The sequence below is a fragment of the Caballeronia sp. LjRoot34 genome, from assembly GCF_964253815.1.
GTDB lineage: Bacteria > Pseudomonadota > Gammaproteobacteria > Burkholderiales > Burkholderiaceae > Caballeronia.
The window spans coordinates 2,183,264-2,239,530 of the sequence record NZ_CAXUSB020000002.1; the positions used below are offsets into that span (position 1 = coordinate 2,183,264).

At 60.5% G+C, this 56,267-nt stretch carries 55 protein-coding genes and 2 pseudogenes (2 of these 57 running past the window's edge); 23 read left to right on the forward strand and 34 right to left on the reverse strand.

Annotation, left to right across the window (positions count from 1 at the left end; translation table 11 throughout):
* From ACSQ36_RS29250 to ACSQ36_RS29290, 9 genes are all read right to left on the reverse strand, one after another.
* A protein-coding gene (locus ACSQ36_RS29250) for a GntR family transcriptional regulator (protein WP_436184663.1) crosses the window boundary here: on the reverse strand, window positions 1–412 show its 5' portion. The gene continues 320 nt to the left of window position 1, outside the view; only the first 412 of its 732 coding nucleotides appear in the window; the start codon lies at window positions 410–412; its stop codon lies beyond the left edge, outside the window.
* 32 nt (window positions 413–444) lie between these two features.
* The gene (hpxZ, locus tag ACSQ36_RS29255; protein WP_436184664.1) at window positions 445–831 is read right to left on the reverse strand and encodes an oxalurate catabolism protein HpxZ; all 387 of its coding nucleotides are present in this window, start codon (window positions 829–831) and stop codon (window positions 445–447) included.
* A 14-nt stretch (window positions 832–845) separates the two neighbouring features.
* Window positions 846–1,505, reverse strand: a complete 660-nt coding sequence (locus ACSQ36_RS29260) for a cysteine hydrolase family protein (protein WP_436184665.1) — start codon at window positions 1,503–1,505, stop codon at window positions 846–848.
* Between the two features lie 25 nt (window positions 1,506–1,530).
* Window positions 1,531–3,141 (reverse strand): ABC transporter ATP-binding protein, encoded by a 1,611-nt coding sequence (locus tag ACSQ36_RS29265; protein ID WP_436184666.1) that lies wholly within the window; start codon window positions 3,139–3,141, stop codon window positions 1,531–1,533.
* Between the two features lie 2 nt (window positions 3,142–3,143).
* The gene (gene biuH, locus ACSQ36_RS29270) at window positions 3,144–3,836 is read right to left on the reverse strand and encodes a biuret amidohydrolase (RefSeq protein WP_436184667.1); all 693 of its coding nucleotides are present in this window, start codon (window positions 3,834–3,836) and stop codon (window positions 3,144–3,146) included.
* A gap of 50 nt (window positions 3,837–3,886) precedes the next feature.
* Window positions 3,887–4,813 carry an ABC transporter permease gene (locus ACSQ36_RS29275; protein WP_436184668.1) on the reverse strand — a complete coding sequence of 309 codons (927 nt, stop codon included), beginning with the start codon at window positions 4,811–4,813 and terminating at the stop codon, window positions 3,887–3,889.
* Complete coding sequence (locus ACSQ36_RS29280) at window positions 4,806–5,921, reverse strand: ABC transporter permease (protein ID WP_436184669.1); 1,116 nt, start codon at window positions 5,919–5,921, stop codon at window positions 4,806–4,808. The genes ACSQ36_RS29275 and ACSQ36_RS29280 overlap by 8 nt, the downstream gene beginning before the upstream one ends.
* 34 nt (window positions 5,922–5,955) lie before the next feature.
* Entirely contained in the window at window positions 5,956–7,053 is a 1,098-nt protein-coding gene (locus tag ACSQ36_RS29285; protein WP_436184670.1) for a BMP family ABC transporter substrate-binding protein, read from the reverse strand.
* A gap of 407 nt (window positions 7,054–7,460) precedes the next feature.
* Entirely contained in the window at window positions 7,461–8,612 is a 1,152-nt protein-coding gene (locus ACSQ36_RS29290) for an acyltransferase family protein (protein WP_436184671.1), read from the reverse strand.
* 158 nt (window positions 8,613–8,770) lie between these two features.
* On the opposite strand from ACSQ36_RS29290, the gene ACSQ36_RS29295 reads away from it, so the two are divergent.
* The 4 genes from ACSQ36_RS29295 to tnpC all read left to right on the forward strand — a co-directional run bounded on the left by ACSQ36_RS29295 (window position 8,771) and on the right by tnpC (window position 14,568).
* Entirely contained in the window at window positions 8,771–8,935 is a 165-nt protein-coding gene (locus ACSQ36_RS29295) for a GntT/GntP/DsdX family permease (protein WP_436184672.1), read from the forward strand.
* Between the two features lie 439 nt (window positions 8,936–9,374).
* Entirely contained in the window at window positions 9,375–11,180 is a 1,806-nt protein-coding gene (locus ACSQ36_RS29300) for an EAL domain-containing protein (protein ID WP_436184673.1), read from the forward strand.
* 242 nt (window positions 11,181–11,422) lie between these two features.
* Window positions 11,423–12,898, forward strand: a complete 1,476-nt coding sequence (gene zwf / locus ACSQ36_RS29305; RefSeq protein WP_213764526.1) for a glucose-6-phosphate dehydrogenase — start codon at window positions 11,423–11,425, stop codon at window positions 12,896–12,898.
* Between the two features lie 257 nt (window positions 12,899–13,155).
* The gene (gene tnpC, locus ACSQ36_RS29310; RefSeq protein ID WP_436181325.1) at window positions 13,156–14,568 is read left to right on the forward strand and encodes an IS66 family transposase; all 1,413 of its coding nucleotides are present in this window, start codon (window positions 13,156–13,158) and stop codon (window positions 14,566–14,568) included.
* 1,029 nt (window positions 14,569–15,597) lie between these two features.
* Here the strand turns inward: tnpC and ACSQ36_RS29315 are convergent.
* The 8 genes from ACSQ36_RS29315 to ACSQ36_RS29350 form a co-directional block, all read right to left on the reverse strand.
* Window positions 15,598–16,953 carry a sensor histidine kinase gene (locus ACSQ36_RS29315; RefSeq protein WP_436184674.1) on the reverse strand — a complete coding sequence of 452 codons (1,356 nt, stop codon included), beginning with the start codon at window positions 16,951–16,953 and terminating at the stop codon, window positions 15,598–15,600.
* Complete coding sequence (locus tag ACSQ36_RS29320; RefSeq protein ID WP_213764599.1) at window positions 16,943–17,620, reverse strand: response regulator transcription factor; 678 nt, start codon at window positions 17,618–17,620, stop codon at window positions 16,943–16,945. Before ACSQ36_RS29320 ends, ACSQ36_RS29315 begins: the two co-directional genes overlap by 11 nt.
* A gap of 142 nt (window positions 17,621–17,762) precedes the next feature.
* Window positions 17,763–19,055: an MFS transporter gene (locus ACSQ36_RS29325; protein ID WP_436184675.1), complete on the reverse strand. Its 1,293-nt coding sequence runs from the start codon at window positions 19,053–19,055 to the stop codon at window positions 17,763–17,765.
* A 115-nt stretch (window positions 19,056–19,170) separates the two neighbouring features.
* Entirely contained in the window at window positions 19,171–20,160 is a 990-nt protein-coding gene (locus tag ACSQ36_RS29330) for a quinone oxidoreductase family protein (protein ID WP_213764523.1), read from the reverse strand.
* A 70-nt stretch (window positions 20,161–20,230) separates the two neighbouring features.
* Window positions 20,231–21,253, reverse strand: coding sequence for an ABC transporter substrate-binding protein (locus tag ACSQ36_RS29335; protein ID WP_436184676.1), 1,023 nt, complete (start codon window positions 21,251–21,253; stop codon window positions 20,231–20,233).
* A 241-nt stretch (window positions 21,254–21,494) separates the two neighbouring features.
* Complete coding sequence (locus ACSQ36_RS29340) at window positions 21,495–22,289, reverse strand: MetQ/NlpA family ABC transporter substrate-binding protein (RefSeq protein WP_436184677.1); 795 nt, start codon at window positions 22,287–22,289, stop codon at window positions 21,495–21,497.
* 43 nt (window positions 22,290–22,332) lie between these two features.
* Window positions 22,333–22,986 carry a methionine ABC transporter permease gene (locus ACSQ36_RS29345; protein ID WP_436184678.1) on the reverse strand — a complete coding sequence of 218 codons (654 nt, stop codon included), beginning with the start codon at window positions 22,984–22,986 and terminating at the stop codon, window positions 22,333–22,335.
* Window positions 22,976–24,010: a methionine ABC transporter ATP-binding protein gene (locus ACSQ36_RS29350; protein WP_213764519.1), complete on the reverse strand. Its 1,035-nt coding sequence runs from the start codon at window positions 24,008–24,010 to the stop codon at window positions 22,976–22,978. Before ACSQ36_RS29350 ends, ACSQ36_RS29345 begins: the two co-directional genes overlap by 11 nt.
* Window positions 24,011–24,343: 333 nt before the next feature.
* Between ACSQ36_RS29350 and ACSQ36_RS29355 the strand changes: the two genes are divergently transcribed.
* Both ACSQ36_RS29355 and ACSQ36_RS29360 read left to right on the forward strand, forming a co-directional pair.
* On the forward strand, window positions 24,344–25,009 hold the full coding sequence (locus tag ACSQ36_RS29355) for an NAD(P)H-dependent oxidoreductase (protein WP_213764518.1): 666 nt from the start codon (window positions 24,344–24,346) through the stop codon (window positions 25,007–25,009).
* Window positions 25,010–26,078: 1,069 nt separating this feature from the next.
* A complete protein-coding gene (locus ACSQ36_RS29360; RefSeq protein WP_436181324.1) occupies window positions 26,079–27,209 on the forward strand; it encodes an IS110 family transposase in 1,131 nt (376 codons plus the stop codon).
* A 473-nt stretch (window positions 27,210–27,682) separates the two neighbouring features.
* Here the strand turns inward: ACSQ36_RS29360 and ACSQ36_RS29365 are convergent, their stop codons facing one another.
* Complete coding sequence (locus tag ACSQ36_RS29365) at window positions 27,683–27,898, reverse strand: hypothetical protein (protein ID WP_213764517.1); 216 nt, start codon at window positions 27,896–27,898, stop codon at window positions 27,683–27,685.
* 359 nt (window positions 27,899–28,257) lie between these two features.
* On the opposite strand from ACSQ36_RS29365, the gene ACSQ36_RS29370 reads away from it, so the two are divergent.
* The 6 genes from ACSQ36_RS29370 to ACSQ36_RS29395 all read left to right on the forward strand — a co-directional run bounded on the left by ACSQ36_RS29370 (window position 28,258) and on the right by ACSQ36_RS29395 (window position 33,232).
* Window positions 28,258–29,190, forward strand: a complete 933-nt coding sequence (locus ACSQ36_RS29370) for a TauD/TfdA dioxygenase family protein (protein ID WP_436184679.1) — start codon at window positions 28,258–28,260, stop codon at window positions 29,188–29,190.
* A gap of 72 nt (window positions 29,191–29,262) precedes the next feature.
* Window positions 29,263–30,330 carry an ABC transporter substrate-binding protein gene (locus ACSQ36_RS29375; RefSeq protein ID WP_213764515.1) on the forward strand — a complete coding sequence of 356 codons (1,068 nt, stop codon included), beginning with the start codon at window positions 29,263–29,265 and terminating at the stop codon, window positions 30,328–30,330.
* 29 nt (window positions 30,331–30,359) lie between these two features.
* Window positions 30,360–31,199 (forward strand): ABC transporter permease, encoded by an 840-nt coding sequence (locus ACSQ36_RS29380; protein ID WP_213764514.1) that lies wholly within the window; start codon window positions 30,360–30,362, stop codon window positions 31,197–31,199.
* 12 nt (window positions 31,200–31,211) lie between these two features.
* Window positions 31,212–32,027, forward strand: a complete 816-nt coding sequence (locus tag ACSQ36_RS29385) for an ABC transporter permease (protein ID WP_436184680.1) — start codon at window positions 31,212–31,214, stop codon at window positions 32,025–32,027.
* A gap of 39 nt (window positions 32,028–32,066) precedes the next feature.
* Window positions 32,067–32,852: an ABC transporter ATP-binding protein gene (locus tag ACSQ36_RS29390; RefSeq protein WP_436184681.1), complete on the forward strand. Its 786-nt coding sequence runs from the start codon at window positions 32,067–32,069 to the stop codon at window positions 32,850–32,852.
* 164 nt (window positions 32,853–33,016) lie between these two features.
* Entirely contained in the window at window positions 33,017–33,232 is a 216-nt protein-coding gene (locus ACSQ36_RS29395; protein ID WP_031357276.1) for a hypothetical protein, read from the forward strand.
* Between the two features lie 56 nt (window positions 33,233–33,288).
* Here ACSQ36_RS29395 and ACSQ36_RS29400 read toward each other — a convergent pair whose 3' ends face one another.
* Window positions 33,289–34,236, reverse strand: coding sequence for a TauD/TfdA dioxygenase family protein (locus tag ACSQ36_RS29400; RefSeq protein ID WP_436184682.1), 948 nt, complete (start codon window positions 34,234–34,236; stop codon window positions 33,289–33,291).
* A 276-nt stretch (window positions 34,237–34,512) separates the two neighbouring features.
* On the opposite strand from ACSQ36_RS29400, the gene ACSQ36_RS29405 reads away from it, so the two are divergent.
* From ACSQ36_RS29405 to ACSQ36_RS29420, 4 genes are all read left to right on the forward strand, one after another.
* Window positions 34,513–35,304, forward strand: a complete 792-nt coding sequence (locus ACSQ36_RS29405; RefSeq protein ID WP_436184972.1) for an SDR family NAD(P)-dependent oxidoreductase — start codon at window positions 34,513–34,515, stop codon at window positions 35,302–35,304.
* 107 nt (window positions 35,305–35,411) lie between these two features.
* Window positions 35,412–36,227, forward strand: coding sequence for a MetQ/NlpA family ABC transporter substrate-binding protein (locus tag ACSQ36_RS29410; RefSeq protein WP_436184683.1), 816 nt, complete (start codon window positions 35,412–35,414; stop codon window positions 36,225–36,227).
* Between the two features lie 106 nt (window positions 36,228–36,333).
* Window positions 36,334–37,188, forward strand: a complete 855-nt coding sequence (locus ACSQ36_RS29415; protein WP_436184684.1) for a CmcJ/NvfI family oxidoreductase — start codon at window positions 36,334–36,336, stop codon at window positions 37,186–37,188.
* Window positions 37,189–37,352: 164 nt separating this feature from the next.
* Window positions 37,353–38,156 carry a MetQ/NlpA family ABC transporter substrate-binding protein gene (locus tag ACSQ36_RS29420; RefSeq protein WP_436184685.1) on the forward strand — a complete coding sequence of 268 codons (804 nt, stop codon included), beginning with the start codon at window positions 37,353–37,355 and terminating at the stop codon, window positions 38,154–38,156.
* 1,004 nt (window positions 38,157–39,160) lie between these two features.
* On the opposite strand, the gene ACSQ36_RS29425 is transcribed toward ACSQ36_RS29420, so the two are convergent.
* Window positions 39,161–39,916 carry an IS66 family transposase gene (locus ACSQ36_RS29425; RefSeq protein WP_436184686.1) on the reverse strand — a complete coding sequence of 252 codons (756 nt, stop codon included), beginning with the start codon at window positions 39,914–39,916 and terminating at the stop codon, window positions 39,161–39,163.
* On the opposite strand from ACSQ36_RS29425, the gene ACSQ36_RS29430 reads away from it, so the two are divergent.
* Window positions 39,910–41,087, forward strand: a protein-coding gene (locus ACSQ36_RS29430; protein ID WP_436182871.1) for an IS3 family transposase whose coding sequence is annotated in 2 segments (ribosomal slippage) — window positions 39,910–40,177 and window positions 40,177–41,087 — 1,179 coding nt in all. Because the reading frame shifts where the segments join, the coding sequence is not laid out codon by codon here. The two genes, ACSQ36_RS29425 and ACSQ36_RS29430, sit on opposite strands and share 7 nt — an antisense overlap.
* Here ACSQ36_RS29430 and ACSQ36_RS29435 read toward each other — a convergent pair.
* From ACSQ36_RS29435 to ACSQ36_RS29475, 9 genes and pseudogenes are all read right to left on the reverse strand, one after another.
* A complete protein-coding gene (locus tag ACSQ36_RS29435; protein WP_436184687.1) occupies window positions 41,033–41,833 on the reverse strand; it encodes a DUF6444 domain-containing protein in 801 nt (266 codons plus the stop codon). The genes ACSQ36_RS29430 and ACSQ36_RS29435 overlap by 55 nt on opposite strands.
* Window positions 41,834–42,079: 246 nt before the next feature.
* Window positions 42,080–42,295, reverse strand: a complete 216-nt coding sequence (locus tag ACSQ36_RS29440; RefSeq protein ID WP_031357267.1) for a TOBE domain-containing protein — start codon at window positions 42,293–42,295, stop codon at window positions 42,080–42,082.
* Window positions 42,296–42,366: 71 nt separating this feature from the next.
* Window positions 42,367–43,149: an ATP-binding cassette domain-containing protein gene (locus ACSQ36_RS29445; protein ID WP_436184973.1), complete on the reverse strand. Its 783-nt coding sequence runs from the start codon at window positions 43,147–43,149 to the stop codon at window positions 42,367–42,369.
* Window positions 43,150–43,202: 53 nt separating this feature from the next.
* A complete protein-coding gene (gene ssuC / locus ACSQ36_RS29450) occupies window positions 43,203–43,997 on the reverse strand; it encodes an aliphatic sulfonate ABC transporter permease SsuC (protein WP_436184688.1) in 795 nt (264 codons plus the stop codon).
* 13 nt (window positions 43,998–44,010) lie between these two features.
* Window positions 44,011–45,159, reverse strand: a complete 1,149-nt coding sequence (gene ssuD, locus ACSQ36_RS29455) for an FMNH2-dependent alkanesulfonate monooxygenase (protein WP_213764505.1) — start codon at window positions 45,157–45,159, stop codon at window positions 44,011–44,013.
* A gap of 224 nt (window positions 45,160–45,383) precedes the next feature.
* Window positions 45,384–46,412, reverse strand: coding sequence for a sulfonate ABC transporter substrate-binding protein (locus ACSQ36_RS29460; protein ID WP_436184689.1), 1,029 nt, complete (start codon window positions 46,410–46,412; stop codon window positions 45,384–45,386).
* A 17-nt stretch (window positions 46,413–46,429) separates the two neighbouring features.
* Window positions 46,430–46,602 (reverse strand): annotated as a pseudogene (locus tag ACSQ36_RS29465) (c-type cytochrome); the annotation flags it as partial.
* Window positions 46,603–46,607: 5 nt separating this feature from the next.
* Window positions 46,608–46,754: pseudogene (locus ACSQ36_RS29470) on the reverse strand (sulfite dehydrogenase); the annotation flags it as partial.
* Between the two features lie 7 nt (window positions 46,755–46,761).
* Window positions 46,762–47,784, reverse strand: coding sequence for an aliphatic sulfonate ABC transporter substrate-binding protein (locus tag ACSQ36_RS29475; protein ID WP_436184690.1), 1,023 nt, complete (start codon window positions 47,782–47,784; stop codon window positions 46,762–46,764).
* A 201-nt stretch (window positions 47,785–47,985) separates the two neighbouring features.
* On the opposite strand from ACSQ36_RS29475, the gene ACSQ36_RS29480 reads away from it, so the two are divergent.
* Window positions 47,986–49,014, forward strand: a complete 1,029-nt coding sequence (locus ACSQ36_RS29480) for a S1C family serine protease (protein ID WP_436184691.1) — start codon at window positions 47,986–47,988, stop codon at window positions 49,012–49,014.
* 31 nt (window positions 49,015–49,045) lie between these two features.
* Here the strand turns inward: ACSQ36_RS29480 and ACSQ36_RS29485 are convergent, their stop codons facing one another.
* From ACSQ36_RS29485 to ACSQ36_RS29505, 5 genes are all read right to left on the reverse strand, one after another.
* Window positions 49,046–49,585, reverse strand: coding sequence for a cytochrome b (locus ACSQ36_RS29485; protein WP_436184692.1), 540 nt, complete (start codon window positions 49,583–49,585; stop codon window positions 49,046–49,048).
* Window positions 49,582–50,676: a catalase family peroxidase gene (locus ACSQ36_RS29490; RefSeq protein WP_436184693.1), complete on the reverse strand. Its 1,095-nt coding sequence runs from the start codon at window positions 50,674–50,676 to the stop codon at window positions 49,582–49,584. The genes ACSQ36_RS29485 and ACSQ36_RS29490 overlap by 4 nt, the downstream gene beginning before the upstream one ends.
* A 188-nt stretch (window positions 50,677–50,864) precedes the next feature.
* Window positions 50,865–51,728 (reverse strand): anti-sigma factor family protein, encoded by an 864-nt coding sequence (locus tag ACSQ36_RS29495; protein WP_436184694.1) that lies wholly within the window; start codon window positions 51,726–51,728, stop codon window positions 50,865–50,867.
* Window positions 51,725–52,243 (reverse strand): RNA polymerase sigma factor, encoded by a 519-nt coding sequence (locus ACSQ36_RS29500; protein WP_165104522.1) that lies wholly within the window; start codon window positions 52,241–52,243, stop codon window positions 51,725–51,727. The genes ACSQ36_RS29495 and ACSQ36_RS29500 overlap by 4 nt, the downstream gene beginning before the upstream one ends.
* A gap of 158 nt (window positions 52,244–52,401) precedes the next feature.
* On the reverse strand, window positions 52,402–53,124 hold the full coding sequence (locus ACSQ36_RS29505) for a transcriptional regulator (RefSeq protein ID WP_436184695.1): 723 nt from the start codon (window positions 53,122–53,124) through the stop codon (window positions 52,402–52,404).
* A 242-nt stretch (window positions 53,125–53,366) separates the two neighbouring features.
* Here ACSQ36_RS29505 and ACSQ36_RS29510 point away from each other — a divergent pair, with 242 nt between their 5' ends.
* The 5 genes from ACSQ36_RS29510 to ACSQ36_RS29530 all read left to right on the forward strand — a co-directional run.
* Window positions 53,367–53,645, forward strand: coding sequence for a DUF4148 domain-containing protein (locus tag ACSQ36_RS29510; protein WP_436184696.1), 279 nt, complete (start codon window positions 53,367–53,369; stop codon window positions 53,643–53,645).
* A 72-nt stretch (window positions 53,646–53,717) separates the two neighbouring features.
* Window positions 53,718–54,038, forward strand: coding sequence for a DUF4148 domain-containing protein (locus ACSQ36_RS29515; RefSeq protein ID WP_213764495.1), 321 nt, complete (start codon window positions 53,718–53,720; stop codon window positions 54,036–54,038).
* A gap of 161 nt (window positions 54,039–54,199) precedes the next feature.
* Window positions 54,200–54,619 (forward strand): secondary thiamine-phosphate synthase enzyme YjbQ, encoded by a 420-nt coding sequence (locus ACSQ36_RS29520; RefSeq protein ID WP_213764494.1) that lies wholly within the window; start codon window positions 54,200–54,202, stop codon window positions 54,617–54,619.
* 81 nt (window positions 54,620–54,700) lie between these two features.
* Window positions 54,701–55,945 carry an aspartate carbamoyltransferase gene (locus tag ACSQ36_RS29525; RefSeq protein ID WP_436184974.1) on the forward strand — a complete coding sequence of 415 codons (1,245 nt, stop codon included), beginning with the start codon at window positions 54,701–54,703 and terminating at the stop codon, window positions 55,943–55,945.
* A 95-nt stretch (window positions 55,946–56,040) separates the two neighbouring features.
* Window positions 56,041–56,267, forward strand: partial view of a hypothetical protein gene (locus ACSQ36_RS29530; RefSeq protein ID WP_436184697.1) — the 5' portion only. 112 nt of this gene lie beyond the right edge of the window; the window shows 227 of its 339 coding nt (coding positions 1–227); the start codon lies at window positions 56,041–56,043; its stop codon lies beyond the right edge, outside the window.

Consider the following 56,267-nt stretch of genomic DNA (forward strand, 5'->3'; position numbering starts at 1 on the left):
GATCGGCTTCACGCGCTTCCGGCTCGACGCACCAGATTGCCTTGAGCGCATCGATAGCCTCACGCGCCCCCTCGCTTCCCGATGTCAACCGTTCAAGCGCGGCCACTTCAAGCACGATGCGCAGGTCGTAGAGCTGATCCATCTGGTCGAAGTCGATTCGCGCGACCTTCCATCCCCGCCGGAAACCCACCTCCAGATAACCCTCGCGTTGCAGCCGGAACAAGCCGTCGCGCATTGGCGTGCGCGATACGCCGTAGTACTGCGCAATCCCGTTCTCCGAAAAACGATCGCCCGGAAAAAGCCGAAAATTGAAGATATCGTTTTTCAGCCGCTGGTAGACCTGCTCGGCAAGCGGGTTGGCGGCGTTCGGCTCGATCGCTTCCATACCTGTTTCAATTGTGTCTTCCGGCATGCGGGTTCCCCTTTGTTCTTATTATCGGCGTTTCAGGGCCCGGGAATAAGGCTCACGTGCGCGGCGACGATTGTGAAGCCTTTGGCAGGACCGAGGCGCGCCCAGGTCTGCATCTGACGTCCGACCAACGGCGTCGCGTCGCTGGTGAATTCCGTGCTGACAGTCGCGAAGTCGCGGCCGAATGTTGTGATGACAGTCCGATGCAACCTGCGCGAGGCAGGCACCGGCGCACATGTTTCGCGCCATTGGCGAATCGCCTCGCCGCCATGCTGAATTTCGGCAATGCCATAACGCACCGTCTCCGGTGCATTCCAGAACAACGCGTTCATCGTTTCGATATCGTTCGCCACGAGCGCGCGCTCATACTCGACGAACGCCGCACACACCTCGGCGATGACTTCCGGCAGGTTGATATCCATCGTCGGTAGGTTCCTCACGCTGCGGTAAAGGATGACAAAGGCGCGGTCCATCCAACAATACCGCCTTGGGAGCGCACCATTTCCAGAGTCGCCTGCTTGAACGCCGGAAAATAGCTGGCGGTTGCGTCCTCGACAAGCAGGCAGTCGTAACCGCGATCGTTCGCTTCGCGCATGGACGTCTGCACGCACACCTCCGTCGTCACACCGGCGAAAACAAGATGCGTGATATGCCGCGCCTCCAGTTCCTGAGTCAGCAATGTCGCGTAAAATGTGCCCTTGCCGGGCTTATCGATGACAAGCTCACCTTCGGCCGGTGCAAGTGCATCGACAATCGCATTGCCCGGTTCCCCGCGAATCAGGATGCGGCCCATCGGACCTTCGTCACCAATGCGTGCATTGGGCGCGCCGCGAAGGCGCTTGGACCGCGGACAGTCCGACAGATCCGCCGCATGCGATTCACGCGTATGGACCACGAACCACCCGCTTTCACGCGCTAAAGCCAGCAGCGCGGAGACAGTCGGCACGATCTGCGCAAGCAGCGATACATCGTTGCCCAGCGACTCGCCAAAGCCACCGGGTTCAATGAAGTCCCGCTGCATGTCGATGATGACAAGCGCAGTTGTCGAGGGCTCGAATGTAAAAGGACTGGGTAACGCCGGTATCGTGATCGTCATGGCCCTTCCCCGCAGCGGTTCAGTCTCATTCGATGACCTCCTTCAACGCTTCGGCAACCGGAGCAACTTGCGTCGCCGAGTCGCCATGTCCCGCCATGTAGTGGCCCAGCGTCGCGCGCTCGGCGCTTGCGGCGGGCGTCTCGTACACGAGTTCCCCCTCCGCGATCACGACAATCCGGTCCGCCAGTTCCAGCAATTCGTCGAGGTCTTCGCTCACGAGCAGGACCGCCGCGCCGGCATCGCGCGCCGCCATGATGCGTGCGTGAATGTCCGCCACCGATGCGAAGTCGAGACCGAACACCGGGTTCGCCACGATCAAGACATCGACCGGCTGACCCAGCTCGCGAGCGAGCACCGCGCGCTGGACATTGCCGCCCGACAGCGTGCCGATAGCGCGTTCGGGCAACGGCGGACGGACGTTGAAATCGTCGATGAGAAGCGCGGCGCGATCCCGCATCGCGCGCCGGTCGAGACGCCAGCCGCCGCGACGCAATGGCGTGCGATCGAAGTCGCGGAGAGCCAGGTTTTGCGCGACGCTCATGTTCGCCACGCACGCGTTTTTAAGCGGCTCTTCAGGGATGGCGAACACACGGCGGCGCGTCATTTCCTCGCGCGTGGCGTGGTACGCGTCACCGGCTATCTCCATCTCACCCGTCTTCACGCGGCGTTGCCCGACCAACGCCTCGACCATCTCTTTCTGACCGTTGCCCGATACCCCCGCGATCCCGAGTATTTCGCCCGATCGAACCTCGAGCGACGCGCGTCTGACCGCGGCATGGCCCCGGTCATCGTCGATAGAAATGTCACGCATGGCAAGGCGTATTCGCGCTGCGGGGTCCACCGGCTTGCGCGCGACCCGCTCGGCATTGACCGCGTCCATGACCGCGGTGTCGCGCGTCTCGGCGGCGCCCATCATCAAACCAGCGAGCGCGTCGCGGCTGGTCGCCGATACCGCGCTCGTCCCGACCTGCCTGCCCTTGCGCAGCACGGTCACGTCGTCGGCATACGCCATCACTTCGCGGAACTTGTGCGTGATCATCAGCACGGTCAGCTCGCCGCGCATCGTCAGGTCGCGCATCAGGCCGAGCACTTCATCCGCCTCTTGCGGCGTCAGCACGGAAGTGGGTTCATCGAGAATCAGGAAACGCTGCCGGAGATACAACTGCTTGAGAATTTCGAGCTTCTGCTTTTCCCCAGCCGCCAAGCCGGATACCGGCGCGTCGAGCGGCAGGCGAAACGGCATGCGCTGCATGAACGCATCGAGCGCCTTGCGTTCCGCGGTCCAGTCTATTTTCCAGGGCAGGCTCCCGCGTGCCAGCAGCAGGTTCTCCTCCACCGACAGCCCCGAGGCCAGCGTGAAATGCTGGTACACCATGCCGATACCCAGCGCTTGCGCATCGCGCGGCGAAGCGATGTGAACCTCACGGCCATCGGCCGAAATCTGGCCTTCGTCGAGCAGGCCGTAACCCACCAGCCCTTTCACGAGGGTACTTTTGCCCGCGCCGTTTTCACCGAGCAGCGCGTGAACCGTGCCCGGCCGGACCTTGATGGACACGTTATCCAGCGCACGAAATGCACCGAACGACTTGCCGGCGTTGTGCACTTCCACCCCTAACGCATGCAAAGGAGTCGACATGATCAGCCACCAAGAGTGGTCAGGAGTGCGTTCGAATCGGATACCGCGCCGAACACGCCGCCTTGCATCGTGATCATGTGCAGCGCCGCCTGATGGTTGGCGGGGTCGGTCGCACCACAGCAGTCCGCGAGAACGGTGCATTCGAAACCGCGGTCGTTCGCTTCGCGCATGGTGGTATGGACGCAGACGTCCGTGGTGATCCCTGTCAACACCAGGTTCACGATACCCCGCGTGCGCAGGATCAGCTCGAGATCGGTCGCACAGAACGAGCCCTTGCCAGGTTTATCGATGACAATTTCGCCCGGCAGCGGCGCCAGTTCATTGATGATTTCCCAGCCTGGCTCGCCACGCACGAGGATGCGGCCGCACGGGCCGTCGTCGCCAATGCCCACGCCTTCGGTGCCCGCGCGGCGGCTGCGCCAGCGCTTGTTCGCCGGCAGGTCCGACAAATCCGGCCGATGCCCTTCGCGCGTATGAATGATCGTGAAGCCCTGCTCGCGCATCATGGCCATCACGCGCTTGATCGGCTCGATCGGCGCGCGGGTCAGTGACAGGTCATATCCCATCTTGTCGACGTAACCACCGTGGCCGCAGAAATCCGTCTGCATGTCGATCACGACAAGCGCCGTGTTATCCGGGCGCAGGTTGCCATCGAAGGGCCAGGGGTACGGAGAGGCATTAATGAATCGGTTCATGGTCATGGCCGCCTTGAAAATGGATAAGCAGGTCGTTCAGCGTGTGAACTTCAGCGTGTAAGACTCAGCTCGCCCGGCGCGCCGGCAAGCGTGCGGTCCGGACGGCAATTGATGATCATGATGGCGAGCGTGAGCACGTAGGGCGCGGCGTTATACAGGTAATAACCGCTCGTCACGCCAATCGCCTGCAACGCTGGTCCGAGCGCACCGGCTGCGCCGAAAAGCAGCGCAGCCCACAGGCATCGCAACGGTTGCCAGCGCGCAAAAATAACCAGCGCGACGGCCATGAGGCCCTGCCCGCTGGAAAGCCCTTCGTTCCAGCTACCCGGATAAACCAGCGACAGATACGCCCCGCCGATTCCCGCAAAAAATCCACCCACTGAGGTCGCGATTATGCGAATCCGCGTGAGCGGATAACCCATCGCGCGGGCGGTCTCGGCGTGATCGCCGACCAGACGCAAGGTCATGCCCCAGCGCGTCGTGCGCAGCCCCCACTGCAATACGAACGCCAGCACCACGCCGATCACGAACAGCGGGTTGATATGCAGCGCGTTGTGCAATTGCGGGGAACTCGTCCATGTGCCGAGATCGAATGATTGAAGACCCGGCGCCTGCGGTTCGATAAACGGCTTGCCCAGATAAAACGCGAGCCCCGTTCCAAGCAACATGAGCGCGATGCCGAACGCGATGTCCGACACCCGGGGCAGCGAACAGACAAGCCCGTGCAGGCATCCGAGCAGCAAGCCGACCAGCCCGGCCGCGAGCACCCCGGCCCACGGCGAGCCGGTCAGGAAAGAGGCGGCATAACCGCTCATCGCGCCCGACACGAGAATGCCCTCAAGCCCGAGATTCACGCGCCCGCCCTTCTCGGTCAGGCATTCGCCCAGGCTCACGAACAAATACGGCGTGCTGACGCGGATCGCGCCGGCGAAGAGGGACAGCAGCAGGATCACGAAGGGCGAATGTGCGTCAGGCATGGGTCTGCTCCATCGGCAAGTTGAGGTCGGCGAGTGCAGCGGCTTGCAGTTGCACGCGCCACGCGGCGATCCTCCCGCCCAGCGCTTCCCATGCCAGCAGGTTCGCGAACAGCAGGCCTTGCAGCACGAGCGTGGTGGCGTCGGGAAGATCGAGCCGGCGTTGCAGCAGACTGCCGCTCGCTTCGATCCCGCCGATCATCAACGCGCACACAATGATCGCGAGCGGATTCTGGCGGGCGGCGAAGGCGACGAGAATGCCCGCGTATCCGTAACCGGCGAGCAGCGACGCGTTCGCGCTGCCCTGCACCGCTGCGACTTCGAACATGCCGGCAAGACCCGCCGCCGCGCCGCCGAGCGCGCAGGCGGCCAGCGCGAGCAGGTTCACCGGCAAGCCGACCAGCCGCGCCGCGCGATTGCTGCCGCCGACCACGCGCATCGCAAAGCCCTTGGTGCTGTACTTGACGAAGACCCACGCGCCGATGCACGCAAGAACGCCCCACAGGAGGCCCCAGTGGACTTCGAGGCCCGGGAGCGATCCAATCATCATGGAAGGGGGCACGGGGAGCGTGGAGGGCTTGTTGAGACTTGCCGGGTCGCGCAACGGCCCTTCGACCAGATGCTTGAACAGCGCAATGGCGATGTAAGCCATCAACAGGCTGCTGATGGTTTCATTCACGCCGCGCCATTGCCTTAGCGCGCCGACCGCGCCAATCCAGATCGCGCCCGCCAGCATGCCCGCGAGCGCCATCAACGGCGTGGCAATCAGCCATGGCGTACTGGCCGGGAGCATCTCCGGGACGATCGCCGCGCACATGCCGCCGAGCGCCAGCGCGCCCTCACCGCCGATCACGATCAACCCGACCTGTGCAGGCAACGCGACGCACAGCGCGGTCAGCATCAACGGTGAAGCGCGCAACAAGGTGCTTTGCCAGGCGAACGACGAACCGAACGCGCCCTGGAAAATCAGGCCGACGGCATCGAGGACCGGCTGGCCCTGCACCAGCAGGAATAACGAAAACAGCACCAGGGTTCCGACAAGCGCGAGCACCGTCGGGATCGCCGGCAACAAGGCGAGCAGAACGCGGGCAGTCTGGGCATGGGGACGCATCACGGCTCCTTCAGGAGGTCAGCATGACTAATCATCAGATCTGGCCGGCCACGCCCGCCACGAGATAGTTCATGCTCTCCAGCGTGTAGTCGGTCTGTACGTGGCTCGTTCCGGAGGCGATCGCAACGCCGCCCTTGTTGTCCTTCATCGGCCCCTTGAAGATCACGAAGTCGCCCGCCATCATGCTGCCCTTGATCGCGTCGGCTGCCGTCTTCGCGTCGGGCGTGACCTTGGCGCCGTACGGCGACATCTTGACGAAACCCTCCTTGAGACCGCCGCGCAACACGTTAGGCTGAGGCTTGCCGGCCTGTGCATCGGCGACGAGCGCCTTGTACGGTGTCGCCCAATCCCACTCGGCGCCGGTGAGATAACCCTTGGGCGCGAGAGCAGCCTGGCTCGCGTGATAGCCGCAACTCATCACGCCGCGCTTCTCCGCCGTTTCCACCACGACCTTCGGACCATCGACATGGCAGGTGATGACGTCGCAACCCTGGTCGACGAGACTGTTGGTCGCTTCCGCTTCCTTCACGGGCATCGACCAGTCGCCAGTGAAAATAACCTGCGTGGTGATGGCCGGATCGACGGACTGCGCGCCAAGCGTGAACGAGTTGATATTGCGCAGCACTTGCGGAATCGGCTTGGCCGCGACAAAGCCGAGCTTCTTGCTCTTGCTCATGTGCCCGGCCACCACGCCATTCAGGTACTGGCATTCATCGATATAACCAAAGTAGCTCGCAATGTTCGGCGGATTGCCTTGCTTCCATAAGCCGCCGCAATGCGCGAACCGGACGTTCGGATACTTGGCGGCCATCTTGAGCACATGCGGATCGAAGTAACCGAACGAGGTCGCGAAAACGAGCGTCGCGCCGTCCTGTTCGATCATCGCTTCCATGGTCTTCTGGACCGCGATGGTCTCGGGCACGTTCTCTTCTTCGACGACCTTGACGTTGGGCAGCTTCTTGATGATTGCCGCCGCCGACGCCTGCGCCTGGTTGTAGCCATAGTCGCCACGCGCACCGACATAGATCACGCCGACTGTCGTGTTGCCCGCGGCAAACGCCGACCGGAACGGGGCCATGGTCGCGAGCGCCAACAGGCTCGCGTCTTTGATAAAAGTGCGGCGGCTAGTCATGTCATTCGACTCCTGGTTAGCGGTTATCGAGCTGTTTTCTGAAGACTGTAGAGATAGGCGATCCAGCGCCGAGAGCCGGCATACCGTACGCGCCACAAGAGGGGCTAACAAAGCCGCGACGCGTGAACGGATTGAATGGATCAGAGGGTCTGGACATGAATTCCGTCTTGAATACAAGATGGAATTCATCAATGCAGGAGCTATGCCAGGAGAAAGGCGCGCTCGCGTTCAACCCCGCCAAGCGTCACGGCACAAGGCTCTGCGCCAACCACGCGCGCTCCGCGCGTTGGCTTGGTGAGTGCCTGACGCTTTAGCTGCTGGTGCGTGATGCACCGTCGAGTAACGTGCGCGCACAAAAGCGGCGCTTGCAGGCGCCGCGAATCACAAGCCATCCTGAACAGTTCGGGTCAGGACGCCTGGTTCGCTCGCGAGGACGCGAGCGCACTTCGTCCCGTCAGGAATTTCCCCAGATAAATCGACGGACGCTCCACCACGAAGTGAGTCACGGCGGCAACGGGAATGACAAGCAACGCCGCTGTCATGATCGAGCGCCATGCCGGAACCGAAGCAGGCATTAGATGGATTACTGTAAGGAGAACGACAGTATGGGTCAGATAGAGACTGTAGGAGATCGTGCCCAGGAATACGATCGGGCGTCTGGCCAGCGCCAACGTGAAGCGCCTGGATACGATTGCCGTACAGGTGATACCCGCAGCACCCGCCACGACACACCAGTCGAAAATGTACTGGCCCAGGACACCCGACGTAATCGACATTATCGAGCGCGACAGGAAATAGAGCGTGACCGAAGCTGCGAGGACGAGCATGGTTCGATCGCCCTTCGCTAGCCATTGTTGCCAGCGCACGCGGTGGAAAGCCAGCGTCGCACCGACGATGAACATCCCCAGGTAATGCGCCGTCATCGCCCACTCGCCACTGAAACTTGGGCTGCTGGTCACGTCCGTATTTCGCCCCATCGCGAACGCGAAGGAAACCAGGGAAATACCCAGCGCCGCCGCCAGACACGTGCGTGCAGAAACGCGCCTGACGCAATATACGACCAGCGGCATCATCAATGAGATACGCATTTCGTAGATCAAGGACCAGATAACGGGAAGCACGCGATTGGCTTTATATTGTCCGATGAATAACAAATGCTCCAGTATTTCGCCGCCGGAGAATGATCCGGTCCATATATGGTTGAACCATGAACCGGCCCATTTAACGGGCTCTATATTGATCAGATAAATGGCCGAAAAAGCGGCAAACAACACAACGAGATAAGGCAGGTAGATCCGGCAAATCCGCTTGATCACATAGTCGCGATACGTAATGCGGCGGTCCGATATTAACTGGAGGGTCAGGACAAATCCGCTAAGTATGAAGAATAAGATGACCGCTTCATGGCCGAGCGCCAGCACGCGCAACGGTGACCTGGGTATCCACCGGAGCGGGCCGACCAATACAAAATGATTAATGACGACCATCAGGGCAGCTATGCCGCGCAATGCATCCAACTGAGGATAATGGCGACCGCGAAAAGGACTTGTTTCATTCATCCGATAAATACCTTGAAGTGGTGGTTATGGGTGAGTGATGCCAATGTTCGGTTGATACGCTCTACCAAATTAATTATTTGGTAAAGGAAAGTTTAATTGGCGGCTGAATAGCCAATTCGATCCGTATTACTTTCTAATATTTTTTTACTTTATTGCCGATGAATCCGGCACGAACACGCGTAGTTTTTGCCAGCGTGATTCAGGCAGCTTCATATTGGAACCTGGAGTACGTCGGCATGACCGTGACGCAGACGTTCAAGACGTGGACCGTGTGCGAAACGATTATTTCGGTGTTCACGCCGGGGTTGTCGATGGCGATCTGAAGCGGCGCGGCATGTCGATGAAACACGCGCGGCCTGCTTTAACAACGTTGCAAATCCGGTGCGCGCGCGTCAAGGCTCCGACGCTGCCGCACCGGAGCAATCACGGCGTCAAGAGTCGTGCCGCCAGCACTCGATATGCACGCAAGTCCCGGGCGCCTGCCTGGAACAAACGCGTGTCACGTTCCAAGTCGATATCCCTTGTTGCGGATCGTATGGAACAACGACTCCTCGTCTTTGGTATTGATCTTCCTCCGCAGCCGGCTTATCGGCAGATGCGCGCCACATTGATCAAAAATGCGGACGCATCCCACCGCAATCTGCTGTCGAGACCCAAGGAACAGCCCGCAAGCCCGCACCCCCTTGGTGCTCCAAGTCATCAAAGGTTCATTCAACTCGTCCACTGTCGCGCCGTTAAGTCAGTCAGATCAACGGAATTCCCATGCAATTCTCTACCCTCCATGTCACACACGGCGCGCCATCGACGGTCGACGCGTTGATTGCCGACCGTGCGTTGTGGGCGGTATTTCAGCCTATCGTGCATCTTTCCGATGGCGAAATTGCGGGCCATGAAGGGCTCATCCGCGGCCCGGCGGACACCTGGCTGGAAACCCCGCGCGGCTTGTTCGCACAGGCGCAGCAGGAAGGGTCGGCACACCGGCTGGAGATAGCGGCGGCACAGGTATGTTGCGAGTCCTTTGCCCGCCTCAACGGCGCCGGCCTGCTGTTCGTCAACGCCAGCGCCGCCGTAATCGAAGCAAGCATTGGCGAGGGCGACGGCATTGCCAATCTGCTCGGCGCCAGTGCGCTTGCGCCCGAGCGCGTCGTGATCGAACTGACCGAGCAGAGCGTCATTGCCGACCTTGATCGTTTCGACGCGACCGTTCGCGCATTGCGCGCAAGCGGGGCCGCGTTCGCGCTGGACGACTACGGCAGCGCGAACGCGAACATGAATCTCTGGGTACGGCTCGCACCCGGTTACGTGAAGATCGACCGGTTTTTCATCGACAACATCGCACTCGACCCGATGAAATTCGAGGCCGTCAAAGCGATGGCCGCATTTGCAAGAGCCAGCGGCGCCGAGCTGATTGCAGAGGGCATCGAGCGACCAGCAGATCTGGGAATTGTCCGCGACCTGGGCATTACGTATGGACAAGGGTTCTTGCTGGGCCGCCCGGCGGCACTGCCCAGTCAGGCATTGCCCGCGCCCATCCTGCACTTGCTGCGCTCGTCCCGGATCACTGTCTATCCCTCGCATACCCATACGCACCGCGAGTCCCGCGCGAGCGGATTTGAACTCGACCGGATGCTGATTCTCGCGCCTTCGTTGCCGCTGGACGCGCGCAACGATCACGTGGTCGACCTGTTCAACGCAGCGCCGGACTTGCACGCGGTGGCGATCATCGACGACGGCCGGCCAGTCGCGCTTATCAATCGCCGCGCCTTCATGGACCAGTACGCGCTGCCTTATCATCGCGAGCTGTTCGGCAAACGGCCTTGCCTTCAGTTTGCCAATCCGGCGCCGCTGGTGGTCGAGCGTTACGCCACGCTGGAGCAGGTGGCGCATATGCTTGCCAACGACGACCTGCGTTATCTCTCCGACGGCCTCATCATCACCGACGCAGGCCGCTACGTAGGTCTCGCCACCGGGGAGCGGCTGGTGCGCGCCGTGACGGATATCCGGCTGGAAGCAGCACGTTATGCCAACCCGCTCACGTTTCTTCCCGGCAACGTGCCGATCAATTCGCATGTCGAGCGGCTGATCGACAATGGCGTCGACTTCGTGGCGTGTTACGTCGATCTCGACGACTTCAAGCCATTCAACGACTGCTATGGTTATTGGCAAGGCGACGAAGTGCTCAAGGCGGCCGCTGCGGCGCTACGCTCGGTCTGCGAACCAGCGAGCGATTTCCTTGGGCATATCGGGGGCGACGACTTCCTGATGCTGTTTCAAAGTGCGGACTGGCGCAACCGCAGCCTCCAGGCCATTGACCACTTCAATCAAGAGGTCAAACGTTTTTACTCACCGGAAGACCGGCTTGCGGGCGGCATCTACAGCGAAGACCGGAGCCGGCACCGGCAGTTCTTCGGCTTCGTCACCATGTCCATTGGCGCAGTCAGGGTAGCTGCGGGAACGGCGCGCATCTGCGAGGAAATAGGCACAGTCGCGGCTGTTGCCAAGCGTCGCGTCAAGAAGGAAAAGACCGGGATCGTCGCGATCGATTTTGCTCATCACCGGTCCGTCTGATTATTCCGCACGCGGCGTCCGCTGCATGCTTACACTAAAGTTACATGCGCGCCGTTGCATCGCTCCCCGACCGGTCGGACGTTTTTTCTCCAGTATTCTGATGATCGCGAACGGAGCGGCCGCTCGCATGCGTGAACCAAGCCTGTTTAAAGCGTAACTGGTATAACGACATACTTAGCGTCGCACACGGCCCGCTCCGCGGAGCGCAATTCTGACAGCAAACTCGCGATTCCTTACGCACCATGACCACTCAAACTCATTCAGCCGCGCCCGATCTTCCTGTCGACATGATCATCTTCGGCGGCGGCGGCGACCTGTCCGCACGCAAGCTCCTGCCCGCTCTCTACATGGCGCATTTGCACGGCAACCTGCCTGTGCAGACCCGCATTATCGCGATCGGCCGCCGTGACTGGTCGCGCGAGCAGTACGTGCAATTCGTGGAAGAGCAATCGAAACCGTTCGTCGACAAGAAGGCGCTCGATCCGCAAGCGTGGGACAGTTTCCTGGCGCTCTTCGATTACGTGCGCATCAACATTGATTCGGCAAGCGACTATCTGCGGCTGGCGGAAGTTGCGCGCAGGGAGGTATGCCGCGTGTTTTATCTCGCGACGTCGCCGGACCTGTTCACGACCATCTGCGACAACCTCGCGGCCGCCGGTTTGGTCGACGGCAACTCGCGCGTCGTGCTGGAAAAACCGCTCGGCCATGATCTTGCCTCGGCGCAAGCGATCAATGCTTCCGTCGGCCGTCATTTCGCCGAAGCGCAGATTTATCGCATCGATCATTACCTCGGCAAGGAAACGGTGCAGAACCTGATGGTCCTGCGTTTCGGCAACGCGATCTTCGGTCCGCTATGGCAGGCTCCGTATATCAAGAGCGTGCAGATCACGGTGGCGGAAACGGTGGGCGTGGGTAGCCGTGCGGGCTTCTACGACCAGACCGGCGCGCTGCGCGACATGGTGCAGAACCACTTGCTGCAACTGCTGTGCATCGTGGCCATGGAGCCGCCTGTGTCGCTCGATCCCGATGCCGTGCGCGATGAAAAGCTCAAGGTGCTGCGTTCGCTGCGCAAGATGACCGTCTCCGATATTGCCCGCGATACCGTGCGTGGCCAGTACAGTCCGGGCGCGATTGGCGGCGAGCCGGTCAAGGGTTACATGGAAGAGGACAACGTGCCGGTGGAGAGCCGTGCCGAGACCTTCGTCGCCATCCGCGCGCATATCAACAACTGGCGCTGGGCGAATGTGCCGTTCTTCCTGCGTACGGGCAAGCGCTTGCAGAAGAAGCAATCGGAGATCGTGATCGACTTCGCCGACTTGCCGTTCTCGATCATTCCCAGCGGGCCGCGCAACTATGGCAACCGGCTGATCATCCAGTTGCAACCGGAGGAATCCATCCAGTTGCAGATGCTCGCGAAGGAGCCCGGCAGCGGCATGCATATGCTGCCGGTGAATCTGAATCTGGATTTGCAGCAGGCCTTCACCGAGCGTCGCGCGGAAGCGTACGAGCGGCTGTTGATCGATGTGATGCGCGGCCGCCTGACGCATTTCATGCGCCGCGATGAACTCGAAGCGGCGTGGGCGTGGGTGGAGCCGATCCTGGACGGCTGGAAGGAATTGAACGACCGGCCACGCACCTACACCGCCGGCACGTTCGGCCCGGCCGCCTCTTCGGCGCTGATGGCGCGGGAGAACATGGCCTGGGCTGAAGAGGCCTGAGAAAGGGGGTTTTCGTTCGCACTCGGGGGGTGGGTTTTTTGGGGGCGATGCTGGGTTGCGGGTTGGTCGGTTCTGGGGTTAGTGGTCGGGGTCTATGCCGGGTTGCTGCTTTCAGTGTTAGTGGTCTGCGAGAGTCGGATTTTCTCTTTATCACTATTAGCCACTGTGCGTGGCGGCACGTCATTTCTTTGTCCAAAGGTAACTAGTCAGCACTTGTAAACTGCTGCGAAGCTCGGCATGATTCGGAGATGACATTAGTGCCTAACCTTAAAAATCTAACGGACGAGCAGAAGGACGCACTCATCATTGAGTTGGTGAGACGTCTGAATGAGATTGAAGCGAAGCTGGAGAAGGACAGCCACAACTCAAGCAAGCCACCGTCCTCGGATGGCTTGAAGCGCAAACCCAAACCCAAGTCGCAGCGCACGGTGAGCGGAGCCGCGCCAGGCGCTCAGCCAGGTCATGAGGGCAAGACACTCAAACGCGTGGCGCAGCCAGATCACGTTGAGATTCATCGCGTGAGTCGGGTATGTGATAACTGCGGGAAAGAAATCATGCCCGATCGCATTTCAGTGCTGGCCGAAGAGCGCCAGGTCATCGATTTGCCGGTGATCCGGTTTGAGGTGACAGCCCATCGCGTGGAGCGGGCGCAATGCGGCTGCGGCCAATTACATCGGGCCGAGTTTCCCAAAGGCGTAAGCCAGGCGGTGCAGTACGGCAGCCAGATCCAGGCGGCGGCGGTCTATCTGACGCAATATCAGCAGTTGCCCCTGGAGCGTACCTCGCAGGCGTTGCGCGACCTGTTTGGCCTGAGCATGAGTTCGGGCACGGTGCAAAACTGCATCACGCAAGCGGCACGGATGTTGAGTCCGGCCGTTGAACTCATTGGGCAAGCGCTGCAAAGCGCGCCGGTCGTGCATTTCGATGAAACCGGCATGCGCGTGGGACGTACCCTGCACTGGCTGCACACGGCCTCGACCCAGGCGCTGACGTGGTATGGCTCGCACCGCACGCGTGGGCGCGAAGCACTGGACAGTTTCGGTATCCTACCCTCATTTACCGGGATCGCAGTGCACGATGGCTGGGTGCCTTACTCCTACTATGAGTGCGAGCATGCGTTATGCAATGCGCATCATCTGCGCGAGTTGATCGGGGTGTGGGAGTCGACCCAGCAGCCCTGGGCCGAACACATGCTCAAGCTGCTGCGCCAGGCCAAGCGCGAGGTCGATGACAGCATTGCCTGCGGCCGTACGGGCTTGAGCCGCACGCGCACCAACTACTATCGGCGACGCAGCCGCGCCCTGATCAGAGAAGGCCGCAAGCTCAACCCGCAGCAAGCGCGCGACCCCACGCGTGAAGATGTGCGCGGCAGAATCAAACAAAGCGAAGCCTACAATCTGCTGGGGCGCCTGGAGCGTCATACCGCGCAAGTGTGGCGTTTCGTGGCCGACCATCGCGTGCCGTTCGACAATAACCAGGCCGAACGCGATATCCGCATGCCCAAGCTCAAACAAAAAGTCTCGGGATGCTTCCGCACAGCGAGCGGACTTCAGGCGTTTTGCACCATCCGATCGTATCTGGCTACCCTGCGCAAACAACGCCGCCCACTCATGGCCGCGCTCGCTCTTAGCTTCGCTGGCCACGTCCCTTCGCCTTTAGCGGCTGACTAGTTACGTCCAAAGCGACAAAGAAACGAAGCAAAGAAAGCGCTTTAACCGCTCTACCCTAAGTGTCCACAGCGTGCAGTTTTCATTCATAGGTGCCCCAAAAGCACGGTGCTCGCCAGAGCGACGGATGTGTGAAACCCTCCTTCTCGCGAATCCTGACACGAACACGCTTCGCCCCGTACGCTCTCGGGCAAGCACCATTCGCCCGGCAACGCGCTCGGCCCCACCCGCATTTAAGGCTTCGTTTCTTGGTAGGTTCGGTAAGTGGCTTGCGCTGCGGGTGTAGTGGTCTAATTTCGCTCTCGGGCAAGCACCATTCACCCGACAACCCGCTCGGCCCCACCCGCATTTAAGGCTTCGTTTCTTGGTAGGTTCGGTGAGTGGCTTGCGCTGGAAGGCCCCCGTGGCCAGCTTCGCCAATCACAGCCTGATGTCTATTTACCGCTTCAACCTTTGGCGAGTCGGCTGGTCGATTGCATGGAATTCGTCGGTTACGGCCTCACGCATCCTGCGGCCTCGTTTCAACGTAGGTTGGCGAGATAGTTCGTCATGCGTACAAATTGGTGGTCGGTTATCCGCGGATAGCGCGGGGTGCCCCTTGGGCAGGTTCAATCACTGGTGGCGAAGCGTGTGGGTATCCGTGTTCGGAGAAAGAGGGGTTCACACATCCGTGGCTCTGGCGAGCACCGTGCTTTTGGGGCACCCATGAATCAAAACTGCACGCTGTGGACACTTAGGGTAGCGTGTTTTAAAAGCGCTTTCTTTGCTTCGTTTCTTTGTCGCTTTGGACAAAGAAATGACGTGCCGCCACGCACAGTGGCTAATAGTGATAAAGAGAAAATCCGACTCTCGCAGACCACTAACACTGAAAGCACCAACCCGGCATAGACTCAGACCGCTAACCCTGGAACCTAGCAACCCAGCACTAACCCCGACCGCTAACCCCAGAACCGACCACCCCGGCACTGACCCCGGACCACTAACCCCAAAACCGTCCCCCCGCCACCCCAACTCCCCCGAGTGCGAACGCCCCTAAAGCGAAAACCGCACCTCGGCCGCAAGACCCTTGCCACCCGGGCCGTCATCAAGCCTGATGCTCGCCCGGTGCGCTCGCACGATCTCACGCACTATCGCAAGGCCTAGCCCGCTGCCCTCCTCCCCCGATGCCCTGAAGAACGGCTCGAACACGCGATCTCGGACATCGGCGGGAATACCGGGACCGTCGTCGGTGACGGCAAGCACAATCGTCTTCTCGCGCCGCTCGATCAGCAACGTCACATGACCTGACGCGGGGGTGTATCGAATAGCATTGTCGACCAGGTTGAACACCAGCACCGACAATAAACGCGCGTTCCCTAATACGATCGCGTCGTCGGCAAGCTGCGCGGCCAGCTCGATCCCCCGACGTTGCGCCAGCAGCGCCAGCTCTTCAATCACGGTTGTCGCGACTTCGCGCAAATCGACACGCTCGCCCTCGAAATGGCTGTAATCAGCGGTCTCGGCTTGCGCGAGCAACAGCAACTGATTCGTCAGCGACACCAACGCCCCATTGCTCTTGTGCATGGCCGACAAGGTCTCTTTTACCGTGGCGAGATCGTCATGGCGTCGGGCGTATTGCAGTTGCGCACCGAGCAACGTCAGCGGCGTTCTCAACTGATGCGCGGCATGCGCAATGAAACGGCGCTGCATGGCGGTCTGCCGCTCGATCCTCGCAATGCACTGATTGATCGCATCCACAATAGGCCGCAGCTCGCTCTGAAGATGCTCCGAGCGCAACGGCACGAGTTCGTTCGGCGCCCGGTCGCGCACGTCGTTAGTCAGCGCCATCAGATGCCGCAACTCGAACGTCAGGCCGACGCACACCAGCACAATTGCAATCGCAATGATCTCCGCGAAATGCTGCAGTTGCGGTCGCCATAACTCGGTCGCCAATGCATCGCGCTCCAGTTCCGTACGGCCCACCGAAACAAGGATGCGCTTGCTCTCGCCAGAGTCGTACATCGGCCGGATGATGGAAACTGCCCGCACCGGTTGACCGTCGATCTCGGTGTCGTACCAGCCGGGTGAACTCGGCGGCTCGACCTGCTCAAGATCCGACGTGCCCGCAATCGCCGGTCCGTCAATCACGCGGATACGAAAAAACACCCGGTCGCCATAGGGCGAACTCAGGATTTCGATTGCGCTCGGCGAGATGTCGGCGTGCAGGAAACTGTCGTCCCACTTGACGTCGCCGGCCATCACGCGCGCAGACGCGAGCAACGCATTGTCCTGGATCAGGCTCGCGGTTTTCTGAGCGCCTTCACGGGCCATGTAACCCGCGGCGAGCACATAGACCGTCAGCGGCAGCAGCAACCACAGCAGAAGCCGCAGGCGCAGGCTATTCGTCATCGCTGCTGGCTTGCAACAGATAACCCAGGCCCCGGAGCGTAATGATGGTGGCGGTACTTTTCTCGAGCTTCTTGCGCAGCCGGGAGACGTATATCTCGATGGCGTCTTCGCTCGTGTGGGTGGTCGAACTGCCGAGGGAATCAGCCAGCATCGGCTTGGAGACCGTCTTCTTGGCCTTGAGGATCAGGGTCTCTAGCACGGCATGCTCTCTCGGTGTCAGGCTCAGCACTTCGCCCGCTACCGAGAACTGCCGCCGGTCGATATCGTAGGAAAGATCGCCGCAGCGCGTGCTGTTGGAACGCGAAGGCAACTGCCGCCGCACCAGTACCTTGACCCGTGCGACCAGCTCGCGCGCATCGAACGGCTTGACGACGTAGTCGTCCGCACCGGCGCTCAGGCAAATCACCTTTTCATCCACGGAACCACTGGCGGTCAGGATCAGCACCGGCGTGTGGTCGCCCCGTTCTCTCAGCCGCCGCAACACGCCCTTGCCGGACAGGTTAGGCAAGTTGAGATCGAGCAGCACGACGTCGTAGCGCGTGGTGCGCAGGAACCGGTCGGCCGCGTCGCCGTCGCTGACGCGATCGAGCACAAAACCATCGTCTTCCAGAATCTTAGCGAGCCAGTGAGCCAGTTGCTCATTGTCCTCGACCAGCAGTAGCTTCATCACGTTCACCGCGTTATGCGTGGGCATTGTCCGTCGACCCGGCATAGGCGTGATTCGAATGAGCCTCACGCCATGCCGGTCCACGGCCCTCAGGCGAAGTGTATCTCGCTCGGGGCGTGGTCATGGCGTCGTGCGCCGCCCGTCAAGCGGTCTTGTACTGACTGCGCGCTTCCGTGGATCGATACAGCACCAGCGTCGCGATCAATCCGCAGACTGCGGCAACGGCCATCCACGCGCCCGGCGCCGCCTTGTTGCCGGTTACGTGAATCAGGTACGTGGAGATAGCGGGCGTAAATCCGCCGATAGTCGTCGCAAGGCTATACGCCAGCGAAAAACCCGTCGTGCGCACTTCGACCGGCATGACCTCGGTGAGCGCCACGACCATCGCGCCGTTATAGCTGCCGTACAAGAATGAGAGCCACATCTCCACGCCGAGCAAGCGCAGGAACGATGGATCGGCGACCAGCCACTGCACCGCCGGATACGACGTGAGAATGGTCAGGACCGTGAAGAACAGCAGCACCGGGCGGCGTCCGATGCGGTCGGAAATCGCCCCGGAAAGTGGCAGCCACACGAGATTCGACAAGCCGATGAACACCGTCACCACCAACGCATCGATAGAGGAAAGCTTGAGCACTTCCTTGCCGAAGGTCGGCGTGTAGGCGGTGATCATGTAGAACGACACCGTGGTCATGATGACCATGCCCATGCCGGCAAGCACGATGCCCCAATTCGAGAGCATGGACTTCATGATCTCGCCCATGTCCGGACGATGTTTGCGCGCGAGGAACTCTTCAGTTTCCTGCAACGAACGGCGAATGATGAACAGGAACGGCACGATCAGGCAGCCGATGATGAACGGCACGCGCCATCCCCACGAAGTCATCTGGTCGGGCGGCAAGATCCGGCTCATGCCCACGCCGATCAACGCCGCAAACACCACGGCCACCTGCTGGCTACCCGACTGCCACGAGCAGTAGAAGCCCTTGTTGCCCTTGGTCGCGATCTCGGAGAGATACACCGACACGCCGCCGAGTTCCACGCCGGCCGAGAAGCCTTGCAACAGACGTCCGAGCAACACGATGACCGGCGCCAGCACGCCGATGGTCGCATACCCCGGAATCACGGCCACCAGCAAGGTGCCGGCTGCCATCATGGCCAGCGTGAGGATCAGGCCCTTGCGCCGGCCGTGATGATCGATATACGCGCCGAGCACGATGGCGCCGATCGGCCGCATCAGGAAGCCCGCGCCGAACACGGACAACGCGAGCATCAGCGACGCGAATTCGTTACCGCTCGGGAAGTAGGTTTTAGCGATGGCCGAGGCGTAATAGCCGTAGACCATGAAGTCGTACATTTCGAGGAAGTTGCCGCTGACGACCCGAAATACCGATTTGAATTTCGAGTCGTTGGCAGACGTAGCGTGTGAGGACATGAACTTGACCTTCTCAAAGGATGCGGCGTGCCGGCGCACGATGGCGACAACAGTCACTGCATTCGATAACAATTAACCACGACCGGCGCGAGTGCGACGGACGCATTGGTGATGCCTATCCAATCATCAATACCGACTTGCCCACCTGGCGCCGTGCCTCCAGCTCGGCATGCGCCTCTTCAACCTGATCGAACGTATAGCGGGCGCTGATGGAGATGCTGAGCGAGCCATCGGCCAGCGCGGCGAACACGTCGTCGGCGCGGCGCTGCACGGTTTGCGCGTCGGCGAGATGATCGGCCAGCCGCGGACGCGTCAGGAACAACGAGCCGCTTTCGCCCAGTTCGATGGGATCGAGGTCGTTCAACGAACCCGACACCGATCCATAATTGACAACCAGTCCACGCACGCGCGTCGCGCGGAAACTGTCGCGCAACGTCGTGCGGCCGACTGCGTCATAGACCACATCCACGCCCCGGCCGCCGGTCGCTTCCCGCACACGATCAGCAAAGCGGCCATCGTCGTAAAGCATCACGTGATCCGCACCGAGCTTGCGCGCGACATCCGCCTTCTGCTCGCTGCTGGTGGTGGCAAACACCGTCGCGCCGCGACGCTTGGCAAACTGCACCAGCAACTGGCCGATACCGCCGGACGCCGCATGGATCAGGCACGTGGTGCCGGCGCTCACATGGCCGACATCGTCGATCAGGTAATGAGCAGTCGATCCCTGGAAGATAGCGGCAGCGGCAAGGTCAAAGGGAATCCAATCGGGAATTCGCGCCAGCCGTGCTGCTGGTACGACTGCATAATCGGCGTAAGCGCCCCACGAAATACACCACGCGACTCGCTCTCCCAGTTCGAACGACGTCACGCCCGGCCCGGTTTTAACCACGTCGCCGGAACCTTCCATGCCAAGCGTGCACGGAATTCTCACGGGGTACGTCCGCGACGCCTTGTATTTCCCCTGGCGCGTGTGGATATCCATGAAGTTGATACCGGCGCATCTGACCTTGACCAGCACCTCGCCATGCCCCGGTTCAGGAACTTCGATATCCTGACGAATCAGGACTTCGGGGCCGCCGTACTGTTCTATGCGTATCGCTTTCATGGCATCGCTTCGAATAGAGGGAAATGAGTCGCCGGTTCCACGTTATTGTTTCGACGTTATTGTTTCGACGTTACTTGGCGCCGAGCTGCACGCGATCCACGAACTCGTTCGTGTAGGTCCTCGACAGATCGATATGGCGCGGATCGATCGACGAGTTGGCGAGCGTGAGCACCTTCAGCACGGCCGCAGGCGTACCGTCCGGCATCCGCCCGTCCTTCGTAAACATCGGCAGGGAGGACTTCAAGGCGCTGATGTAAAGCGCCTTGCCCGGTCCCGGTCCATAAAAATCGCTGGGCACCTTGGCCGTTATCTCTTCGGCGCTATGGCTCGTAATGAACGCAAGCGAGCGCACCATCGCGCGCACGAGCTTCTGCGCTTCATCGTGGTGCGAGTTGACCCAGCTTCGCTGAGCGTAGAAACACGGGCCGGCATACGGGCCACCCAATGCCGCCACCGTGCCCGCGGCACTGCGCATGTCCACCAGCACTTTCGCATCGCCGCTGGCCAGCAGCCGGCTGGCAACCGGTTCCTCGATCATGCCCGCGTCGATACCGCCCTGATTCAACGCGGAGATAAAACTGTCGTCGGAACCCACCGGCAATATCGAGTATTCCTTCGGCGACAACCCCGCGCGCGCGGCAAGATAATGGGTCAGGAAGTTGGTAGACGATCCAAGTCCCGTCACGCCCAGCGTCTTGCCTTTCGCGTCGGCCATCGTGTTGAAACCCGCCGCGGATTTCTTCGAGACCAGCTCGACCAGCCCCGCGCTCTTGCTGAATACCATGAGCGCTTCAACATCCTTGCCGCGGCTCTGCAGGTCGATGGTGTGATCGTAGAAACCGACCGCTCCCTGTATCGCGCCGGCGAGCAGTTCCGTCGCGGTATCGACGCCGGCCGGCTGGGACAGGATCTCGAATTCGAGTCCTTCATCCTTGAAATAACCAAGTTGCGACGCAAGGATCAAGGGCAGATAGACGATTTTGGAGGTGCCTCCCGCCATCAGCGTCAGCTTTTCCGCCTGGGCGGGCGACGCGGCGCACATCAGCGCGGCCAGCGTGCAAGCGAGCGTGAAAAGGCGGGGCGAAAACTGCATCGAGAAACGTCTCCTTCTATCCGTGGCAAACCGGCATCTTGTTCTAATGTGCGCAAGTATAAGAAGGCAAAGCCTTCTGCCTGCTTTCTGCCAGGGTGGAAAAATATCGGCGTTTACCCTTGGCGGGTGGAATTGGCCGCGTTTATGGGCCGTGTTTTAAACGACTACGCGCTCAAACCCGTGAGGGAGAGAGCGCGTTTTATATCCAGACTTTGTTACCGCGTCTTGCCTGAATCCGGGCTTACCAGGCGGCGATCACCGCGCCCGCGTACTTCGCTTCAATAAACTGCTTCACTTCGGGCGAATGATAGGCGGCCACGAGTTTCGCCACCCACGGCTTGTCCTTGTCCACGGCACGAATCGCGATGATGTTCGAGTACGGGCCGTTCGAATCTTCAATCGCGATCGCGTCCTGCTTCGGCTTCAATCCGGCTTCCATCGCGAAGTTCGTGTTGATCGCGGCGGCGTCCACATCCGCGAGCGAGCGCGGGATTTGCGCGGCGTCGAGTTCGACGATCTTCAGCTTTCTCGGGTTATCGATAATATCGAGCGGCGTTGCTTTCAAGCCTGCATCGGCGCGCAACTTCAGCAAGCCGTTCTTTTGCAGCAGCAACAGCGCCCGGCCACCGTTGGTCGGATCGTTCGGCACGGCAATGCGCGCGCCCACCGGCAACTCGGCCAGCGTCTTGAACTTCTTCGAATAGATGCCCATGGGGAACGTGACGGTATCGGCGATCTTGATCAGCTTGTAGCCGCGGTCCTTCACCTGCGCGTCGAGATACGGCGCGTGCTGATAGCTGTTCGCGTCGAGATCGCCCGAGGCCAGCGCCGCATTCGGCTGGACGTAATCGGCGAACTCGACAATCTTGATGTTCAGGCCGTTCTTCGCGGCCACCTGCTTCACGACTTCCATGACCTGCGCATGCGGACCACCGGTCACGCCCACCTTGATGGTTTCGTCGGCTTGCACGACGTTGGCGAGCAAAACCGTTGCGCCGAAAACAGCAGCCAGCTTGAAAATGAATCGACGTTGCATGAACTACCCTATGAGCTTTATATGAAAAATTATTTGTGGCTGATCATTTGTGGCTGAGACGGCGCACGAGCCAGTCACCGAGCGACTGCACAAGCTGCACGAAGACGATCAGGATCACCACCACCGTCAGCATCACTTCCGGCAAGAACCGTTGATACCCGTAGCGAATGCCCAGGTCGCCCAGACCACCGCCGCCGATTGCACCGGCCATGGCCGAATACCCGACCAGTGACACGAACGTAATCGTCAAACCAGCCACCACCCCCGGCAAGGACTCCGGCAGCAACACTTTGAATACGATCTGGCTTGTGGTTGCGCCCATGGCCTGCGCCGCTTCAATCAAGCCGCGATCGACCTCGCGCAGGGCAGTTTCGACCAGCCGCGCGATGAACGGCGCGGCCGCGATAGTCAGCGGTACAACCGCGGCCATCGTCCCGATCGACGAGCCCACCACCAGCCGCGTAAACGGGATCACTGCGACGAGCAGAATGATAAACGGTGTCGAACGCACCGCGTTCACGACGCCGCCCATGACCCGGTTCACCGCGAGATTGCGCAGCACGCCGTCGCGGTCGGTGAGATACAGCAGCACGCCCAACGGCAGCCCCAGGGCCGCGCCAACCAGCCCGGAAATGCCCACCATCACGAGCGTTTCCCAGAACGACTGGACGAACATATCGAACATTTCACTCAACATGGGACATCTCCTCTACCACTACACCTTGTTCACGCAGATAAGCAATGGCCTCGGCCACGTTCGCCGGTTTCCCGGCCGCGAGCACCGCCAGCGAGCCGAACGCCTGGCCCTGGATCTCGTCGATCTGGCCGTGCAGGATGTTGAAATCAAGTTCGAAGCGGCGAATTGTTTCGGACAGGATCGGCTGGTCGACGCCGGAGCCGGTGAATGCGAGCCGCAGCAAATGGCCGCTGCCGGTTTTCAAACGCTCGGCCACGCGCAGCTTCAACGCAGGCGGCAACTCATGCGCGATCACGTCACCAATCAACGCGCGCGTGACTTCGTGATGCGGCTGCATGAATACATCGACCACATTGCCCTCCTCTACCACGCGGCCGGCGTCGAGCACCGCGACGCGATCGCAGACCTGCTTGATCACGTCCATCTGATGCGTGATCAGCACGATCGTCAGGCCCAGCTCCTTGTTGATCTTGCGTAGCAGATCAAGAATTGAGCGCGTGGTTTCAGGATCGAGCGCGGACGTGGCTTCGTCGGAGAGCAGCACTTTGGGCTTGCTGGCAAGCGCCCGGGCGATCCCCACGCGCTGCTTCTGGCCACCGCTGATCTGGGCCGGGTAACGATCTTTTTGCGTGGTCAGCCCGACGAGTTCCAGCAGCGGCAACACGGTCGCCTCGATCTCGCCGCGTTTCATGCCGACGAGTTCGAGCGGCAGTGCGACGTTGTCGAACACCGTGCGCGACGACAGCAAATTGAAGTGCTGGAAGATCATGCCGATGTCACGGCGCGCCGTGCGCAATTGCGCAGCGGGCAGCGTGGTGAGATCGCGGCCGTCCACGATCACGCTGCCTTCGCTTGGCCGCGTCAGCAGGTTGATGGTGCGCACCAGCGTACTTTTACCGGCGCCGCTGCGCCCGATAATGCCGAACACTTCGCCCGGCGGGATCGTCAAATTGACGTTATGCAGCGCTTCGATCCAGCCTCGTGGGCCCGCGAAGCGTTGCGAAAGATTGCGTATTTCGATCATGTAAACAAAAAAAGCGGCGGACTCCCTGTTGAGCGAGTTCGCTCGGGCAGCCGGCCGCCGTTCATCCCTGGTTCGTGAGAGGCGAAAGTTTAACGTAACCCGCGTCGCGGCTTAATAATCTATTGCGCAAGGCTAATTACTTATCCGTATGTACGTTGCGTGGCGGGGCCGTCAGGGGCGTTGATCGTCCTTGAAATACGCAAAGCTCATATCGATTCAAGCAAAGCTCGGTTCCATCGCGCAAAATCGCTCGATAGAATGGCTCGCCGAGATGGCGGGTTGATTCTGATTTGATCATCGCGCGATAAAGCTGCGGTGCGTTGCGTACGAACAATGCGCACGTGGCTCCACTGCAATCCTGGGAGTATTTCGTTGAAGAGCTTTGAATTTCGCCGGCCGCTTGTGGTTGGCATTGGCGGCACGACCCGCGCGGCTTCATCGACTGAACGCGCGCTTCGTCTCGCCCTGCTCGGCGCCGAAGCCGAAGGTGCACGCACGCGGCTGTTCGGCGGCACGTTCCTGCACTCGCTCCCGCACTATGCGCCCGAACATGGCGAACGCTCGGCAGAACAGCTCGAATTGATTGAGGCGGTGCGTGAAGCGGATGCGGTCATCATCGCGACGCCGGGTTATCACGGCGGCGTCTCGGGGCTGGTCAAGAACGCGCTGGACACGCTGGAGGAACTCAGTGACGACAAGCGTCCCTATCTCGACGGCCGTGCGGTGGGCTGCGTGGTGACGGCATATGGCTGGCAAGGCGCCGGCGCTGTGCTCACGTCGTTGCGCTCGATCGTGCATGCGTTGCGGGGCTGGCCGACGCCGTACGGTGCTGCGGTCAACTCGCTGGAAACGCGCTTCGAGACGATTGATTCCTGTTCGGACCCGAAGGTGGCGGAGCAGTTGGCGACGGTGGGGCGGCAGGCGGCTCAGTTTGCGCTGGCGTTCAATGCACGCGATGCGCTGGGTGAATTGGGTCTGCCATTGACCATATCCGATTGAAAGTTTCGCTCGCGCCGGTGGACGGGTTTTGGGGGGATTTGGGGGTGGGGGTTGGGCGTGGGGTTGCCAGGTTCTGGGGTTAGTGGTCGGGGTTGATGCCGGGTGGTTGTTCCTGGGTTTGTGGTCAGGGTCTATGCCGGGTTGGTCGGTTCTGGGGCTAGTGGTCGGGGTCAGTGCCGGGTTGCTGCTTTCGGCCGTGGTGGTCTGCGTGACTCGGATTTTCTCTTTATCACTATTAGCCACTGTGCGTGGCGGCACGTCATTTCTTTGTCCAAAGCGACAAAGAAACGAAGCAAAGAAAACGCTTTCAACCACGCTACCCTAAGTGTCCACAGCGTGCAGTTTCTATTCATAGGTGCCCCAAAAGCACGGTGCTCGCCAGAGCGCCGGATGTGTGAACCCCTCCTTCTCCGAACACCGATACCCACACGCTTCGCCACCAGTGATTGAACCTGCCCAAGAAGCACCCCGCGCTATCCGCGAACAACCGACCACCGAATTTGTACGCATAACGAACCATGTCGCTAACCCACCAAGAAACGGGGCCGCGCGGATGCATGAGGCCGTAGCGTAGCTGGGAAAAGAATCGCGCAGCCCGCGCAACAACCCACCAAACATGAAGCCGTAAATATACGTTCGGCCGTGTAGCCCACCAAAAAAATAGCGCACGCTCGGCCAACGCACCAAGAAGCGCGGCAGCGAATACGCGTGAGGCCGTGCGGGTCCCTCGGCAATTCGTGCTTGCCCGAGAGCGTACGGGGCGAAGCGTGTTCGTGTCAGGATTCGCGAGAAGGAGGGGTTCAAACATCCGTCGCCCTGGCGAGCACCGTGCTTTTGGGGCACCTATGAATCAAAACTGCACGCTGTGGACACTTAGGGTAGCGTGTTTGAAAGCGTTTTCTTTGCTTCGTTTCTTTGTCGCTTTGGACAAAGTTAGTATGACTTCCGTGAGCAGTAAGGGCTGGCCCCCGTGACAGAGCTAAAACACGCGGGTTAGCATAGCGCCAGAGCCGTAACAGTGAGGGCGAACCCGTCACTCATAGGTTTTGTTTCCAACACGGAGGCCAGCATGCAAAACGATATCACGTTATTTGTCGGACTGGATGTTCACAAAGACTCGATTACAGTTGCCTACGCGCTGGGCAGCGGCGAAGTCGAAGTGCTCGGCAAGATCGGCACGCGCTCTCGCGATATTGATCAGTTATGCAAAAAGCTTCAATCCAAGGCTCGCCACGTAAAAATCGTTTATGAAGCCGGTCCTCTGGGCTATGACCTGCAGCGCCGCCTCGCTGCCAAAGGCTTCGAGTGCATGGTGTGCGCCCCCTCGCTGATCCCGCGCAAAGCCGGCGATCGCGTGAAGACCGACCGCCGCGACGCGCTCAAGCTCGTGCGCTCACTGCGCGCGGGCGACCTCAGCGCAGTGCATGTGCCCACCGTCGAAGACGAAGCGTTTCGCGATCTTGCGCGTGTCTGGGCCAGTACGCGCGATGCCCTCAAACGCGCCCGCCAAGCGTTAAAATCGTTCCTGCTCGCCCACGCCGTGCGATACGCGGGCACGGCGAACTGGGGGCCGGCGCATCGACGCTGGATCAGCAAGTTCTCGTTCGGCAACGCATGGCAGGACCTCGCCTTCACCGAGTTGCGCCGCGCGATCGAAGACCGGTTTACGCAGTGCGAGCGGCTTGAGTCGGCCTTGCGCGAAGCGGTGCCGCAGTGGCGCTTTTATCCCGCCGTGCTCGCCCTGCAAACCATGCGCGGCATCAAGTTCACCACCGCCGTTGGCTTGCTCTCGGAGATCGTCGATGTGACGCGCTTTGCCCATCCTCGGCAGTTGATGGCGTGGCTGGGCATAACGCCTTCAGAATACTCGTCGGGGGGCAGCCGGCGCCAGGGCAGCATCACCAAGACGGGCAATTCGCTTGCGCGAAAGTTGCTGATCGAGGCCGCCTGGAGTTATCGGCATACGGCCCGCGTGAGTCCCGAAATTCAGCAGCGTCATGAGGGCGTGCCCAAGGTGATTATCGATCGCGCCTGGGACGCGCAGTTGCGTCTGTGTGGGCGCTTTAGAAGAATGGTGGCGAAGGGCAAACTCAAAAACGTGGCGGTCGTCGCGATCGCTCGCGAACTCGCCGGGTTTATCTGGGACATCGCCCGTCTGGGCATGGAGCAGGCGATCAACAAGTCCAGAGCGGCTGTCTAAACCAGCAAAAAACAGTTTTGCAATCATCGAAAAGGCAGTTTCCTGAAGGCGGCGTAGCCCGGCATCAGAGTTACCCGCGGCATTTCTTTGCAACGGCTTATCAACGGTTCACGCCGACTTGCGCACAAAGTTAGCGGCAGGCTCACGAGACGGATCACTGTAATGCGGTAACCAACCCGCGAATATCAGATTGATTCACCGTCGAGTGTTACTGCTACGCCGCCCTCAGGAAATTGTAGGAAGAGAAAAGATGACCACAGCTAAAAACACCTGTTGACACGGAAAGTCATATCAGAAATGACGTGCCGCCACGCACAGTGGCTAATAGTGATAAAGAGAATATCCGACTCTCGCAGACCACTAAGGCCGAAAGCAGCAACCCGGCATTGACCCCGACCGCTACACCCGACCAGCCCCCAATCCCGTCCACCGGCGCGAGCGAAAAAACCTCGGCGCGAGCGAAAAACCCTTGGCTAATCCCTGAACGGTAACTCCGGCGTGAAAACAAACGGATCGAGCGCATAACCCGTGTGGAAATAGCCACTGCATGCACACGTTGCGATGCGTTCAAGATCGTACGGCTCGCGTGCCGCCCCGCGCGACTGATCAGCGGCCACCGTACGCCGCTCGCGCCAGTGCCGCAGCACTTCACTCCCCCAGTTTCTAAAAATGGCTCTCGGTTCAGACATCGCAATTCTCCTTGAACACGTTCCGGTACGGGCTACCGCTAAGTACAAGGTAGGTCAAACTTAAACGTACAGGAACCATCTTTTATTCATTTGGATATCTGACGATGAATAGAAAACCTATCGATCCCGAATCGATCCTTATTAAGCCAGCGTCACGGAGTGTCATTAAGGGTCCCTCATAAACGACCCATGTCCGGTGTGTAAAGCAAAGTCCAATCGCTTCGTTGCCGCGCCCGCGCACGGATGCTTCAATTTATTGCCGCTGCATTTTTCCGCCTGCCCCAGCGCGCAAGCATCCCGATACACAACGATCGACAACGACACCCGACAATATCCAACGATTCCCCAAGGAGCACCCGATGACCCTCATCGCCACGCCTGCCGTTGCCGCCGAATCCTCGACCGCGCTGGACCTCGATGTCCATGCAGTAGGCGGCCGGATCGGCGCCGAAATCCGCGGCGTACGCCTCGGGCCGGATCTGGCCGACTCGACCATCGCGGCCATCAACGCCACGCTGCTGCGGCATAAGGTGATCTTCTTTCGCGGTCAGTCCCATCTGGACGACGCCGCGCAGGAAGCCTTCGCCAGCCGCTTCGGCGAAACCGTCGCGCATCCGACGGTGCCATCGGTTGCCGGCAGCAATCGTCTGCTCGAACTCGACTCGAAGGACGGTACGCGCGCCAATTCCTGGCATACGGACGTGACCTTCGTGGAAGCCTATCCAAAGATCTCGATCCTGCGAGGCGTGGTAATCCCGCCCGCTGGCGGCGATACGGTCTGGGCCAACACTGCCGAGGCCTACACCCGTCTGCCGGACCCGCTGCGCGCCTTGGCGGACTCTCTGTGGGCCATTCATACGAATACCTACGACTACGCGGCGAACCGCAGCGCACCCGCCACCGACGCCGAGCGTGCGTATCGCGAACAGTTCACCTCGACGGTCTATGAAACCGAACATCCGGTCGTGCGCGTGCATCCGGAAACAGGTGAACGCAGCCTCGTGCTGGGTCATTTCGTGCAGCGCTTCGTCGGCTTGTCGCAACGCGATTCGGATCGTCTGAAAGAGCTCTTTCATGATCACGTCACGCGCCTCGAAAACACGGTGCGCTGGCGCTGGACCCAGGGCGACGTAGCGATCTGGGACAACCGGGCAACGCAACACTACGCGGTAGCGGATTACGACGAGAGCGCACGCCGCGTGGTCCGGCGCGCGACGGTGCATGGTGATGTGCCCGCGGGTATCGACGGCCGGCGCAGCCGCGCGTTGCGCGGTACGCCTGCACCAAACTGATCCCGCCCCCGGCAGCGTTGCAGGCCACGCTGCCTTTCGCCTCCCCTTCATTGCGTCTTCCTTACGAATTCAATGACCCCACGATCCCTCCTGCATTCCCTCATTGTCACGCTGGGCATGGTTGCCGCCACGAGCGTCCTCGCTGCCGCCCCGGCTGTCGTCCGGATCGGCGTGGCGACGCAAGGTTATGGCGATCCGCCCGTGTTCGGCGGCTCGCCGGCCGCGACCGCCCAGTTGCAGCACCGCGTGGAAGACGCGCTCAAACCCGACGGCGTCAAGGTGGAATGGCTGTTCTTCAAAGGCGCCGGACCCGCGGTCAACGAGGCGTTGGCGAATCGTCAGATCGACTTCGCCTACCAGGGCGACCTGCCCGCCGTGCTCGGCCGCGCGAATGGCCTCAAGACAAAATTGCTGCTGGAATCCGGCGTGCGTACGGGCGTCTACCTGGCCGTGCCGCCCGACTCCGACATCAAAAGCGTCAAGGACCTGAAGGGCAAGCGAGTCGCGATCTTTCGCGGAACCAACCTGCAACTTGTAGTCGATAACGTCCTGAAGGCGAACGGTCTCTCCGAGCGCGACCTGCGCGTGATCAATCTCGACGACGCCGCGTCGCAAGCCGCGCTTGCATCGAAGGGCGTGGACGCCGTGTTTCTCGACTTCAAGCTCTTCAAGCTCCAGCGGCAGGGTCTCGCGAAGATCATCTACGCGTCGCGTGACGGTGGCTTGCAGTACACGCGACAAGCGCATCTGCTGGTCCTCGACGACTTCGACCATGACCACGCCGACATCGTGCAAAAGGTAGTGACGTCCGTCGTGCAAGCGTCGCAGTGGTCCTCGGACGAAGCCAATCGCAGCGCGCTTTTCACGCTGTGGGCGAAGAGCGGCGTGCCAGTGGAATCGTGGCAATCGGAGTACGCGAACCAGACACTCAAGGAGCGCACCTCGCCGTTGATCGATCCGTTTATCGTGGCGCGCTATCAGGCCGTTGCCGACGACGCGCTGCGTCTCAACCTGATCCGTCAGCCCGTGAGCGTGAACGGCTGGTTCGAACCGAAGTATCTCGATCAGGCCTTGAAAACGCTAAAGCTCGAGAACTACTGGCCCCGTTTCGATCCGTCCGGCAAGCCGCTGGCATCGTGAACGTCTGAACTTTTCTGGAGAAGCCGGTCATGGCGAACAGCATTGCTCGCACTGTGTCTCCCAACCGCCGCCAGGCTTCGCTCGACAACGCGCACGGTCACGCGGCGAGCGTGGCGCGCTCGCTGGGCTGGATCGCGTTGCCCTGGCTCGTGCCCGTGGCTTGCGCCGTGTTGTGGGTGCTCGGGTCCCACTACGGCTGGATCTCGCCGCAAATCCTGCCGTCGCCCACCCTCGTCTTCGATACCCTCGGCGGCCTCGCCAGCACCGGCGAACTGTGGATGCATATCGGCGCGAGTCTGTCGCGGATCGCGGTCGGATTCACCGGCGGCGTCGTGCTCGGCTTGCTGCTTGGCGCATGGCTGGGACTGTCGCGCACAGCCGAGGCTTACATCCTGCCCAGCTTCAATGCCGTCGTGCAGGTGCCGGTACTGGGATGGCTGCCGTTTCTCATGATCGTGGTGGGTATCGGCGAGCCATTGAAGTACTTGCTGATCGGGCATGCCGCGCTCGTGCCGGTCACCTTGAGCACGCTGCAGGGATTCCGCCGGACACCCCCCGCGTATCTCGATGTTGCGCGCGTCTTTCGCTATTCACGCCGCCAGACGATATTCAGCGTGATCCTGCCTTCGGCCGTGCCGGTCATCGGCACCGGTATTCGCCTCGCGTTCACCAAGGCATGGCTCACGCTGGTCGTGGTCGAACTGGTGGCATCGTCGGAAGGGCTGGGTTATCTGATCGTGTATGGACGGCAGTTGTTCCAGCTCGATCTGGTGCTTGCATCGGTGCTCATCGTGGGTGCGATCGGGTATGCGGCGGATCGCCTGCTTACGGTTCTGGAACACAAGCTGTCGCCCGCGCGGCCGGCCTGAAGGAGTATCGAAATGGCCGCGTCGTCTCTTGAACTTGAAACCGGCTCCGCGGCTATCGCAGCGTCGGGCGAACCGGGCAAAACGGGACGCTGGCGCGGCTGGGTCATTCCGGCTGTCGCCCTGTTCTCCTGGTGGTTTGTCTCGCGTCATGTGGTCGCCGGGCACGGCATGATGACTTCGCCTGCGCAGGTGTTGCATACCGCTATCGATCAGGCGCGAAGCGGTGCGCTGTGGCGGGCGCTCTCGGCATCGCTTGCACGCGAACTCACCGGCTTCACGCTCGGCGCCAGCCTTGGGCTCGTGCTGGGTGCGTTGCTCGGCGTCTCGCCCTTCGCGAACCGGCTGATCGGACCCAGCTTCAATGCGTTCAAGCAGGTCTCCTTGTTTGCCTGGATACCGCTGATTTCCGTATGGTTCGGTCTCGGCGATGTCGCGAAAGTCGTGTTCCTTTCGCTCGCCGCGCTGGTGCCCGTGGTCGCGCATACGAGCGACGGCATCCGCGCCGTCTCCCCTGCGCTGCTCGATGTCGCCCGCGTGTTCCGCTACAGCAAGTTGCAGACCGTCAGACACGTCGTGCTTCCCGCTGCGTTGCCGTCCATCTTCACCGGCATCTATCTCGCGCTCATCTATTCGTGGCTTGCAACGCTCGGTGCGGAGTATCTGCTGGTCGCTGGCAGCGGCATCGGCAACACGCTGGTCGACGGCAGCGAGCAGTTCCGCATGGATCTCGTGGTATTCGGCGTGATCGTGATCGGCATCACCGGGTGGGCGTTGAATGCGTTAGCCCGTGCCATCCAGCAACGCTGGTTCTGCGATCCGGCCATGTGATTGCGCATTTTTCATATTTCATAAAGAGTCCATATCATCATGGCGACTGTCCCCAGCACCCGAACAAGCGATCTCAACCTGCATCACGTCTCCAAGCGTTTTGCCGGCGACGACCACGCCGTGCCTGTGCTCGATCGCATCGACCTGTCGGTGAAGAGCGGCGAGTTCGTGGCTATCGTGGGGGCCAGCGGTTGCGGCAAATCCACCCTGCTGCGCCTGATTGCAGGGCTCGACGACCAGTTCGATGGCGACATCGAATTCAGCGGCGAGCGCGTTCGCACCACCGATCTTGCGCGCGGTATCGTGTTCCAGGATCACAGGCTGTTTCCGTGGCTCAACGTCGAGCAGAACGTTGCGGTTGCGCTGAAGAATTCAGGGCGTAGCAAGGAAGAGAAGCGCCGTGCGGTCGCCGAGCATATCGCGCTGGTCGGCCTGAAGGGTAATGAAGGGCATCACCCGCATCAGCTTTCGGGCGGCATGGCTCAGCGCGTGGCAATCGCCCGGGGGCTCGTCAACCGGCCGAAGCTCCTGCTGCTCGACGAGCCGTTCGGCGCGCTCGATGCGCTCACGCGCAGCCGCCTGCAGAACGAGTTGCGACGCATCTGGGAACACGAGCGGATCACCATGATCCTGGTCACCCACGACGTTGACGAAGCCGTGTTCCTTGCCGACCGCGTGGTCGTCATGCAGGCGCGGCCGGGGCGTATTGGCAAGATCGTGAAGGTCGATCTGGAACGGCCGCGCAATCGCAGCGATGCCGCGTTCGTGCGCTTGCGCGATGAAATACTGGCGGACTTCAGCGTGCCGCAGGACGTGGCCGCCTGATCAGGCGCGTTCTCTCATGCACATGCTTCGCAACTTTTTCTTCTTTCCAATCCCTGGCGGCAACGGGTTTGCTTTTGCCAAATGCTTGTTTCCATTGTCTTGCGAGGCTCGTTAATGTGGGGCACATGCATTCCACTGCATTGTGTACCGGAGGAAAAACAAGCATGCATTACAAGGGTTATGAAGTCGCTCCCGCGGCACAAGCGCTGCCCAGCGGATTGTTCGCCGCCAATCTCGTGATTCAGGACGAAGCGTCGCTGCAAAAGCGCGCTTATGTATTCGACGCGCTCGACTACTTCTTCGAATCCGATCTCGCCATTGCTTACGCTGCGCGCTGGGCTCGCATGTGGATCGACAACCGGCGGCTGCCGCGCGCCTGACGTTGGTTTCCATCCATCCCCCCGAATTCACGGAGGGGGGAGTTCCGTAACCGATTTCAGTTCAATGCCACGGCTGCTGCCGCATTGACCGGCGACCCTTCCAGGGCGACCGAAGCACGACCGTCCGGTCCCACCGGCACGTCGCCCACCAGCGTTGTCCGATACAGTTGCCGGTCGAACTCCAGGTCGAAGATATCCGATGGCGCGAGGTGCGCCGTCGACCGGTTGTCCCAGAACGCTATGCTGCCGGGTTCCCATTTGAACCGTACCGTGAACTCCGGACGCGTCACGTGCTCCCACAGCAGTTCGAGAATCGCCTGACTCTCACGCGGCGTCACACCAACAATGTGCTTCAGGAAACTTGGGCTGACATACAGCGCCCGCTCGCCGGTTTCAGGATGCACGCGCACCAACGGATGTTCAGTGACCAGTGCGCGTTGCTGCACGGCTTGCTCAAATGCGCTGGTGGCGCTGGCCCCGGCGGGCGCCGTAAATTTATGCACGCCGCGCAAGCCATCGACAAAATCACGCAGCGGCGCCGAGAGTTTTTCGTACGCGGCAACAAGGCTTGTCCATTGCGTGTCGCCGCCATAGGGCGGAATGGTGACGCCCCGCAGGATCGATGCGAACGGCGGATTGACGGCAGCCGTTACGTCGGTATGCCAGCCGGTCCACGGACGCAACAACGCCTGTCCTTCGAAACGCGTTGCCTTGCGATACTTGGAAATGGAATAGATCTCGGGGTGCCCGTCAACGTGCCCAAACACGGGATGCCCCAGCGTAAGCTCGCCGAACTGCGCGGAGAACGCCACGTGCTGCGCGTGCGTGAGGAACTGCTCGCGAAAGAAGATCACGCGCCACTTCAACAACGCCGCGCGAATCTGCGCAACCTGATGGGTGTCGAGTGGCTGCGATAGATCGACGCCGCTGATTTGCGCCCCTATGAATGCCGACAGCGGCGTGACCTGGACCGACTCCGTAGTACTTGCGACGGCTGCGTTCATTATGTGTCTCCTGAAAGGGGATCGCCAGCTTGAGGGTGGGGATATTCGGGTCTTACGATTGAAGCTCAGGCATGCGCGGCGGCATGACAAAGGACCCCGACGTTTCGATATGCACCTTACGACCGCCTCGCAGCGGCCTCAACCAATCGATCCGCATATACAAACCACGCCGAACGCAAAAGATGGCCGAAGACTAGAATCAATCTCGCCATGTCGAATAACGTTATCGTGTTTTCTTCCTTTCCAATCGCCACGAGCCGGTCTAACTTCACCGCCATGAACTCAACCATCCAGTCACCTTCCAGTCTTCCGCATGAACAACCGCCGGTCGCGTGGATCGCCGGGGTCGGCGCCAGTGCGGGACTGGGCGCAGCAGTCGCCCGGCGCTTCTCGGAGGGCGGCTTCACGGTCGCCCTCACGGGACGCACGGCCGAACGTGTGGAGAGCATCGCCGCAGAGATTCGCGCCTCAGGCGGCGTGGCCCACGCATTGCCCGGCGATATTTCGGATGAAGCAACCGTTGCCGAGCTTGCCGAGCGCGTGCGTGAACTTGGTCCGCTAACGGCGGCCGTATTCAACGCAGGCGGTGCAAGCCGTGCGCCCACGCTTGAACTGAGCGCAGCGGACTTCGAGCAAGCGTGGCGTACCGGCGTGCTCGGCGGTTTCCTGTTTGCGCAGGCAGCACTGCGCCGGATCTTGAACAATGGACTGAATGGCGGCAGTTCAACGGGGCGCGGCACGCTGCTGTTCACGGGCGCTACGGCCGCGTTGCGCGGCAAACCACCCTTCGCGGCGTTTGCTGCTTCGAAGGCGGCGTTGCGCTCTCTCAGCCAGACCCTCGCGCGCGAGTTCGGCGCCCAGGACGTGCATGTCGCGCATATCGTGATTGATGGGGGTATTGACGGCGAGCGTCTGCGGCAATCCGCGCCGCAGCGCGTGCAGCAGGCCGGTGACGATGGCTTGCTACATGCAAGCGCCATAGCAGAGAGCTATTGGCAGTTGCACCACCAGCATAGAAGCGCATGGACGCAGGAACTTGATCTGCGTCCGTTCAAGGAAACGTTCTGAACAACGAGCCGCGCGTTGAAACGTTGCGCGCCGTTCGCTTTGATTTCGCTGTCATGCGTTGCTTGTGGGCGCGCATGCGGTCATTTACTTCCTCTATTTATCCCCTCATGTCTAAACGCCCCTTCCTCCTTGCGTTGGCGCTGTGCGCTGCGCTCGCTCCATTCAGTGCCCGCGCCGCTGGTGCAAACGAACTGCGCATCGGCTTCGTGCCGGGGCCTTACGCCGATGAATTCAAGGCCGGTGTCGAACCGCAATTGCGCCAGAAGGGTTACACGATCAAGTACGTGGAATTCAGCACGGGGCTGGAGGCTAACCAGGCGGTGTATCGTGGGGAGATCACAGCCGATGTCATGCAGCACGAGGTTTATCTGAAGTCATACAACGACCGCAACGGAACCGATCTGGTTGCCGTCGTGCAAGTACCCACGCCGCCAATGGGCCTTTATTCGAAGAAGCACCATGCGTTGACGGACGTCCGGGCCGGCGCGACAGTGGCCGTGCCCAACGATCCGGTCAACCTGGAGCGCGCGCTCAAGATCTTGCAGCGGATCGGCTGGATCAAGCTTCGTCCGAACAGCAATCCAGTGGATGTGACCGAGCGTGACGTGATCGCGAATCCGGCCGGCATCAAGATCGTTCCGCTTGAAAATGCGCAGGCGCCGCGTGCGCTCGATGACGTCGATTTCGCCGCCATCCAGGGCAATTTCGCAATCTTCAGCGGTTACAAACTCACCGACGCGCTGGCCCTGGAGCAGATGACGCCGCCGTACATCAACCAGGTCGTGGTGAGGGCTGTGAACAAGACATCGCGCAGCACGCGGGACATTGTCGATGCGTATCAGTCGCCCGCATTTCAGCAGGCCATCCTGAACAACCATTTCTACGACGGCTTTCGTCTTCCCGAATACTTCGCCAGCAAGTAGGGTTATCGCCATGCCGACCGAATAACCTTATGGAATTTTATTCGTTCAGCTTCGAGTCATGCGGGTATAGCTTAGAAAGTTCTGACTTCCAGGCTGAGGAACGACCATGAGCACCGTATTCGAAGAACGTCCGCGCGCAGAAACGCTGCACGCGGTAGAGGCTGAACTCAATTATTTGCGTGCTGGCGAAGGGCGGCCGGTGAGCTACACGTTCGAGCCGCCGCCCGGCGTGCCCTGGACTTCCGGCGCACTCGAACCCCGGCGCGTGACGATCCGCGACGCTCGTCCGCTCGCCGCGGCGGGAGAGCTATCGCTGGATAAAAGCGGCTTTGAACGCATCGCGCACGCGAGCGCGCTGACCGACTTCAGCGACGACGCCGCTATCCGCTCGATCTACTACAACGAATCCGCACAGGTCCTGCTCAAAGCGACGGGCGCCGAGAAGGTTGTGGTATTCGATCACACCCTGCGCGACAGCTTGAACGGCTCGCGCGCCACCTCGTCCTTGCGCGAGCCCGTGAGGCGCGTACACAACGACCAGACGTTCGTCTCCGGGCCGCGTCGCGTGCGTGACCATCTGACCGCCGATGAAGCCGCTCAACGCCTCAAGCACCGCTTTGCGATCATCAACCTGTGGCGGCCGCTCGACGTAGTCGAGCAGCTACCCCTCGCCCTCTGCGACGCGCGCTCGATCGCGGCAAGCGATCTGGTGCCAAGCGATCTTGTGTACAAGGACAAGGTCGGTGAGACCTTTTCCTTCACGCATAACCCGGCGCATCGCTGGTATTACTTCCCGAAACTACGGCCCGACGAAGCGCTGCTGCTCAAGATCTACGACTCTCGCGACGACGGCACGGCCCGTCTAACCGCACACACGGCGTTTGAAGATCCGACCACACCGGACGGCGCCTCGCCGCGCAGAAGCATCGAATTGCGAGCACTCGTTTTCTGGAAGGAATGACAAGCGGCGACCAACCCGCAACCGGTGCATGCCAACCTGGTTTCTCGCATGCACCGGATCTTAGCTAAGCTTTCAAATTTGCATAAACACATGAAAACAGAATGGTTAGGCTAGTGCGCAAGTCATGAGAGGATTCGCGCCTGCCAACCAGAAAGAGTTTCAACATGCATCGTAGAACTGTTCTTGCAAGTATTGCCTTCGTCGCACTCGGCGCTGTCTTTGGCGTCGCCCATGCGGAAGACGCCCCGCTTAGAATCGGCACCATGAGCGGCCCCGACGCGCAGATCTGGACCGAAGTATCCAAGGTTGCGGCGCGCGAAGGCCTCAAGATCAAGGTGATCGAATTCAACGATTACATCCAGCCCAATGCCGCCCTTGACGCCGGCGACCTCGATGCAAACGGCTTTCAGCACCAGCCGTTCCTCGACAGCCAGATCAAGCAGCGCGGCTACAAGATCGTCAACGTGGGCCTGACCTATGTTGCGCCAATGGGCTTCTACTCGAAGAAGTTCAAGTCGTTGAAAGACCTGCCGCAAGGGGCGAAAGTCGGTATCCAGAATGACCCGTCGAACGGCAATCGCGCGCTGTTGCTGCTGCAGAAAAACGGCATCATCAAGTTGAAGGACGGTGTGGGTAAAGATGGTGTGAACGCGACGCCGCTCGACGTGATCGAGAACCCGAAGGGTATCAAGCTGATCGAGCTCGACTCGGCGCAGTTGCCGCGTTCGCTTGACGACCTCGCCGCCGCATCGATCAATACGGACTATGCCGTGAAAGCGGGCCTGTCGCCTACGAAAGACGCTATTGCCATTGAAGACCTGAAGGGTCCTTACGCCAATCTGATCGCCGTTCGCACTCGGGATCGCAACGCTCCCTGGGTCAAGAAACTGGTCGCCGCGTATGAGTCGCCGGACGTGAAGAATTTCATTAATACCCAGTTCAAGGGTTCGATTATTCCGGCGTTCTAAGCGGGATATCCTCGCTGCGGGCGAATCGTATCTGCTTGAACCGGGCTAGCGTTTGACGTGCTTAGGTCGTGGGCTTTTATTGGTTCGCCGTGGCGGCGGTTTTTATTATATTGACCGGTCACTAAAAATTGCATCAAGATCACCGGGATCAATCGATCGAACTTCGCCAGGGGCAGTTGCGACGAGCCTGCGCGGCGAATTGTTGGTCGGGGTTAGTACTGGGTTGGTGCTGGGTTGGTGCTTTCGGCCGTGGTGGTCTGCGAGAGTCGGATTTTCTCTTTATCACTATTAGCCACTGTGCGTGGCGGCACGTCATTTCTTGGTCCTTAGCGACAAAGAAACGAAGCAAAGAAAACGCTTTAACCGCTCTACCCTAAGTGTCCACAGCGTGCAGTTTTGATTCATAGGTGCCCCAAAAGCACGGTGCTCGCCAGAGCCACGGATGTGTGAACCCCTCCTTCTCCGAACACCGATACCCACACGCTTCGCCACCAGTGATTGAACCTGCCCAAGGGGCACCCCGCGCTATCCGCGAACGACCAACCACCAATTTGTATGCATGACGGACCACGCGCCGCCAACCCGCCAAGAAATGGGGCCGCGAAGATACGTAAGGCCATAGCCTACGAAAATAACCGCACTGACCAAGCCGCTAACCCACGAAGAACCGTAGAAGCAAATACGCGTTAGGCCGTGCTGGTTCCTGGTCAATTCGTGCTTGCCCGAGAGCGCGGGTGGTGAGGCGTGTTCATTGGCAAGCGCGAGTCTACGAGTACGTGTGAGGCGGTACGGGCTCCTTGGCAACTGGTGCTTGCCCGAGAGCGTACGGGGCGAAGCGTGTTCGTGTCAGGATTCGCGAGAAGGAGGGGTTCACACATCCGTCGCTCTGGCGAGCACCGTGCTTTTGGGGCACCTATGAATGAAAACTGCACGCTGTGGACACTTAGGGTAGCGTGGTTTAAAAGCGTTTTCTTTGCTTCGTTTCTTTGTCGCTTTGGACGTAACTAGTCAGCCGCTAAAGGCGAAGGGACGTGGCCAGCGAAGCTAAGAGCGAGCGCGGCCATGAGTGGGCGGCGTTGTTTGCGCAGGGTAGCCAGATACGATCGGATGGTGCAAAACGCCTGAAGTCCGCTCGCTGTGCGGAAGCATCCCGAGACTTTTTGTTTGAGCTTGGGCATGCGGATATCGCGTTCGGCCTGGTTATTGTCGAACGGCACGCGATGGTCGGCCACGAAACGCCACACTTGCGCGGTATGACGCTCCAGGCGCCCCAGCAGATTGTAGGCTTCGCTTTGTTTGATTCTGCCGCGCACATCTTCACGCGTGGGGTCGCGCGCTTGCTGCGGGTTGAGCTTGCGGCCTTCTCTGATCAGGGCGCGGCTGCGTCGCCGATAGTAGTTGGTGCGCGTGCGGCTCAAGCCCGTACGGCCGCAGGCAATGCTGTCATCGACCTCGCGCTTGGCCTGGCGCAGCAGCTTGAGCATGTGTTCGGCCCAGGGCTGCTGGGTCGACTCCCACACCCCGATCAACTCGCGCAGATGATGCGCATTGCATAACGCATGCTCGCACTCATAGTAGGAGTAAGGCACCCAGCCATCGTGCACTGCGATCCCGGTAAATGAGGGTAGGATACCGAAACTGTCCAGTGCTTCGCGCCCACGCGTGCGGTGCGAGCCATACCACTGTGGTGGTCTAATTTCCTCGGACAAGTCGATAGGAGGACAATCCTGAAATCGATGAGGAATTGAGCTAGATGACAAGAAGGCGCCGACAATTTGACGCCAGCTTCAAGCTGGAAGTGGTGAGGATGATACGAGACCAAGGGCTATCGCTGAGCGAGGTTTGCCGGTCGATGGAACTTGGTGAGACAGCTGTGCGTCGCTGGGTGGCGCAGTACGATGCCGAGTCCAGCGGAGGGGCCGGTGTGGGCAAGCCACTGACGGCCGAGCAGCAGCGTATTCGCCAGCTTGAGATGGAGAACCGGCAACTGCGCGAGGACAATACGCTGCTAAAAAAAGCATCGGCCTTCTTTGCACGGGAACTGAGGTGAGTTACCGCGTGGTAGCCCACTTGCAACAGGAGGCCGTATCGGTCAGTGACGCCTGTCGGGTTTTGCAGGTGAGCCGCTCTGGCTACTACGCGCACCGGCGTGCCAGGCCGAGCGTAAAGCGTCTGCAAGAACAGACTCACGTCAAGGCGGTATTCGCCGCCAGCGGCGCGAGCTACGGCAGCCGGCGCGTGATGCATGCGCTGCGTGAGCAAGGGCTACGTATCGGGCGCCATCGGGTGCGTACGCTGATGCGCGAAGCGAGCCTGCGCACGAGCTGGAAGCGCAAGTTCGTGTCGACCACCGACAGCAGACATACGTTACCTGTGGCCGCGAATGTGCTCGACCGTCAGTTTGACGTGGCCGAGCCCAATCGCGCGTGGGTTTCGGATATCACATATATCCGTACGGCCCAAGGCTGGCTGTATCTGGCGGTCGTGCTGGACCTGTACTCACGCAAGGTGGTTGGCTGGTCCATGGCGCCCACTATGCCAGCCGGGCTAGTGATATCGGCCTTGAACATGGCGCTGCAGCAGCGCTGCCCAGCACCGGGACTGGTACTGCATTCCGACCGGGGTAGCCAATACGCGAGTGATGAATACCAAGCCTTACTTAAGCAGCATCATGTGATTTGCAGTATGAGCCGCAAGGGAAATTGCTGGGACAATTCAGTGATGGAGAGATTCTTCCTGAACCTGAAGATGGAGCGTGTTTGGCAGCGCCGATACGCCAACCACGAAGAGGCACGGCGCGATATCAACCAGTACATCGTCAGTTTCTACAATGCCGTGCGCTTGCACTCGACTTTGGGTTATCTGTCGCCCGCTGCCTATGAGGCAAAACTGACAGTAAAAGAACCTATCGGTCTGTCCGAAATAACTTGACCACTACACCACGTCAGCGCCAGGGTCGAGGCCGTGTGCAGCCAGTGCAGGGTACGTCCCACGCGCATGCCGGTTTCATCGAAATGCACGACCGGCGCGCTTTGCAGCGCTTGCCCAATGAGTTCAACGGCCGGACTCAACATCCGTGCCGCTTGCGTGATGCAGTTTTGCACCGTGCCCGAACTCATGCTCAGGCCAAACAGGTCGCGCAACGCCTGCGAGGTACGCTCCAGGGGCAACTGCTGATATTGCGTCAGATAGACCGCCGCCGCCTGGATCTGGCTGCCGTACTGCACCGCCTGGCTTACGCCTTTGGGAAACTCGGCCCGATGTAATTGGCCGCAGCCGCATTGCGCCCGCTCCACGCGATGGGCTGTCACCTCAAACCGGATCACCGGCAAATCGATGACCTGGCGCTCTTCGGCCAGCACTGAAATGCGATCGGGCATGATTTCTTTCCCGCAGTTATCACATACCCGACTCACGCGATGAATCTCAACGTGATCTGGCTGCGCCACGCGTTTGAGTGTCTTGCCCTCATGACCTGGCTGAGCGCCTGGCGCGGCTCCGCTCACCGTGCGCTGCGACTTGGGTTTGGGTTTGCGCTTCAAGCCATCCGAGGACGGTGGCTTGCTTGAGTTGTGGCTGTCCTTCTCCAGCTTCGCTTCAATCTCATTCAGACGTCTCACCAACTCAATGATGAGTGCGTCCTTCTGCTCGTCCGTTAGATTTTTAAGGTTAGGCACTAATGTCATCTCCGAATCATGCCGAGCTTCGCAGCAGTTTACAAGTGCTGACTAGTTACCTTTGGACAAAGAAATGACGTGCCGCCACGCACAGTGGCTAATAGTGATAAAGAGAATATCCGACTCAGGCAGACCACTAAGGCTGAAAGCAGCAACCCGGCATTGACCCCGGCCACTAACCCCAAACCGACCACCCCAGCATTGACCCCCGTCCACTAACCCCAAAACCTAACACCCCGCCGCCCCTCAAAGCCTCGCAATAGAAACCTCCGTAGACTTCACAAACGCAATAACTTCACTCCCTACCTTCAGTTCGAGCTCATCGATCGACCGCGTAGTAATCACCGACGTGACAATTCCATACGGCGTTTCCACATCGACTTCCGAGACCACCGAACCGCGAATAATCTCCTTGATATGCCCCTTGAACTGGTTGCGTACATTGATCGCCGTAATGCCCATGGTAATGCTCCGTATTGATTGAATAGTGCCGGGGCCAGTCGACAGCGGCAATGAGTGATCGATAACCAAATCTAGCCCGGCTGCGCACCGTTCCTGAGAACACGCGACAAGACCTGTTCTTCCAACTCGGCAAACCCTTCCGCCGTGCGCAAACGTGGACGCTGCAGCGTGATGGCGGCATCGAAGGAAATCTTCCCCGCTTCGATCAGCACAATCCGCTCGCCCAGCGCCACCGCTTCCTGCACATCGTGCGTGACAAGCAGTGCGGTAAAGCGATGCTCGCGCCACAAACGCTCAATCAACGCATGCATTTCAATGCGCGTCAGCGCATCAAGCGCGCCCAGTGGTTCATCCAGCAACAACAGGTCTGGCCGGTGCACCAGCGCACGCGCAAGCGCCACCCGTTGCCGCTGACCACCCGACAATTGCGCCGGCCAATCGCCCTCCCGCGCGCTCAGGCCGACTTCAGCCAGCGTCGCCCGGGCATCCTCACGAGACGAACGCGGCAAGCCGAGCATGACGTTTTGCAGCACGCTTTTCCACGGCAGCAACCGTGCATCCTGGAACATGATGCGGGTCTCAAGCACACTGGATCCCGCCGCCGCGTTACGCTGAACAACACCACCGGTCGCTTTTTCAAGCCCCGCGATCAGGCGCAACAACGTAGACTTGCCGCAGCCGCTGCGGCCGACTATCGATACAAAACTGCCTCGTTCAATGGCGAAATCAAAGCTCGACAACACCTTGCGCTCGCCGAAATGCTTATCGACGCCTTGCAGCGAGACCGCCATGTCAGCAGGGATCTCACGGGGCGCAACCGCCGCCGGTGCACGTCCGCGTGTGGCAACGTCCAACTCGCCATCTTCCAGCAAGACTTTGCCCGATGCATACGATGCATAGCTTGATGTCACGGTTTTGCTCCCTTCTGATACGCAGGATGCCAACGCAGCGTTGCGCGCTCGATCGACTTCGCGAGCATGTCGGCGAGTTTGCCGAGCAGCGCATAAAGCAGGATGCCGACCACCACCACATCGGTCTGCAGGAACTCGCGCGCATTCATCGTCATATAGCCAATCCCCGATTGCGCGGAGATGGTCTCAGCCACAATCAGCATCACCCACATCAACCCGAACGCAAACCGCACGCCAACCAGAATGGAAGGCAATGCCCCCGGCAAAATCACGTCGCGATACAGCGCAAAGCCCGAGAGTCCGTAGCTGCGAGCCATCTCGATCAGGTCTGCATCAACGGAACGAATGCCGTGATACGTGTTCGTATAGACAGGGAAAAATACGCCCAGCGCGACCAGGAACAACTTCGCTTCCTCACCGATACCGAACCATAGGATCACCAAGGGAATCATCGCGAGCGCGGGGATATTGCGGATCATCTGCACGGTCGAGTCGAGAGCGATCTCAGCCGGCTTGAAGAGTCCTGTCCCCAGCCCGAGCACGAAGCCGATACCACCGCCGATCGCGAAGCCCGTCAACGCGCGCCATGCGCTGACCTTCACGTTCGCCCACATGTCGCCCGACTGGATCAGCTCCCACGCCGCTTTGACAACAGCCAGGGGCTCCGGCAACACCCGCGACGACAAACCGCCCGTGCGCGCAGCCAGTTCCCATGCGATCAGGATCAGGATGGGCACGAGCCATGGCGCGGCCTGTACACCGGCGCGGCGAAAAAACGGGGCGACGTTCATCGGACCTCCGGGTTCAACTTTGCGACGCGCGCGGCAAATACGACGTGCCGACGATTTCACCGAACGGCCCCGACAACGGTCCCGACGTGCGCTCTTTCTGTTCACGCGGCAGCAGCGGGAATACGAGTTCGGCGAACCGGTACGACTCTTCAAGATGCGGATAGCCCGACAGGATGAAGGTGTCGATACCGAGCGCCGCGTACTCTTTCATCAAGCCCGCGACCTGCTCCGGATTGCCCACCAGCGCCGTGCCCGCACCGCCACGTACGAGGCCGACGCCGGCCCACAAATGCGGATAGACCTCGAGCTTGTCGCGCTGACCGCCATGCAACGCGGCCATGCGCCGCTGGCCTTCCGAATCCATCTTTGCAAACGACGCCTGAGCGCGCTGGATGGTTTCGTCGTCGAGCTTGCTGATGAGCCTGTCCGCGTCGGCCCACGCTTCCTGTTCTGTCTCGCGCACGATCACATGGAGGCGAATGCCGAACTTGATCTCGCGGCCTTTATCGGCTGCGCGGCGACGGATATCGGCGAGCTTCTTTTCAACTTCAGCGGGCGGTTCGCCCCAGGTCAAATAGGTATCGATATGATCGGCCGCGATCTCGTGCGCTGCCGGCGACGAGCCGCCAAACCACAGCGGCGGATGCGCCTTCTGCACGGGCGGATAAAGTACCTTGCCGCCCTTCGAGCTCAGATGCTTGCCCTCGAAATCGATCGTGCCGCCTTCATGCGACGACTCGAGCAGACCGCGCCAGATCTGCAGGAATTCGTCCGTGACTTCATAACGGGTGTTGTGGTCATTGAACACGCCGTCACCGGCCAGTTCGATCGGGTCACCGCCCGTCACCACGTTGATCAGCAGACGGCCGCCGGAGAGCCGGTCGAAGGTCGACGCCATGCGTGCAGACAGCGCAGGTGAGGTCAGACCCGGGCGGATCGCGACGAGGAACTTGAGGCGTTTCGTGGCCGGAATCAGGCTGGATGCAACCACCCATGCGTCTTCGCAGGAACGCCCCGTCGGCAGCAATACGCCCTCGTAGCCGAGCGTATCGGCGGCCACCGCGATCTGGCGAAAGTAGTCGTAATCCGCGGCGCGCGCGCCTTGCGTCGTGCCGAGATAACGGCTGTCGCCGTGGGTCGGAATGAACCAGAAAACATTCATTGGGGGCTCCTGCCTTGCGGGTGTAAGTTCAAGTTTCGAGTAGGAAGCGAGCGCAGACGCGACGAACAAAAGTGCGGCCCATGTTCGTGCGAACGAGTCACCCGTCCCCGTTCAGATGATTCATCTTAGCGATGCTCACTTTAGGCATGAACGATTTATTTAAGCTAAGGTTCTCGCCAATTCTGCTTATGCGTCTCTAGTGATGCAGGAGCGCAATATCCAGCCTAAACGACGCTCCAGCGCGCATCGGTCACCACCAGCTTTTTCGGAATCAGCTTGAGCTCGGTGAAGGTATCGGCAATCTGTTGCTGGTACGCAAGCGTCTCCGGCGTGATCGGCTGCACGCCGTAGGCCGTGCGTTTCAATGCGCGTTCAAGCGTGGGCTGATCCAGTCCGACCAGCGGTGACAAAAGCTTCGCGGCATCCGGAACGTTGTCGCGCCCCCACCTGTCGACGTGGTCCAGTTCCTCCAGCAGCGCATGCACAAGCTGCGGCTGGGCGGTCGCGAACTTACGGGTCGCAAGGTAGTACTGCGTGTTGCGCACCAGCCCGGTGCCGTCCGCAATCACGCGTGCGTTCGCCTGACGTTCAACGGCCGCGAGATACGGGTCCCAGATGACCCACGCGTCGACGCTGCCCTGCACGAACGCCGCGCGCGCGTCGGCGGGAGCCAGATAGACCGGCTGGATATCCGCATATGAAAGCCCCGCTTTCTTCAGCGCAACCACCAACAAGTAGTGGACATTCGAGCCCTTGTTCAAGGCCACTTTCTTGCCGCGCAGATCTTCTACCTTACGGATAGCCGAATCGTGCGGCACGACAATCGCTTCGCCTTGCGGTGCAGGCGGTTCGTTGCCAACATAAACGAAGTCCACGCCCGCGGCCTGAGCGAAGATCGGCGGCGTTTCACCTACCGTACCGGCATCGACCGCGCCTGCGTTGAGCCCTTCCAGGAGTTGCGGTCCGGCTGGGAATTCAAGCCATTGCACGGTGACGCCTTGCGCTGCGAGCCGTTTTTCGAGCGTACCGCGCGCCTTCAGAACGACGAAGTTGCCATACTTCTGATAACCGATGCGGAACGTTTTCCCCGACTCCTCGGCGCGTGCCGTCTGGCTCGCCAATAGTGCGGCGCCGCCGGTCAGGATGCTGGTGGCTCCGGCGCTTAAGGCGGCTATCTTCAGCAATGTACGACGGCGTGATGGAACGGCCAGTTGCGGTGACGTTTCGTTTTTTGTTGGGTAATGGTCGGACATGCTTTGCTCCTTGATATTCAGAGGCGGCCGGGACATGGATCGGCTACGAAACCGCCACGGTTCGGCATCCTTACTTTCTGTAGAGACTGTGCATCAAGCCGCGTGTCGGCGGTACGATGCCGTTCTGATTCAACAGGAATGCGCCAAGCGCATAAACTTCGTCAGCCGACAGGGACTCCGGCGCGTTGTAAGCCGTGACGGCCGGCCGTAGGGATGTTCGAGGATCGGTGCACCGGGCGTCTTCGACCATGATGCGATCTCAAGTGGTTTGAGTAAGTCGGCAGCGAGACTGCCGAGCGGACGCCGGCGTCCCGGTGAAGGTGAGAACTGACGGGAGGTCATCGGAAAATTACGGCTGTGTGGCGGCCAGCGATGCCGTCGCCACATTCGCCGCGACCGCCTTGCGCGCGGCGAAGTCCCAGACGAGCGCACCGGCGGTATCGACGGGCTTGGGCAGCAGCTTCGCCTGATAGAAGATGTCGGCAATCGCTTGCTGCTCGCCGAAGTTCTTCGCCACGACCGCACGCACGACGTAGGTGCGCCGCGTGTTGGCGCGCTCGACCGTCGCCTGGTCGAGACCCCACACCGGGGCCAGGATCTTCGCCGCTTCCTGCGGATGCGCCTTGGTCCAGACGCCCGCTTCAACCAGTTGCTTGAACACGATGTCGATGATCTGCGGATGCGCTTGCGCAAACGGCGTGGACGCGAGGTAATACCGCTGGTACGACGCAAGCCCGTCTCCACGGATCAGAATGCGCGCGCCCGGATCTTGCTCGACGGACGCCACGTACGGGTCCCACGCGAACCACGCGTCGACGTCGTTGCGCTCAAACGCTGCGCGGGCATCGGCGGGCGCCAGGTAGCTGATCTTGACATCCGCAGGCGAGAGTTTGGCGCGTGCCAGCGCGGCGAGCAGCAGGTAGTGGCTGCCGGCAGCCTTCGTCACCGCAATGCGCTTGCCCTTCAGGTCGGCGAGCGTATGGATGGGTGCATCGCGATGCACGATCACGGCCTGCGCCGAGGGCGACGGCGTTTCCTGCGCGACGTAGACGAAGTTGGCGTTGGCTGCCTGAGCAAAGACCGGGACGGTATCCGCCACGTCGGCGCTGAAGTCCACCGCGCCCGCATTCAGCGCTTCGGTAAGCGGCAGCCCGCTCGCGAATTCACCCCATTCAATGCGCACATTAAGCGGCGCCACGGCCCGTTCCAGGGTGCCGCGCGCCTTCAGGATCGCGATCAGCGTGGAGGATTTCTGAAAACCGATTCGCAGCTTGACGGGGTCGCCCGAAGGCGTTTGCGCCATGGCGCTCGTAGCGCTCAGGGCAGTCACAGCCAGCGCGAGACACGCGGCCAGACGGATGAAGATTTTCATGGGGGCATCGCAGGCAGATTAGGCAGCCGACCATACTAACAACGCGCGCGTCCAGCACTAAACGATCAATCGTGATATCGATTGCAGCATGGATGCTGAGACGGTTGCGCGGGCGCTCCCGGCAGCGCGGCATGGGCTCGACGGGCTTGAAATAGCCGCAAGAATCCCGCATCTCATGATCCATTTATCCGGAGCACGATCATGGGAAGCCGTCCCCAATTCATCGATGATCTCTCGCGCGGCCCCGCCGGCGCCGCGTTTGCAAGCCCGCTCGGCGACGAGGCCCTGCTGGACGCTTACTCCCAGACCGTGATCAGCGCACTCGAACGCGTGCAGCAGGCGGTCGCCTTTATTTCAGTCGAACGACGCTTGCCCGGCGACAAGAGCGGCCGCGGCGCGCATGGAGGTTCGGGCTCGGGATTCATCTTCACGCCCGATGGTTATCTGCTGACGAATAGCCACGTCGTGCACGGCGCCACGCAGATCCGCGTGACGCTCGCGGACGGCGCGAAGTTCGATGCCGACCTCGTCGGCGACGATCCGGACAGCGACCTCGCGGTGCTGCGCATTGGCTCAGCCGACGCTTTGCCGCACGTCGAGCTGGGCGAATCCGGCAAGCTGCGAGTCGGGCAGATCGCGATCGCCGTGGGGAATCCTCTCGGCCTCGCGCAGACGGTCACGACGGGCGTAGTCTCGGCACTCGGACGGTCCCTGCGATCGAACTCCGGACGCATGATCTACGACGTGATCCAGACCGACGCCGCGCTCAATCCCGGCAACTCAGGTGGCCCGTTGATCAACTCGGCGGGTCAGGTGATCGGTGTCAATACGGCGATCATTGCCGGCGCCCAGGCGATCTCGTTCGCGACTGCAATCGATACCGCCAAATGGGTCATCATGCAGCTCTTCGCGTACGGGCGCGTGCGGCGCGCCTATATCGGCGTGGCCGGCACGACAATGCCCATCTCGCGCCGCGTGCAGCGTTATTTCGAGCTGCCGGCGGCAAGCGGCGTACACGTAATGGAGGTCGTGAAAACGAGCCCGGCCGCGCTCGGCGGATTGCGTACGGACGACAGGATCGTCGCCATCGACACGCTGGCGGTAGATAGCGTGGATAGCTTGCAACGCTCGCTGGATGCTTCACGTATCGACCGGGCGGTGAAAGTGACCGTGTTGCGCGGCACGCAAAAGCTGGAACTGGACGTGACGCCGGTCGAACAGGCTGGATAAAACGACCGGCGTGGTGTGACAGGCGGGCCGCCTAGTCGCGGCCTTTCGCCATGCTCGAAAACACGCCGTCGCGTCGAATCAGTCCATGGAACAACGCCGCGGCGAGATGCGCGAGGAAGGTCGCGAACAGCAGCAAGGCGAGCACCGTATGCGCTGATCGGAGCAACGCATACAGGCGCACGTCCTGCGGGACGATGGGCGGCAGGTTCACCGGTCCGAACAAGTGGATCGGAAAACCGCCGGCCGACAGCATCGACCAGCCGACCAGCGGCATGGCGAACAACAACGCGTAGAAAACCCAGTGCGACAGATGTGCAATGTGCTGCTGCCAGCGCGGCATGTCGTCGGGCAGAGGCGGCGTGCGATGGGTTAGCCGCACAATGAAACGCACACTCACCAGCACAAGAATTGCAATGCCCAGCGGCTTGTGAATCGCGAGCAGCGTCTGATGCCATGAAGATAAAGTGGCCACCATCCCCACGCCGATGAACAACGTTGCAATGACGAGCGGCGCCATGAGCCAGTGCAAAAACCGTGCTGACGGGCTGAAGTGCTTTTGATCAGCGCTCATTCGTGACCCCGTGCCGGTGATTGAGCGGAGGCCAGATGCTGCGCCTCCTCATGCGTGCGGCGGTTGTAAGAGACCGCATAAGCGGAAGAGCGCGCGGCCAGCAGCGGATCGGCCGATGGCTCCAGGCCATCGGGAAGAATGGTCGGATCGTAGTTGATGTCCCGGCAATCGCCGTCGCTCTGTGCGCTCTCGTGCTCTATCACTAATGTTCCTGCGTCAATGTGCGGCCGGTCTTCGGGCCACGCTTGAGTTGCGTCGGTGGTTGGGTCGCCGGGCTTGGCCACCGTCAGGATCAGGTGCCAACGCAACGGACCGCTTGCCAGCCTGCCGCGCAGTTCGTTATCGAGAAAGTCGTGTTCACCCTTCTGTTCCGCGGTGACGGGTGCGTATGGCGCTTCAGGCACCATCGACCAGCGGACGAAATGCGTCTTGCCGTTTGCATCGATTGCACGAAATGCATTGATGCCGTAATAAGCCGCATTGCCGAAACTGGAAGACGGCGGATGATTTTTCACCCAGATCTGGAACGGCGCGGTCTCGGGATGCGCCGCAAAGAACGCCTTGAGCTTTGCCGGATCGGGCTTGCCCGTGACAGGGTCCGGCTTCGACGCCACCAGTTGCGCGAAGAAAGCCTGCGGTGTATTAACGATAAACACCGGCGTATTGTTCATGCCCGTGCGCCATTGCTGACCGTCGGGTAACTTGAAATCCAGTGCCATGCTGCGCACCGGCACGCTGGCGTCCGGGGCTGACGGATCGCTGCCCGGTATGGCGAAGCGTCCAATGATTGGTGTCCGCACGGCCTCGAACACCTCAGCGTGAGAGATGTCCGACGCCTGGCCATTGCCTTCGAAATATCCCGACACGCATACGCCCTTCGCATGATTGCGGCGGAATCCGGGATGAACGCCCGCATTCGATTCGAAGGTATTGATAATGCGCTGCGGCGTCAGGCGATGCGGTGTCACGAAGCCGGCAACATAGACAAAAGCGCCGCCGACAGCCGCCACAACCGCGCCGATAGCCGCAAGCCTGAATAGCGGAATGGTTTGCCGCCCGCGAGGGCGAGGTGAGAATGGGTCAGTCGTCATGTGGAGTGATCCGGTTTGTTGCCCTTGCCATTAATTCGATATCCTTATCGATTCGAATTTTCAAGGAACGCGCGATTTTCTTCTATAAGGGGGTTCTACAATGGTAGTGAACTACTTTGCGTAGCCGAATATTCCGGGGCCTGTGCAATTAACCGGCCAACGCTGCGCCCCGGAACAGATACAGTCACTTATTGCGTAGACACTGAAGCGCCCGAGGGTGCCTTTGCCCCGCCCATCGCGGTCAACTGCGAATAGACGTCGTGTGAGAGGTCAAGCAGCACCTTCCGGTCGATCGCGCCAGACACTGCGTAGCCAAAATCGCCATCGATCCAATAAAATACGTTCACCGAGCCGTCCTGATACAGCTTGAACGCGGTCGTGTCCGAGCTGATCTTGCGATGCGATATACACAACGTAATACGCTCGCCCTTCGCGTCGTGGTACATGAACTGCGCAACCGGGCCGTCGTCGCCAGGCAGCAGGCGGCCGCCCATCAACTCGAAGCCCGAGCGGGTCAGTACGGGCGGACGCACGTCCGTACCCAGCCGGTTCGAGATCCACTGCACCAGTTCCTGCTCCCGATCCGCGCCGACTTCCACGGGCCGCGTCACTTCCGGCGCGTACATGACATGGGCGATCGCCGATTGCCGCGCGAACGATTCGCCAACGGCATAACTTGCACGTTCCACCGATCCCCCGCCGCTTCCGGGCATCGAGGTGTCGTGGCCCATGGTCCCTGTCATGCCCGCCACGCCAATCCCGACGCCCAGTACCAGCGCCGCGGCCATGCCCGCGAACTGCGGCCAATTGGCGGCAGCACGCCAGCGCTTGGGTTCCGGTGGTAGCAAACGCTGTGGCACGGGTTCGCTTAGCACGCGGTCATAGCGATCATGAAACATGCTGTTCAGCGAGAAATAGTCGCTGACCTTCGTAGCCAGTGCTTCGTCGCGTTCCAGCAGGCGATCGATCTCCTGGCGGCGATGTTCCGCCAGCGATCCGTCGACATAAGCGTGAATTTCGTCTTCACTGATGGGTGTTTGTTGGTCGCTCATCGCACCACCTGTAATTTAGCGCCCGGTTGCGCGCCGGCCATCAACGCGCGCAGTCTTTCACGTCCGCGCGAGAGGCGCGACATGACGGTCCCGATCGGGATTTCCAGCGCCTGCGCCACATCGGCGTAACTCATTTCTTCCAGTCCTACCAGCAGCACGACCTGCCGCTGGTCAAGCGGCAAACGCTGCAACGCGAAGTCCAGATCGCGCATTTCAAGCGACTGTGTTTGCGTGCCCGGCACGGCAAATTCGCGCTCGGAAATGTTCTCGTCATCGACGGAAACATGCACCGCCTTCACGCCCGCCCGGCGCGCCTGATTCGCGAACACGTTGTGCATGATCGTGAACAGCCACGCGCGCAGATCGGTCCCGGACTGAAACTTCTCGGTATGCCGGAGCGCGCGTTCGAGCGTGTCCTGCACCAGATCGTCGGCGAGATCGCGATTGTTGATCAGTGCTCGCGCGTAGCGGCGCAATCGCGGCACATGCTCCATTAATTCGTCACGGACGCCCATCGGCCTTCCTTCATTTTGTAAGCTTACGCAACGTTCGATAAAACGCCGCCCTGATGATGGACTAACACCGGGTCGTGGCAAATATTCCCGTTGTCGGCGTGCTTTTTTGCCGAGTGCGCGATTATGCCGTCGGCAGCTTCATGGCAGCGGCCTGATACCTAGCTGCCCGTCATCAGGTCGGCGGCCAGCATCAAGCCACGAGTCTTCGCACGACCCGCCAGCACGTAACGCTTGCCACCCGCCGTCCATGCAAGCAAGCGGCTCGCGCCCACGCGATGGGCTCTCCATTGAGGCTGCGGCTGCGCAAACAGGCCCGGCGCCATAAGCAGCACGGCGGCCTCGCCGCCTCGATTGCGGTAGACGAATTCGGTTGCCGAAGCGAATGGCCCCACGGACATTTGCCGGCGCGCAACGGCACGAAAACCGACACCGGACAGATCTGGGGCGCTCGCCAAAACCTTCACCGAGCTTTCATAGCCCACCGCACCCGATGCCATCTCTTGGGCGGCGACGGCCTGTTCGAGCGCCATCATGGAGGCATTGTCGAGCGCTGAATCGGAAATGTCGAACGCAAAGATTGCTGCGGCAGCGACTGCCAGCATCATGACTGCCGCGACCAGCAGCGCACGAAGGCTGCGTCTTGACATGCGCCTCACCGGAGCCGGCGCAGGTGGCGCATCTTCGTTGTCGGTTTCGTGAAAGGCGTTCTGCATCTGCCAGTTCAGGCGACCGTAAAACGCGACCCGATCCGCCTCGTCAGGGCGGCTCTTCAAATACGTTGCGACGCTCGCCGCGCGTTTCGGATCGAGCATGCCGTCGGCGAATGCCTGGACGTCCGACTCCGAGAGTCTGGGTTCCGTTGGGGGTTTTGTTATGGGCATGATCTGGCAATGTTTGGCTGTTCGTACAGGGGCGAACACGAAGTGCCGGAGTTTATTCCACACCAGGCGTAAAAATCCCCTACGCGCGTAAACACCGTCTCCAGCGGGTTATTCCGCGTCTCCTCAAATAAATTTTCATTCTTCCGAACATAAAAATAATCAAATTCATCGGGAATATCCCGATGCCATTCCGGGTTCTCTCCATTGCAAGCCGCACACATTCAACCTCGCAGGAGAGAGCCATGAAAACCCTTAGCGTCGCAGTACTGTTTCTCGCCACTATTGCCTCGGCACACGCATTCGCTCAAACCAAGACCCGTGCCCAGGTCTATCAAGAGTTGATCCAGGCTCAGCAGGACGGCCGCGATTTTGTCACCGATACGTCCTACCCCGACGTCAACCCGATCTTCGCGCATCAACTCGAACAGCAACAAGAAGCCCGCCTGGCACAAAACCAGACGACCCACGCCAACTCGGTAGCCAGCGCAACGGCCGGCAACTCGTCCAGCGCAGCGAACTGATCCATCGCGTCAAATCAACCCATGCAAGCCGGTTAAACAAATCGGAATCCTAACTTTACTATTGAGGTCATCATGAAAAAATTCCTTATTTCGGCTCTCGTTATCTCGTCGGCACTGGCCGCCCCTGCCTTCGCTTTCGCGCAAAGCAACATCCCCGTCACCCGCGCCCAAGTCGAAGCCGAACTCGTTCAACTGGAAAGAGCCGGCTACAACCCGGGCGGTGAAGACGTCAACTACCCACAGGACATTCAGGCCGCCGAACAACGGGTCGCCGAACAACAAGGCATTGCGTCTTCGTCGTATGGATCGGCGGACAACGGCACGTCGGCATCGGGTACCCGCGTGCAGGTTGCGCCGGACGACGCCACTCAATCGACCTACTTCGGCCATTGAGCCGCATGTACGGCAAGACCGCAGCGCGCGACGATCACCGCCAGCATTTTCCTCGTCCGATCCGCGCGCTCGATGTCTGCCGAAACCCGCTCCAGCCGATAAACTTCACAGGCACGCGCGACTCTTTCCCCAATCGCGCATTCCCTTCCGGAGACATCGACATGAAGCAGGCGCTCCATCATCTGAGCGTGCCCACACGCACGCGCGGACTGCACGAAATTACCCGCGACATCCATCGCTGGATCGATCTCCAGGACGTCCGCACCGGTCTGCTGACCGTGTTCCTGCGGCACACCTCGGCTTCCTTATTGATCCAGGAAAACGCCGACCCCGACGTCCGCACAGACCTGGAACAGTTCTTCGAAACCATTGCGCCGGAAGCGCCCGGGCGCTACGTCCACGACGCGGAAGGTCCTGACGACATGCCAGCGCATTTGCGAACCGCCCTGACGCAAGTCCAGTTATCCATTCCCGTCGATGCCGGCCGGATGGTCCTCGGCACGTGGCAAGGCATTTATGTCTTCGAACACCGGCGCGCCCCAAGTAGGCGTGATGTCGTATTGCACCTTTTCGGCGAGTGATTTAATATACGCATCGCGTACATAACCACCTACGGAGCGCCCATCGTGCAAGCTCAACAGCAAACCCTCCTGCGCGATGCCATGCGCCGTCTGAACATGACCCGCGACGCGTTCGCGAACCGAATTGGCGTGACACGCCGGGCATTGGACACCTGGCTGCTCCCGGACGAATCGGCGGAATCGCGGGCCATGCCCGAGATTGCGAGCCGCTATGTCATGGAGCTGGTAGAAAGAATTCCATCCGGCGACGAATATACACAACGCGTATATTCTCCATCCATTCTTCACGAAGGCCGGCCGCACCTGCTTTCCGTCGATCAGTTTTCCCGTGATTCGGTCGAAGCGCTGTTCCAGGTCGCCGACACCATGCAACCCATCGCGCGCCGCCAGAAAATCACGCGCGTGCTCGAAGGCGCGGTGCTTGCCAATCTGTTCTTTGAAGCCAGTACACGCACGCGTGTCAGTTTTGGTGCGGCGTTTTGCCGGCTGGGCGGCTCGGTGTGCGACACGACCGGCTTCACGTTTTCGTCGATGGCAAAAGGCGAGTCGATCTACGACACCAGCCGCGTGATTAGTGGCTACGCCGACGCGCTCGTCGTGCGTCATCCGGAGAAAGGCTCGGTGGCGGAATTCGTGCGCGCGACCAACGTGCCCGTCATCAATGCCGGCGACGGCCCCGGCGAACACCCCAGTCAGGCGCTGCTCGATCTCTACACCATCCAGCGCGAATTTTCGCGCGTGGGAAAGATTGTCGACGGTTCGCATATAGCAATGGTGGGCGACCTTAAATACGGCCGCACGGTCCATTCACTAGCCAAGCTGCTGGCGTTGTATCGAGGACTGAAGTTCACGCTGATCTCGCCCACCTCGCTTGAGATGCCCGCTTCCATCCTCGATCAGATTAATCGCAACGATCATGTGATCGAGCAGACCAACGACTTGCAGACGGGGTTGAAGGGCGCGGATGTGGTGTATGCAACGCGGATTCAGAAAGAGCGTTTTGCGGACGAATCCATTGAAGGTTACACGCCGGATTTTCAGATTAACCAGGCGTTGGTGGACAGCGTGTGCGGGCCTGATACCTTGATCATGCATCCGTTACCACGTGACGGGCGGCCTGGGGCTAACGACCTGAGCACCGACCTCAATCACGATCCAAGGCTGGCAATCTTTCGGCAGACAGACAATGGCATTCCGGTGCGCATGGCGATTTTTGCGGTGCTCTTGGGCGTCGAGCGCCAAGTCCAACACTCCATGCGCGACGCCGCATGGAAGTCGCCGGCTTACATCGGACCTGACGACGCGGTATTCCACGGCATCGATTAAGCGATCTATACAGCGCCGCAAGCAATATTAACGTGGCGTTTACACGCAAAAAGATACGCTGCAAGTGAATCCCGAATACAGGAGCTTGCAGCGTAATGAACCTCGTCCTTGAAAGAATTTCCGGCTCGGCTACATCGAAAAGGCCCGCCGCGCAGGAAGCGATCTCAGCGCCTTGCGTTTCCCGCGTCCATCTCTCGGCCGTCCTGCACAGCAGGCAGGACGAGGCGGCACGCGAGCGCATCAGGCGGCTGTTCCATTCGCCGCTGGGCGTGTATGTCAGCCAGGCATCGCGCGACCACGACGACCTCCGGCTGATCTTCGA

Coding starts and splice junctions, on each gene's coding strand:
- ACSQ36_RS29265 (WP_436184666.1), bottom strand. CDS start 3,141: ATGTCGACTCCTTTGCATGCGTTAGGGGTGGAAGTGCACAACGCCGGC.
- ACSQ36_RS29295 (WP_436184672.1), top strand. CDS start 8,771: ATGAATCCGGCACGAACACGCGTAGTTTTTGCCAGCGTGATTCAGGCA.
- ACSQ36_RS29510 (WP_436184696.1), top strand. CDS start 53,367: ATGAAAACCCTTAGCGTCGCAGTACTGTTTCTCGCCACTATTGCCTCG.
- ACSQ36_RS29290 (WP_436184671.1), bottom strand. CDS start 8,612: ATGAATGAAACAAGTCCTTTTCGCGGTCGCCATTATCCTCAGTTGGAT.
- ACSQ36_RS29335 (WP_436184676.1), bottom strand. CDS start 21,253: ATGCAGTTTTCGCCCCGCCTTTTCACGCTCGCTTGCACGCTGGCCGCG.
- ACSQ36_RS29275 (WP_436184668.1), bottom strand. CDS start 4,813: ATGCCTGACGCACATTCGCCCTTCGTGATCCTGCTGCTGTCCCTCTTC.
- ACSQ36_RS29315 (WP_436184674.1), bottom strand. CDS start 16,953: ATGACGAATAGCCTGCGCCTGCGGCTTCTGCTGTGGTTGCTGCTGCCG.
- hpxZ (WP_436184664.1), bottom strand. CDS start 831: ATGGATATCAACCTGCCGGAAGTCATCGCCGAGGTGTGTGCGGCGTTC.
- ACSQ36_RS29320 (WP_213764599.1), bottom strand. CDS start 17,620: ATGAAGCTACTGCTGGTCGAGGACAATGAGCAACTGGCTCACTGGCTC.
- ACSQ36_RS29500 (WP_165104522.1), bottom strand. CDS start 52,243: ATGGGCGTCCGTGACGAATTAATGGAGCATGTGCCGCGATTGCGCCGC.
- ACSQ36_RS29480 (WP_436184691.1), top strand. CDS start 47,986: ATGGGAAGCCGTCCCCAATTCATCGATGATCTCTCGCGCGGCCCCGCC.
- ACSQ36_RS29420 (WP_436184685.1), top strand. CDS start 37,353: ATGCATCGTAGAACTGTTCTTGCAAGTATTGCCTTCGTCGCACTCGGC.
- ACSQ36_RS29525 (WP_436184974.1), top strand. CDS start 54,701: ATGCGCCGTCTGAACATGACCCGCGACGCGTTCGCGAACCGAATTGGC.
- ACSQ36_RS29350 (WP_213764519.1), bottom strand. CDS start 24,010: ATGATCGAAATACGCAATCTTTCGCAACGCTTCGCGGGCCCACGAGGC.
- ACSQ36_RS29475 (WP_436184690.1), bottom strand. CDS start 47,784: ATGAAAATCTTCATCCGTCTGGCCGCGTGTCTCGCGCTGGCTGTGACT.
- zwf (WP_213764526.1), top strand. CDS start 11,423: ATGACCACTCAAACTCATTCAGCCGCGCCCGATCTTCCTGTCGACATG.
- ACSQ36_RS29325 (WP_436184675.1), bottom strand. CDS start 19,055: ATGTCCTCACACGCTACGTCTGCCAACGACTCGAAATTCAAATCGGTA.
- ACSQ36_RS29380 (WP_213764514.1), top strand. CDS start 30,360: ATGGCGAACAGCATTGCTCGCACTGTGTCTCCCAACCGCCGCCAGGCT.
- ACSQ36_RS29330 (WP_213764523.1), bottom strand. CDS start 20,160: ATGAAAGCGATACGCATAGAACAGTACGGCGGCCCCGAAGTCCTGATT.
- ssuC (WP_436184688.1), bottom strand. CDS start 43,997: ATGAACGTCGCCCCGTTTTTTCGCCGCGCCGGTGTACAGGCCGCGCCA.
- ACSQ36_RS29440 (WP_031357267.1), bottom strand. CDS start 42,295: ATGGGCATTACGGCGATCAATGTACGCAACCAGTTCAAGGGGCATATC.
- ACSQ36_RS29375 (WP_213764515.1), top strand. CDS start 29,263: ATGACCCCACGATCCCTCCTGCATTCCCTCATTGTCACGCTGGGCATG.
- ACSQ36_RS29355 (WP_213764518.1), top strand. CDS start 24,344: ATGCGCACGTGGCTCCACTGCAATCCTGGGAGTATTTCGTTGAAGAGC.
- ACSQ36_RS29300 (WP_436184673.1), top strand. CDS start 9,375: ATGCAATTCTCTACCCTCCATGTCACACACGGCGCGCCATCGACGGTC.
- ACSQ36_RS29360 (WP_436181324.1), top strand. CDS start 26,079: ATGCAAAACGATATCACGTTATTTGTCGGACTGGATGTTCACAAAGAC.
- ACSQ36_RS29260 (WP_436184665.1), bottom strand. CDS start 1,505: ATGACGATCACGATACCGGCGTTACCCAGTCCTTTTACATTCGAGCCC.
- ACSQ36_RS29400 (WP_436184682.1), bottom strand. CDS start 34,236: ATGAACGCAGCCGTCGCAAGTACTACGGAGTCGGTCCAGGTCACGCCG.
- ACSQ36_RS29370 (WP_436184679.1), top strand. CDS start 28,258: ATGACCCTCATCGCCACGCCTGCCGTTGCCGCCGAATCCTCGACCGCG.
- ACSQ36_RS29485 (WP_436184692.1), bottom strand. CDS start 49,585: ATGAGCGCTGATCAAAAGCACTTCAGCCCGTCAGCACGGTTTTTGCAC.
- ACSQ36_RS29385 (WP_436184680.1), top strand. CDS start 31,212: ATGGCCGCGTCGTCTCTTGAACTTGAAACCGGCTCCGCGGCTATCGCA.
- ACSQ36_RS29280 (WP_436184669.1), bottom strand. CDS start 5,921: ATGCGTCCCCATGCCCAGACTGCCCGCGTTCTGCTCGCCTTGTTGCCG.
- ACSQ36_RS29460 (WP_436184689.1), bottom strand. CDS start 46,412: ATGTCCGACCATTACCCAACAAAAAACGAAACGTCACCGCAACTGGCC.
- ACSQ36_RS29415 (WP_436184684.1), top strand. CDS start 36,334: ATGAGCACCGTATTCGAAGAACGTCCGCGCGCAGAAACGCTGCACGCG.
- ACSQ36_RS29490 (WP_436184693.1), bottom strand. CDS start 50,676: ATGACGACTGACCCATTCTCACCTCGCCCTCGCGGGCGGCAAACCATT.
- ACSQ36_RS29515 (WP_213764495.1), top strand. CDS start 53,718: ATGAAAAAATTCCTTATTTCGGCTCTCGTTATCTCGTCGGCACTGGCC.
- ACSQ36_RS29390 (WP_436184681.1), top strand. CDS start 32,067: ATGGCGACTGTCCCCAGCACCCGAACAAGCGATCTCAACCTGCATCAC.
- ACSQ36_RS29495 (WP_436184694.1), bottom strand. CDS start 51,728: ATGAGCGACCAACAAACACCCATCAGTGAAGACGAAATTCACGCTTAT.
- biuH (WP_436184667.1), bottom strand. CDS start 3,836: ATGAACCGATTCATTAATGCCTCTCCGTACCCCTGGCCCTTCGATGGC.
- ACSQ36_RS29365 (WP_213764517.1), bottom strand. CDS start 27,898: ATGTCTGAACCGAGAGCCATTTTTAGAAACTGGGGGAGTGAAGTGCTG.
- ACSQ36_RS29345 (WP_436184678.1), bottom strand. CDS start 22,986: ATGTTGAGTGAAATGTTCGATATGTTCGTCCAGTCGTTCTGGGAAACG.
- ssuD (WP_213764505.1), bottom strand. CDS start 45,159: ATGAATGTTTTCTGGTTCATTCCGACCCACGGCGACAGCCGTTATCTC.
- ACSQ36_RS29520 (WP_213764494.1), top strand. CDS start 54,200: ATGAAGCAGGCGCTCCATCATCTGAGCGTGCCCACACGCACGCGCGGA.
- ACSQ36_RS29285 (WP_436184670.1), bottom strand. CDS start 7,053: ATGACTAGCCGCCGCACTTTTATCAAAGACGCGAGCCTGTTGGCGCTC.
- ACSQ36_RS29505 (WP_436184695.1), bottom strand. CDS start 53,124: ATGCCCATAACAAAACCCCCAACGGAACCCAGACTCTCGGAGTCGGAC.
- ACSQ36_RS29340 (WP_436184677.1), bottom strand. CDS start 22,289: ATGCAACGTCGATTCATTTTCAAGCTGGCTGCTGTTTTCGGCGCAACG.
- ACSQ36_RS29405 (WP_436184972.1), top strand. CDS start 34,513: ATGAACTCAACCATCCAGTCACCTTCCAGTCTTCCGCATGAACAACCG.
- ACSQ36_RS29395 (WP_031357276.1), top strand. CDS start 33,017: ATGCATTACAAGGGTTATGAAGTCGCTCCCGCGGCACAAGCGCTGCCC.
- ACSQ36_RS29410 (WP_436184683.1), top strand. CDS start 35,412: ATGTCTAAACGCCCCTTCCTCCTTGCGTTGGCGCTGTGCGCTGCGCTC.